The following is a 57,671-nucleotide window of genomic DNA, read 5'->3' on the forward strand; positions in this document are numbered from 1 at the left end:
TCCAACCTCTCAAAGCCTTTTGTTCGTTCAAAAAATATTTGCTGATGTCAATAAAGAAATAAAAGTAATTGCTAATACCGAGAAAAAAGCAGAAAAAGCGGGTTATGGTTATAGTAAAAGGATGTAGCGATTAAAAACATTAAGTTTTTAATTATCTGTCGGCTTTTGAGATCGTTTTTTATGGTGTTGTGGCGTTATTTGGTAAGTTACAAATGGAAGTTAAAACGCGCAATAAAACTCCAAAGAGCCGACTTTTTTAATCGTAATTTGCTTATGGTTTAATAAAGTTTCTAAATGCTTAAAAGCGTTAGGATCCAGTATTAAGGGGGCTTCTTCTGCGCTTAAAGGGCGCCTAGAAATTAAAGCGAGCAATTCGTCTATACCGCAAGAAATCAATTTTTTGGCTTGATCGGCTTGAGCAGTGGATCGTTTAGGCAAACTCACGCAAAGCCCTTCAAAAAATAAAGAGCATTTTAATAATTCATCTTCGCTTAATTTAGGGGCTTTAAAGCTTGAGGGCCTGTCTATGGTGCTTAAATCCACTCTAGCAATATTGATTTTTTTTAAAAAGTCAGCGATGCGTTTTAAGTTGTTCGCGTTATCATTCACGCCCTTAATCAACAGCACTTCAGCCACCAGTTGTCCTTGATAAATTTGAGAAAAGCTCAAAATCCCCTCTAAAATCTTGTCAATGTCTTTAGAATAGGGCTTATCCACTCTTTCAAAGGCTTTCAAATCAATAGCGTCTAAAGAAAATTTAACGATGTCAAATTCCTTTAAGGCTTGCTGGACTTTTGGCTCATAAAAGAGTGAGCCGTTGCTTAAAATCAAAGTTTTAACGCCCTTTAAAAAAGGCTTGATGCTTTGGATAAGCTCTAATAAATGAGGGTATAGAGTGGGTTCGCCATTAGCGGTAATGGTTAAAACATCAATGGGGGTGGTGAGATTGTTTAGGGCGTTTTGAATGGCGTTAATCAAGATTTCCACTTTTATCACTTCTTCCATGCGTTCAATGGGCTTGGCTTTACCCAACTCGCAATAAATGCAATTGTAATTGCATTGTTTTTTAGAGGGCGATAGATCCACGCCCAAAGACTTCCCAAAACGCCTGGATAAAACAGGCCCAAAAACGATAGGCGGATTTTCTTTAGCCATTATCTTCCTCTAAAAACACACGCTCTTTGCATTGGATGCATTCATGCGCCTTTTTTTTGCGATAGATCCTTTCGCTCATTAAATAATGGCATTTCTCGCAACGCTTGTTGATGGGCTTATGGTTGGATAAAAAATTGCATTTAGGGTAATTGTTACAGCCATAAAACGAGCCTTTCTTACTCCTTTTTAAGGCAATATCCCCTCCGCATTCTGGGCATTTCACGCCTTCTATTGTTTCTTTGGCGTTAGGGGTGTTTTTTAACGATTTGGTGTTTTTGCATTCAGGGTAGTTGTTGCAAGCCAAAAACGCCCCGTTTCTGCTGAATTTTTGCACCATTTCCCCTCCGCATTTTTCGCACAATTCTTGATTGGCTCCATCATTGGTGTTTTCAGTCTGTTTGATGTATTTGCATTTAGGGTAATTGTTGCAAGCGATAAACTCCCCATAACGGCTATTTTTTTTGACCAATTCCCCACCGCATTTAGGGCATGATTGACCGGTTTTTTCATGCACTTTTTGAGAGATGATATTCTTTTTCCCGGCTTCAATTTTATCCATAAAAGGGTAGTAAAAGTCCTTTAAGACTTGTTGGTAGTCGGCTTTATTTTGAGCGATATTGTCCAATTCCTCTTCTAAAGAAGCGCTGAATTTGGAATCCACGATTTCTTCAAAATGCTTTTCTAAAATTTCTATCACCTTAAAAGCGCTCTCTAAAGCGCTGATTTGCTTTTTTTCTACCTTGATGTAGTCTCTGTTTTGCAAAAGTGCAATCGTTGGGGCGTAGGTGCTGGGCCTGCCTATGCCTAAACTTTCTAAAACTTTAATCAAACTCGCTTCTGAATAGCGCGCTGGAGGTTCTGTAACATGGGCGTTACTCTCTAATTTTTCTAATTTAATGGGGTCATTTTCTTTCAAATTGGGGAGCAATTTGTCCTTATCGTCATTGCCTAAAATTTTATAATAGCCATCAAAAAGGAGTTTTCTGCCACTCGCTTTAAACTCGCCTTTTTCGCAAGCCACAACCACGCTTTGGCTTTCAAAAAGAGCGTCTTGCATTTGAGAAGCTAAGAAGCGTTTATAAATTAAAGTATAGAGCTTTAATTCTTCAGGCTTAAGGTAGTCTTTTAAAGCGTTTGGCTCTAAAATAATAGAAGTGGGCCTGATCGCTTCATGGGCTTCTTGGGCGTTTTTATTCTTGCTGGAATAGACTTTGGCTTTAGGGGGTAGGTAGTCTTTGCCATAGTCTTTTAAAATCTTATTTCTCGCTTCTTCTAAAGCCTCTTTAGCGATATTCAAGCTATCGGTCCTCATGTAAGTGATCACGCCCATAACGCCTTGCGGGGTGGCTACGCCTTCATATAATTTTTGAGCGATACTCATGGTTTTTGTGGGCGAAAAGCCTAAGAGACTGGAAGCGCTTTGCTGTAAAGTGGAAGTCATGAAAGGGGGCGGTGTGGGGGATTTTTTAGATTTTTTAACGATACTAGAGATAGTGTAGCTTTCTTTTTCCAATTCGTTTTTAATCTCTTGGGCTTTTTTCCCATCAATCAGCTCTTGGGCTTTGAGTTTGTTACCCTTATAGCTGATGAGTTGCGCTTCTAAATTTGGCTCAAAGTAAGCGTCTAGCGTGAAGTAGGTTAAAGGCTTAAAGGCTTTGATTTCCCTTTCTCTATCAATCACAAGCTTTAATGCAGCACTCTGCACCCGCCCAGCGCTCAAACCTTTAGTAATTTTAGATGAAATCAATGAGCTGAGCTTGAAACCCACGATCCGATCTAAAAAACGCCTGGCTTGTTGGGCATTGACCTTAGACATGTCAATTTGTCGTGGGGTTTTTAGAGCGTTTAAAATCGCATTTTGCGTGATCTCATGAAAAACAATCCTGGGATAGCTCTCTAATTTCCCTCCAATCAAACATGCCACATGATAGCCTATCGCTTCCCCTTCTCTGTCTTCATCGGTAGCGATGTAGGTGGTAGATGCCTTTTTAGAAAGCTCTATGATCTGTTTGACAAGCTCTTTATGGTCTTTATCCACGACATAATTAGGAGTGAAGCCGGTTTCATCAATCTTAATGCCCAAAGCGAATTTGGATAAATCCCTAACATGCCCTTTAGAGGCGATGACTTCGTAATTTTTATCCAAAAAATTTTTAATGGTTTTGGCTTTTGCGGGGGATTCTACGATAATAAGGTGCTTCATGGAACGCCTTTAATAAAATGTTTATACCTATTAATGAATGATTGTAGCATAGAATTTTGACTAAACGCCCTATTAAACCATAAAAACTATAGCGGCACTAAAAATCAAAGAGTTGGAACACCCTTTGCTTGACTAACAGCAAATATCTATGCAAAGGATGCAAACATGAGTTTTAGGATAAATACCAATATCGCCGCTTTAACTTCTCATGCGGTAGGGGTTCAAAACAACAGAGACCTTTCAAGCTCGCTTGAAAAGTTAAGCTCAGGGCTTAGGATCAACAAAGCCGCTGATGATTCTAGTGGGATGGCGATCGCTGATAGCTTAAGGAGTCAAAGCGCGAATTTGGGTCAAGCGATCCGCAACGCTAATGACGCTATTGGTATGGTTCAAACCGCAGATAAAGCGATGGATGAGCAAATCAAAATCTTAGACACCATTAAAACCAAAGCCGTTCAAGCCGCTCAAGATGGGCAAACTTTAGAAAGCCGAAGAGCGCTCCAAAGCGATATTCAAAGGTTGTTAGAAGAACTAGACAATATCGCTAACACCACAAGCTTTAACGGCCAACAAATGCTTTCAGGAAGTTTTTCTAACAAAGAATTTCAAATTGGCGCGTATTCTAACACCACGGTTAAGGCGTCCATTGGCTCAACGAGCTCAGATAAGATTGGGCATGTGCGCATGGAAACCTCTTCTTTTAGCGGTGCAGGCATGCTCGCTAGTGCGGCGGCGCAAAACTTGACTGAAGTGGGATTGAATTTCAAACAAGTCAATGGCGTGAACGATTATAAGATTGAAACCGTGCGTATTTCTACAAGCGCTGGCACTGGGATTGGGGCGTTAAGCGAAATCATCAACCGCTTTTCTAACACTTTAGGCGTTAGGGCGTCTTATAATGTCATGGCCACCGGCGGCACTCCCGTGCAATCAGGAACCGTGAGAGAACTCACCATTAATGGCGTAGAAATTGGGACCGTGAATGATGTGCATAAAAACGACGCTGACGGGAGATTGACTAACGCCATTAACTCCGTCAAAGATCGCACCGGCGTGGAAGCGAGCTTGGATATTCAAGGGCGCATTAATTTACACTCCATTGACGGGCGCGCGATTTCTGTGCATGCAGCGAGCGCGAGCGGTCAGGTTTTTGGGGGAGGGAATTTTGCAGGGATTTCTGGGACACAGCATGCGGTGATTGGGCGCTTAACCTTGACCAGAACCGACGCTAGAGACATCATTGTGAGCGGTGTGAATTTTAGCCATGTGGGCTTTCATTCCGCTCAAGGGGTGGCAGAATACACCGTGAATTTGAGAGCGGTTAGGGGCATTTTTGATGCGAATGTGGCTTCAGCAGCCGGAGCGAACGCTAATGGCGCACAAGCGGAAACCAATTCTCAAGGTATAGGGGCTGGGGTAACAAGCCTTAAAGGGGCGATGATTGTGATGGACATGGCAGATTCAGCGCGCACGCAATTAGACAAGATCCGCTCGGATATGGGTTCGGTGCAAATGGAATTGGTTACCACCATTAACAATATTTCTGTAACCCAAGTGAATGTTAAAGCGGCTGAATCTCAAATCAGAGATGTGGATTTTGCTGAAGAGAGCGCGAACTTTTCTAAATACAATATTTTGGCGCAAAGCGGGAGTTTTGCTATGGCGCAAGCGAATGCGGTGCAACAGAATGTCTTAAGGCTTTTACAATAACAGCCCCTTTAATTCAAAGGGGCGTTAGCCTTTTTTATAAGCTATTTTTATAAGTTAAAATAATGGATATTTATCAAAAAAACTTACAAGCTCTTTTCAAAAAAGACCCTCTTTTATTCGCAAAGCTCAAAGCTATTAAAGAAAACAAAAAATACGAAGTGTTTTTAGGGAATGATAGCGCGAATTTCAACCTCTTAGATAAAGAAACAAACATGCCCTTATTTGAAAAAAGCCCGCTAGATTCAAGCTTAGAGCTATACAAAAATAGCGAAATTTACATGCTTTATCCTTATTTGTATTATTTTGGCTTGGGTAATGGGGTGTTTTACCGCTTGCTTTTAGGTAATGAAAATTTAAAACGCTTGGTGGTTATTGAGCCTGAAATAGAGATTATTTTCATTGTGTTGAATCTTTTAGATTTTTCCACTGAGATTTTAGAAAATCGTTTGATCTTGTTGCATGCAAGTTTTTGCAATTACAACATGATCGCTTCATTGTTTGATATGGATAAAAAGTCTCGTTTATACGCAAGAATGTATGATTTAAAACTTTTTAACGCTTATTATGAACGATACTCCCATCAAATGATAGGAATCAACCAGCATTTCACCCGCGCTTTAGAGCATGGCGCTATTAGCGTAGGCAATGACGCTAAAGACGCGCTTATAGGCATCAAACAGCATGCCGCTAATTTGCCTGAAGTCATCAAAAGCCCTAGTTTAGTGGATTTTGTGAATGCTTTAAAAAACAGAGACACCGCTATCATTGTTTCAACTGGGCCCAGTTTGAACAAGCAACTCCCCCTTTTAAAAGAAATCGCCCCTTATGCGACGCTTTTTTGCATAGACGCTTCTTTCCCTATTTTGGCTAAAGCCGGTATCAAGCCTGATATTGTGCTGTCTTTAGAAAGGGTGGATTTGACGGCGAAATTCTATGAAGAAACCCCCTTAGATTTTCAAGAAGGCGTTATTTTTGCTTTGACTTCCATTGTGCATAAACGATTGATTAGGGCGATTAAAAAGGGGGTTAAGCAATTCAGTTTCCGCCCCTTTGGCTATACCAACCTTTTTGATTTGCACCAGTATGGTTATGTGGGTATAGGCATGAGTGCAGCGAACATGGCGTATGAATTAGTGGTGCATTCTCGTTTCAAAAGATGTGTGTTTATCGGGCAAGATTTGAGCTTCTCGCAAAGCGGTAACAGCCACGCTAGTGGGGCGATTTATGGCGATAGAGAGATCAAGCCTAAAAAAGATAAAGACAAGATTTTTATAGAAAAATACGGGGGTAATGGGGAAGTAGAGACCACTTTAGTGTGGAAACTTTTCTTAGAATTTTTTGAAAAAGATATTTTCAACACGCCCTATAAACTAGAAGTCATTAACGCTACTGAAGGGGGGGCTAGGATTAAAGGGACTAAAGAAATGCCTTTTAAAGAAGTGTGCGAAAAAATAGACAAATCCAAGCCAAAGACTCCTATCAATCTTATTTATCCTACCCAATCAGAGCAAGATAAAAATTTAAAGATCGCCAAGCAAAAATGCGAAGAAATCATCAAATACGCCAATGAGAAAAAAACGCAAGTTGAAGAAGCGTTTTTAAAGGTGGCAGAGTTTTTAGAAAAAGTGGAAAAGCTTCATGAAGAAAACAAATTAGAAGAGTTGGATTTTAACAAATTAGAAAATTTGAGCGCTGAAATTGACAACATTAAAGAGCTTTTTGACGACAAGCGATTCAATTCGTATTTTATGGATGCGATACAATCTTACATTTTCCACCAGGAATTGCATATCGCTGAAATCGTGTGTAAAAAAACGGATAATGAAGACGGATTAAGGGCTAAGCAATTAGAATATATTTACGCGCACAAATACTGGCTTTTTAGTTTAGCGGGTGGGATGGATTGCGTGATAGAAGCGATCAAAATGGCTTTGAAAGAATGGTGAAACCCCCCCCCTTTTAAGCGTATGTGTCTAGGCTGGAATAAATTTCAGGGGTATTTCCGCCATCAACAAGGCTTTTCTCAACTTGGGATTTATCTTTAATATCGCCGTCGTTATTGATAGCGTTTAAAGCTTGTAGTCGGTCAAAATCAGGGGCGTTTGGCGTATTATCTTGGCTGAAACCATCTTGAATATTGCTTTGTTGTAAATCCTGCTCTACTTGATTTCTGTCCTTTATGGTTGCATCATTATTGATATGGTTCAAGGTTTGGAGCTGTGTGAAATTAGGGGTGTAATGGGTGTTGATGGTCATGTTTTATCCTTTTTAGCTTTTTACACGCTCAATCGTGGATCATCATTATAGCAATAATCCATTAAATCGCCCAATCGTAAAACTTTGCATGAGTTTTCAATCAAATCAAAAACTTCCATGAGTTTAGAAAGCTCTCTGTGGTAGGCAAAAATCCCACACCCCTTAATGAAAACAAAATATTTTTTGCTCTCTTGCAGTTGGCGTAAAATTTCTGTATCCGCTCTTTCTTGCCAGCTGTCATAGTCTTTGGGGTTAAAAATGGAAATTTCTTCGCCCAAAGAACGATACCCTAAATAATCTCTAGGGAGCAATCGGTTGTGGCGCAAGGAATACGCCAAACTATAAGGAGGGCGCACGTAAGCGATGAATTTAGCGTCCAAAAACTCCCGATACACGCTCGCATGAATGGGCGAATCTAGGCTCGCTTCTTTCCAGCGGTAATCTATCTTGTCATGCAAGACCAGTAAGGTGTTTTCATTCAATTGATCAAAAACAGCGTTTCTTTTATTGATCACAAACTGATTGGTGCCAATGCGCGCTGAAATAGAGCCTTGATAAAGCCCAAAAAAACCCTTTCTAAACATGGATAATGAAATGCTTTTGAGCGAATGAATCAGATTGCTGTCAATGCCTCTTGTGTGTGTGTTCATGTTTAGCATGATAACAAGTTTTTTTAATAAAAGGTATCAGTTGCCCAATAGATCTAAATTAAATTAATTCTATAAAAAATCCTAATTTAATGCTAGTAAATAAATTTAGTGATACAGACTAAACTTTAAAGAAAAATCCTGTAATTTTTATCACTTTTTCAAAACAAGTGATAGATTATTAACTTTTTGCGCTATAATGCGAGGGTTCTTTCATCAAGAATGGTGATTGACGAGATTTTTCAAATAATGATGTTAAGAAGAATTAAAGTAGGTTCTGATTTGAATAAAAAAGAGAGTTTGTTGGATGCGTTTGTTAAAACCTATCTGCAGATTTTAGAACCCATTAGCTCTAAACGCTTGAAAGAGTTGGCAAACTTGAAAATATCTTGCGCGACGATCAGGAATTATTTTCAAATCCTTTCTAAAGAGGGCATGCTTTATCAAGCTCATTCTAGCGGCGCTAGATTGCCCACTTTTAAGGCGTTTGAAAACTATTGGCACAAGTCGTTGCGCTTTGAAGTTTTAAAGGTGAATGAAAAACGCTTAAAAAGCGCGAGTGAAAATTTCGGGCTTTTTGTGCTGTTAAAAAAACCTAGTTTGGAGCGTTTAGAAAGAGTCATTGAGTGCGAAAAACGCTTTTTGATTTTAGATTTTTTGGCGTTTTCTTGCGTGCTGAGTTACAGCGTTAAAATGGAAAAGTTTTTATTGGAGCTTGTGGGCAGGAGCGTTAAAGAAGTGCGCTTAATCGCTGCTTCTGTCAATGCGTTGAGTTTGGCCAGGCAATTAGAGCGTTTGGAGTATTCCAACACACAAATCACACGCTTTAATCTGATGGGGTTAAAAACGCTTTTAAACAGCCCTTTATTTTTTGACATTTTAGGGGGTAAGGTTTTAGAGCGTTTCAAAAAGGGGTTGCATTTTATAGAGCCTGATTGCATGCTAGTAATACGCCCCATAGAATTTCAAAACGAGCGGATGCAACTGCTTTGTGTGGGGAAACTAGAATGCGATTATGAAGGGTTTTTTCAAACGATTTCTAAGGAGGAATAATGAAAGATGAACACAACCAAGAACACGATTTAAGCCCAAAAGAGCCAGAGTCTTATCAAAAGGCTTGCGCTTGCAAAGAACAACAAGATGAAGAAAAGCAAGAAGCGAGCGAAAAAGAAGGCGAGATCAAGGAAGATTTTGAGCTTAAATATAAAGAAATGCACGAAAAATACTTAAGAGTGCATGCGGATTTTGAAAACGTGAAAAAGCGCTTAGAAAGAGACAAGAGCATGGCGTTAGAGTATGCGTATGAAAAAATCGCATTGGATCTATTGCCAGTGATTGATGCGCTTCTTGGGGCTTACAAGAGCGCTGTAGAAGTGGATAAAGAGAGCGCTTTAACCAAAGGCTTGGAGCTTACGATGGAAAAGCTGCATGAAGTTTTGGCAAGGCATGGCATTGAAGGGATTGAATGTTTAGAAGAATTTGATCCTAATTTCCACAATGCGATCATGCAAGTCAAAAGCGAGGAAAAAGAAAACGGGAAAATCGTGCAAGTTTTGCAACAGGGTTACAAGTATAAGGGTAGGGTTTTGAGGCCGGCAATGGTGAGCATTGCTAAAAACGATTAAAACATTTATTTTAATAAGAAAGGATAACACTATGGGAAAAGTTATTGGAATTGATTTAGGGACAACCAACTCCGCAATGGCGGTGTATGAAGGCAATGAAGCAAAGATTATTGCGAATAAAGAGGGTAAAAACACCACTCCTTCTATTGTAGCCTTTACGGATAAGGGCGAGATTTTAGTGGGCGAGAGCGCCAAAAGACAAGCGGTAACCAATCCAGAAAAAACCATTTATTCTATTAAAAGAATCATGGGTTTGATGTTTAATGAAGATAAGGCTAAAGAAGCCGAAAAGCGCTTGCCTTATAAGATTGTGGATAGGAATGGGGCTTGCGCGATTGAAATTTCGGGTAAAGTTTATACCCCTCAAGAGATTTCAGCCAAAATTTTAATGAAGCTCAAAGAAGACGCTGAAAGTTATTTAGGCGAGAGCGTTACGGAAGCGGTGATCACCGTTCCTGCTTATTTTAACGACAGCCAAAGAAAAGCGACTAAAGAAGCCGGCACGATTGCAGGGCTTAATGTTTTAAGGATCATCAATGAGCCTACCAGCGCGGCGTTAGCTTATGGCTTGGATAAAAAAGAGAGCGAAAAAATCATGGTTTATGATTTGGGTGGGGGGACTTTTGATGTTACCGTGTTAGAAACAGGCGATAATGTCGTGGAAGTTTTAGCCACAGGGGGCGATGCGTTTTTAGGGGGCGATGATTTTGACAATCGTGTGATTGATTTCTTAGCGAGTGAGTTTAAAAATGAAACGGGCATTGAAATTAAAAACGATGTGATGGCGTTGCAACGCCTGAAAGAAGCGGCTGAAAACGCTAAAAAAGAACTAAGCTCTGCGATGGAGACTGAAATCAATTTGCCCTTTATCACCGCAGACGCTACCGGGCCCAAACACTTGGTTAAAAAACTCACTAGGGCTAAATTTGAAAGCTTGACAGAAGATCTCATGGAAGAAACGATTTCTAAAATTGAAAGCGTGATCAAAGACGCGGGGCTAACCAAAAATGAGATTTCAGAAGTGGTGATGGTGGGCGGCTCCACTCGTATCCCTAAAGTCCAAGAAAGGGTGAAAGCGTTTATCCACAAAGAGTTGAATAAAAGCGTCAATCCTGATGAGGTCGTAGCGGTGGGCGCGAGCATTCAAGGGGGCGTGTTAAAAGGCGATGTGAAAGATGTGCTTTTATTAGACGTTACGCCTTTAAGTCTTGGGATTGAAACTTTAGGGGGCGTGATGACTAAAGTGATTGATAGAGGCACGACCATTCCGGCGAAAAAATCTCAAGTGTTCTCAACCGCTGAAGACAACCAGCCCGCTGTGTCTATCATGGTTTTACAGGGCGAAAGGGAATTGGCAAGAGATAATAAATCTTTGGGTAAATTTGATTTGCAAGGCATCGCTCCCGCTCCAAGAGGCGTGCCGCAAATTGAAGTAACCTTTGATATTGACGCTAACGGGATTTTAACCGTGTCAGCGCAAGATAAAAATACCGGCAAAAGCCAAGAGATTAAAATTTCTGGTTCTAGCGGGTTGTCTGATAGCGAGATTGAAAAAATGGTTAAAGACGCTGAATTGCACAAAGAAGAAGACGCTAGGAAAAAAGAAGTGATTGAAGCGAGAAACCATGCCGATAGTTTGGCGCACCAGACCCAAAAGAGCCTTGATGAGCATAAAACGAATTTGAATGAAAACGACGCTAACGAGATCCAAAACGCTATTAACGCTCTTAAAGATTGCATCAAAAACGATAACGCTACTAAAACGGAGCTTGAAGACAAAACGAAATTATTAGCGCAAGCGGCTCAAAAATTAAGCGAAGCGATGGCGAATAAAAACAACGCCGAGCAACCCAAGAAAAAAGACGATGATGTGATTGATGCGGAAGTGGAGTAAAAACGCTTTTAAAACTTCTTTTAAGCGGGCGGTTTTAATCAAAACCCGCTTGCTTTCCTCATTTTCATCAATGGGATACTGATTGCAAAATCTAACAAACACTCAAAGCGTTTTTTAATCCAAATATCAAAGCTTGGTTTTAATCAAGCGATAGCTTTTCAAGACTTATTTTAAAAAGCATTGGTGGGATTTTAGGGAAATCCCTTATGAGAGAGTTCCTTTTTGGTATGGGGTTATTTCATAAAGTTATTTCTTAATGGCGTGCTAGATGGCTCTAATTCAAAACACGCAGTGGGGATTTGATTAAATTCATTAACAAGGTGTAAAAAATAGTCGGTAATGCTTTCAAGATCGGATTCTAAATCGTCATAGAGCTTTCGATAGCATGCGTTTTCAATAACGATCTTATCATACGCCAGGCATTTTTGACACTCTTTTTCCCCATCTTTCTCTGTGGATCGACCTATGCAAAGATCAAACTTTTTTACATTCTCGTGCTCGCGATAGTGCTCGCACCAATAGTAAGCAAACCAAATATAAAAACCTTTTGTTGGGGTTGGTTTTTCACCATTGACAAATCCTTCCCCTAAAATATCCTGACGGCAAAAGGCGATGGATGGCTTATAGGATAAACGCCCATGGCTGCCAGGACTGATTCTACACGCATAACCCCATGGCGCTAAAAACTTGTTCAGCCCGTTTTGGCATGAACCATACTTTGGTATTTTTGGAGTTCTGCTTGTTTGTTTTTTTTCTTGCGCTTTAGCGTCTATTAGCGCTACAAATTCTCTTAACAAGTCTTGAAACGCTTTTCTTTGCTCTTCATTCCATTCTATCGTTTTCATGAAAGCTCCTTGATCGATCTTAATAAGCCAACATTTTACCCTTAATTTTACTCCATTTAATGAGTTTAGGCATAATCGCTAAAATTGAGTTATCGTTATCTTTATTATAGGAGGAATAATGATCCTTACCACAATGCAAGACGCCATAGGCCGCACTCCCGTTTTTAAATTCACTAACAAGGATTACCCCATTCCCATAAATTCCGCCATTTACGCCAAACTGGAACATCTAAACCCAGGAGGGAGCGTTAAAGATCGCTTAGGCCAATACCTTATAGAAGAAGGGTTTAGAATGGGCAAAATCACTTCTAAAACAACCATCATTGAGCCTACTGCAGGCAATACCGGCATCGCTCTAGCTTTAGTTGCGCTCAAGCACCATCTCAAAACCATCTTTGTTGTCCCAGAAAAATTCAGCACAGAAAAACAGCAAATCATGAGGGCTTTGGGGGCTTTAGTAATCAACACGCCTACTAGCGAGGGGATTTCTGGCGCCATTAAAAAAAGTAAAGAGTTAGCCGAAAGTATCCCTGATAGCTATTTGCCCTTGCAATTTGAAAACCCTGATAATCCCGCCGCTTACTACCACACCCTAGCTCCTGAGATTGTCCAAGAATTAGGCACAAATTTTACGAGCTTTGTAGCCGGGATAGGGAGTGGAGGCACTTTTGCAGGCACGGCTAGGTATTTGAAAGAACGCATTCCTGCGATTCGCTTGATTGGGGTGGAGCCGGAGGGTTCTATTTTGAATGGGGGCGAGCCTGGGCCTCATGAGATTGAGGGTATTGGCGTGGAGTTCATCCCTCCCTTTTTTGAAAACTTGGATATTGATGGCTTTGAAACGATCTCAGATGAAGAGGGTTTTAGCTACACCAGGAAGTTAGCCAAGAAAAACGGCTTATTAGTGGGGAGCTCTAGCGGGACAGCTTTTGCAGCTGCATTAAAAGAGGTGCAACGCCTCCCCGAAGGCAGCCAGGTTTTAACCATTTTCCCGGATGTTGCCGATCGTTATCTTTCTAAAGGTATTTATTTATAAATTCATCAAAAGGAAAGATCATGCACATGCAAACCAAATTAATCCATGGGGGCATTAGTGAGGACGCAACAACGGGGGCGGTGAGCGTGCCTATTTATCAAACTTCCACCTACCGCCAAGACGCCATAGGCCGCCATAAGGGCTATGAATACTCTCGCTCAGGTAACCCCACGCGCTTTGCTTTAGAAGAACTCATCGCTGATTTAGAGGGGGGGGTTAAGGGGTTTGCTTTTGCCTCTGGCCTAGCTGGAATCCACGCCGTTTTTTCCCTCTTACAATCAGGCGATCATGTGTTATTAGGCGATGATGTTTATGGGGGGACTTTCCGCTTGTTTAATAAAGTGCTTGTCAAAAACGGGCTTTCTTGCACCATTATAGACACTAGCGATCTATCCCAAATCAAAAAGGCTATCAAGCAAAACACCAAAGTCCTTTATTTAGAAACCCCTAGTAACCCCTTGCTTAAAATCACGGATTTAGCACAATGTGCTGGTGTCGCTAAAGATCATGGTTTGCTCACTATCGTGGATAACACCTTTGCCACCCCCTATTGCCAAAACCCGCTTCTTTTGGGGGCGGACATTGTGGTGCATAGCGGCACCAAATACTTAGGCGGGCATAGCGATGTCGTCGCTGGGCTTGTAACCACCAATAATGAAGCGCTAGCCCAAGAGATCGCTTTTTTCCAAAACGCTATCGGTGGGGTTTTAGGCCCTCAAGACAGCTGGCTGTTGCAAAGAGGGATTAAGACGCTAGGATTACGCATGCAAGCCCATCAAAAAAACGCTCTTTGCGTGGCTGAATTTTTAGAAAAACACCCTAAAGTAGAAAGGGTTTATTACCCGGGCTTGCCCACCCACCCTAATTACGAGCTAGCCAAAGCCCAAATGCGTGGCTTTAGCGGAATGCTCTCTTTCACCCTCAAAAACGACAGCGAGGCAACTCTTTTTGTAGAAAGCCTTAAATTATTCATTTTAGGCGAGAGTTTGGGAGGGGTGGAGAGTTTGGTGGGGATTCCGGCATTTATGACCCATGCGTGTATCCCTAAAGAACAACGAGAAGCTGCAGGGATTAGGGATGGCTTGGTGCGCTTGTCTGTGGGGATTGAGCATGAACAGGATTTGTTAGAAGATTTAGAGCAAGCGTTCGCTAAAATAAGCTAAAGTTTCATTACAATTTATGAATAAAGGAGTTAAAAACATGAAAATGAATGTAGAGAGTTTTAATTTGGATCACACCAAAGTCAAAGCCCCTTATGTGCGTGTCGCTGATCGCAAAAAGGGCGCTAATGGGGATGTGATTGTCAAATACGATGTACGCTTCAAGCAGCCCAACCAAGATCACATGGACATGCCAAGCCTACACTCTTTAGAGCATTTAGTCGCTGAAATTATCCGCAACCATGCCAATTATGTCGTGGATTGGTCGCCTATGGGTTGCCAAACGGGATTTTATCTCACGGTGTTAAACCATGACAATTACACAGAGATTTTAGAGGTTTTAGAAAAGACGATGCAAGATGTGTTAAAGGCTAAAGAAGTGCCTGCCAGCAATGAAAAGCAATGCGGTTGGGCGGCTAACCACACTTTAGAGGGTGCACAGAATTTAGCACGCACTTTTTTAGACAAACGCGCTGAGTGGTCTGAAGTGGGGGTTTAATGAATGGGGGGAATGATTTTACTCCCCCTGTCCCCTTATCCATTTTGCCCATAAGCGTTAAGTGCCAATCAAAACCATCGCATCAGCGTTAATTTTATGTAAAAATAATGTTATGAAGATTTTTTTATGGAAGGATTTCAATGAGAAAGTTAATTCTATTCATCTTTTTAACGCTAACGCTTTCAGTATCTGCAAAAGAAGTCAAAATCGTGTTTTTGGAAACTTCAGACATTCATGGGCGGCTTTTTTCGTATGATTATGCGGTGGGGGAGCAAAAACCCAATAACGGCTTGACAAGGATTGCGACTTTAATCAAAAAGCAGAGGGCTGAAAATAAAAATGTGGTTTTGATTGACAGCGGGGATTTATTGCAAGGTAATAGCGCGGAGTTGTTTAATAATGAGCCTATCCACCCGCTAGTTTTAGCCGAAAACGATTTGAAATTTGACATTCGTGTGCTTGGCAATCACGAGTTTAATTTCAGTAAAGATTTTTTAGAGAAAAATATTAAGGGGTTTAATGGCGATGTCGTGAACGCGAATATTATCAAAATTACGGACAATAAGCCGTTTGTAAAACCTTATGTGATTAAAAAAATTGATGGCGTGAGGGTGGCGGTTGTGGGGTTTTTGGTGCCGCATGTCCCAACTTGGGAGGCTTCTACGCCTGAACATTTTGCGGGCTTGGAGTTTTTGGACGCTGAAGAAGCGTTGAAAAAGACCTTGAAAGAGCTGAAAGGGAAGTATGATATTTTGATTGGCGCTTTTCACTTGGGGCGAGAAGACGAGAAAGGTGGCGATGGGATACCGGATTTGGCGAAAAAATTCCCGCAATTTGACATCATTTTTGCCGGGCATGAGCATGCGGTTTATAACACCAAAGTGGGAAAGGTGCATACCATTGAGCCTGGAGCGTATGGGGCTTATCTGGCAAAGGGCGTGGTGGTGTTTGACACCCAAACGAAGAAAAAAACCATAACGACTGAAAATTTACCCACAAAAGATGCGCCAGAAGATGAAGAATTGGCGAAAAAATACGAATATGTGGATAAAAAATCAAAAGAATACGCTAATGAAGTGGTTGGCGAAGTGACAAAAACCTTCATTGACAGGCCTGATTTTATCACAGGAGAAGAAAAAATCACCACGATGCCAACCGCCGCCTTGCAAGAAACACCGGTGATAGAATTGATCAACAAAGTGCAAAAATATTACGCAAAAGCCGATGTTTCAGCGGCAGCCTTGTTCAATTTTGGAGCGAATTTGAAAAAAGGGTCTTTCAAAAGGAAAGATGTCGCCTACATTTACAAGTTCGCTAATACGCTCATTGGAGTGCGTATCACGGGTGAAAACCTGTTGAAATACATGGAATGGTCATATAAATTTTACAACCAGTTGCAACCGGGCGATTTGACGATCAGTTTTAATGAAAATGTTCGCGGCTATAACTTTGACATGTTTTCTGGCGTGAAATACCAAGTTGATGTTACCAAACCCGCCGGGCAAAGGATTATTAATCCGACAATTAACGGAAAACCCATTAACCCTAAAGCGGTCTATAAATTAGCGATCAACAATTACCGATTCGGGACATTATCCACGACTTTAAAATTGGTTACGGACGCTGATAGGTATTATGATTCTTACGATGCATTGCAAGATAACGGGCAAATACGGGATTTGATTATTAAATACATCACTGAAGAAAAAAACGCAAAAGTAACCCCTGAATTGGAGCATAACTGGGAAATCATCAACTACGATTTCAAAAACCCGTTGTTGGAAAGATTGGCAGAAAAATTAAAAGAAGGGAGCATCAAAATCCCCACTTCAAAAGACGGGAGGACTTTGAATGTCAAATCCATTAAGGAAAGTGAAGTTGAATAAGATTTTTTATTTTTATTATTTTATTTTTAAGCCTAACTTAAAAAAGGGTGTTCTATAATTCTAGATTGTTGGTTTTTCACTTTATTAGCGGTTTTCAAACCACCGGGTTTTAATTTTATTTAGCGCCACTCATTTTTCGGGGGGGGGGGGGGTGCATTTAGAAGCTGAACTCTCAAATTGGGGTTTGACTTAAAAATGATTGATAGGAGATAAATGATGTTTGCTTCAGTATTTGCTTCGCTAGGGACTCGTATTATGTTTGTCGTGCTAGCCGCTCTTTTAGGTTTAGGGGGGCTTTTTATTGGTTTTGTAAAGGTTATGCAAAAAGATGTGTTAGCGCAACTCATGGAGCATTTAGAAACCGGGCAATACAAAAAGCGTGAAAAAACGCTCGCTTACATGACTAAGCTTCTTGAACAGGGCATTCATGAGTATTACAAAAGTTTTGACAATGCTACTGCAAGAAAAATGGCGTTGGATTATTTCAAGCGCATCAACGACGATAAGGGCATGATTTATATGGTGGTGGTGGATAAAAACGGGGTGGTATTATTTGATCCAGTCAATCCTAAAACCGTGGGCCAATCAGGGCTTGACGCTCAGAGCGTTGATGGGGTGTATTATGTTAGGGGGTATTTGGAAGCGGCTAAAAAAGGGGGAGGCTACACTTATTTATTATAAAATGCCTAAATACGATGGAGGCGTGCCGGAAAAAAAATTCGCCTACTCGCATTATGATGAGGTGTCTCAAATGGTGATCGCAACGACTTCTTATTACACTGACATTAACACAGAAAATAAAGCGATCAAAGAAGGCGTCAATAAAGTTTTTAATGAAAACACCACGAAATTATTCCTTTGGATACTGACAGCGACGATAGCGTTAGTGGTTTTGACGCTCATATACGCTAAATTAAGGATCGTGAAACGCATTGATGAACTGGTCCTTAAAATCAACGCTTTTAGCCGTGGGGATAAGGATTTGAGGATCAAAATTGATGTGGGTGATCGCAACGATGAAATCTCGCAAGTGGGCCGTGGGGTCAATTTGTTTGTGGAAAACGCCCGCTTGATTATGGAAGAGATTAAAGGGATTTCCACCCTCAATAAAACTTCAATGGGTAAATTAGTCCAAATCACGCAAGAAACCCAAAAGAGCATGAAAAATTCATCATCCACCCTAAATTCCGTAAAAAATAAAGCCACTGATATAGCGAGCATGATGAATGCTTCTATAGAGCAGTCTCAAGGGTTAAGGAAGCGTTTGATTGAAACGCAAGGGCTTGTTAAAGAGAGTAAGGATGCGATTGGGGATTTATTTTCTCAAATCACAGAGAGCGCGCACCCTGAAGAAGAACTCTCTAGCAAAGTGGAGCAGCTAAGCCGTAACGCTGATGATGTCAAATCCATTTTGGATATTATCAATGATATTGCCGATCAAACCAATCTTTTAGCCCTAAATGCGGCTATTGAAGCCGCAAGGGCCGGTGAGCATGGCAGAGGCTTTGCGGTGGTGGCTGATGAAGTTAGGAATTTAGCCGGGCGCACTCAAAAGTCTTTAGCCGAAATCAATTCCACTATCATGGTGATTGTCCAAGAAATCAATGCCGTAAGTTCGCAAATGAATCTCAACTCGCAAAAAATGGAGCGCTTGAGCGATATGAGCAAAAGCGTGCAAGAAACTTACGAAAAAATGAGTTCTAATTTAAGCTCAGTCGTTTTAGACAGCAATCAAAGCATGGACGATTACGCCAAATCCGGACACCAAATTGAAGCTATGGTAAGCGATTTTGTAGAAGTGGAAAAAGTGGCTTCTAAGACTTTAGCCGATTCTTCAGATATTTTAAACATCGCTACGCATGTGAGCGAAACGACCATAAATTTAGACAAACAAGTGAATTTGTTTAAAACTTAATCAGGGGGAGTTTATTAAAAAAGGGTTGGATTGTTAAAAGTTTCTGTGATCACGGCGTGTTTTAATGGTGAAAAAACCATTGAAGACACCATTCTTTCCGTGCTTCATCAAACTTATAAAAACATTGAATACATCATTATAGACGGATCTAGCACGGATGGCACTTTAGGAATCATTCAAAAATACAGAGATAAAATCGCTTGCGTGGTGAGTGAAAAAGATAAGGGCATTTATGACGCTATGAATAAAGGCATAAAGCGTTCTAGTGGGGATATTATCGCTTTATTGAATAGCGATGATTTTTACAAAGACGAGTTTGTGGTAGAAAAAGTGGTGCATGAGTTTGAAAAGAAAAATTGCGATAGCGTGTATGCGGATCTGGTGTTTGTCAAACCTGATTGTTTGGAAAAAGTGGTGCGCTATTATGAAAGCGGGGAGTTTAGCCCTAAAACCTTGCTTTATGGCGTGGTGCCAGCGCACCCCACGCTTTTTGTCAAAAAAGCCATTTATGAACGCTACGGCTTATACAAAACCGATTATAAGATTTCAGCGGATTTTGAGATGATCATCCGCTTGTTTGTGGTGCAAAAAATAAGCTTTTCTTATTTGAAAGAAGTGTTAGTGGTGATGCGCACCGGTGGGGTTAGCGCGAACGGGTTTAAAAGCCTTTTATTAAGGAATAAAGAAAACATAAGAGCATGCCAAGAAAACGGCATTCAAGCGAATGTTTTTTCCATGCTTTTAAAATACCCTAGGAAAATCATGGGCTTATTTAAAAGAGGATCTAAAGGGGGACTAAAACGAAACGATTAAAGAAAGATTAGCGTTAAATCGTGGTTTGAATCTTTCTTGATGGTTGTTGTAAATGTAGGAAACATTCCTCACTAAGGGCATTTCAATCCCTAATTGCAAGGACAAATAGCCGATAAAATCCACGATAAAACCAAAGCGAAAGGGGGCTTGAAAAAAGGTTTTTTTGGTTCTGGGAATGATGGTCGTGATCGCACCGGTTTTAATCGCATCCACTAATAACACCCCTTGCTCTAAAGCGATTCCTAAATAACTCCTAAAGCGATAGGTTTTTTTATCCACAAAAATCCAAGAAAAATCTAACGCGCCTCCGTAATTTTGCACCATTAGGATTTGGGGCTGAGAGAGCGAAACAGAATGGAAATAGTTATAGACGCTAAAGATTCTAAAACCGACTCTAGGGTGGTTTCTTAAAAAATGCTCTAAACCGGTAGCGGTGTTAAACCCTATGCTATTAGCTACAAAAGTCAAGGTTTGGTTAGAAGTTGAAAAAGTGGCTTGCGAATAGTTGTATCCAAAAATAAAGAAAAATTTAAGGCTTTTTTCTAAAGCCCTTTTTAAGATTTGCTGGTTTTTGTCTAGGATTTGCTGTTTTTCATTGTTTTTTTCAATAGTTAGGGGTTTGGGTTTGTCATCGTCATTCTTGTTTTTAAAGTTTTCCAAGAATTGGGACCAAGTGATCTCTTTAGCTTCTAAAAAGAGTGGGTTCAACGATAAAAAGAGATAAACACTAAATAGAGTTTTCAAATACAGCCTTAAATTTTTTACGGCTATTATGCCTAATTATCTTAAATTAACTTTAAATTACTTGCATGTTTTGACTGAATACAACCCCTACTTACACACAACGCTATATTTTAAACGACATATTGTTTTAGATTTTGTTCCCATCAAGCATGGATAACTAAAGCCAACTTTAATCATTTTTCATTACAAGAATCTATCGCTCCATTAAAATTCAGCTTAGAGCAAATAAAACACCTTTTCTTCTTGAAAAATGCTTTTAATTTCTACAAAAAGGGTTTTTTCTGTGCGTTCTTCTAGTACGATAATAGGGTTAACGCTCTCGCTCCCGCTCACTAACGCCCTTAAAGACAACTCTTCTTCATAATTTAAGGGGTTAAGGTTTAACTCTTTTAAATTATCATAGTTTTTCGCCATAAGGGTATTAAGGCCCTCTAAAGTTAAAAACAAGGTTTCATCTCTTTGGCTATAACCCACTAGAGCGCTTAAACGCTGAGAAAAAACCCACCTTAAATCGTTGATTCTCACTTTAGCCTTACTTTTAGAGCGTGCTAGAATGCAACAATTCAAGGGGTTTGAATTTTTAGAAAGCCACACGCCCCCATTCAATAAGCGGTAAGTGGCGATCGTTTTTTGGGCTAAAAAAGGCTTATTAGCGTCCTTTTTAGTTGCTTCTAATGTTCTAAAAACTTGCGTTCTTTCTTCAATACTTGCGGGTAAAATCTGGCGTTTTAAAGGCGAGTAAAGCTCAAAGGGGCTTCTGTTTTGGGATTCTTTTTGGATTTTTAAAGCGAATTGGCAACCGCAATAATTTTGCCGATAAAGCTCGTTTTCTCTTGCTAAAGCTTGCAAGTTTAAATCCAATTCGCTCTTAAAATGTTCAAAATTATCGTTTCTAAACACAACAAATTCCAAATTGTGCCTTTGCGCGATGTGTTGTCCCTTAGCGATGAGCTGGTTAGGGTCTTTTTTAGGGCTTGTGAGTAAGGTGGTGGTGAATTTTTCTTCCCCTAATTCAAAGGCTTTCAGAGCGCTCGCTTCTAAGCGTAAATCAAAGCACTCAAAACAGCGCTCGCTTTTTTCCCCTAACAATTCCTTACCCTTAGCTTTGTCTAAAAATTTTTCTAATTCATAATCGCCCTCAAGCAATTCAATTTCTAGCATCTCGCAAGTGCGTTTCACGTCTTCTAAACGCAACAAGTATTCGCTATAAGGGTGGATATTGGGGTTATAAAAAAACCCTACAATTTTTTCACCCACAAAAGCCTCTTTAGCCTTTTTTAAAAAATACAGGTTATCCACCGAGCAGCAAATATGAATGAGCATTAAAACTGCTTTTTATTCACATCTTCTAAAATATCGTTAGAGACTTTGTCAATTTCTTGACTGATTTCTAACGAATCGCTAGCGATTTTTAGATTGCCCTCAGTAACCGATCTTAAGGCTTCAATAGAAGCGTTGATTTCTTCCACTTCTTTAACCTGGTTTTTAATGCTCTCGCTCGTGTCTGAAATGCTTTGAACTAAAATATTGATATTGGCTTCAATCTCGCTGAGGGATTTTTGCGTCCTTTCAGCGAGCTTCCTCACCTCATCAGCCACCACCGCAAAGCCTCTGCCATGCTCGCCGGCTCTTGCGGCTTCAATAGCGGCGTTTAGGGCTAAAAGATTGGTTTGATCAGCGATGTCTCTAATGATTTCTACAATGCTTTTAATGTCTTGCCCTTGCTCAATCATGGCTTCACTTTGAGAGCTCACGCCTTGAATGGAAGTGGTGATATTTTCTATCGTTTTAGAAGTTTCCATCAAGCTTTTGTGTTGGGAGTTTGAAGCCTTTTCTAAATTTTGCACGCACTCTTTTAAATTCGCGCTATCGTTCGCTAAATCTTTGGCAAAATTAGACGAAGTTTCTAGCATTTTTTGGATTTCTTGCCCTAAAGCGTTAGTAACCAATTCCACCCTACCCGAAGCGTTTTGGATTCGGCCTCTAAAATCCAAACCAGAATAGCTTTCAAAGATTTTGAAAATGCTTGGCATGTGAGTCCCTACGCTTTCTTGCAAATAATCCATGATCCCGTTTAGCGCGTCCCTCAATTCTTTCAAATCAGGGCTTGCGGGATCAGCTGTGATGCGCACCGCAAAATTCCCCGCTTTCACGTCTGAAACCACTTTAATGGTGTCTTGGACGGCTTGCTTGTCTTCTTGCATGGTTTTTTGGGTTTGCAAGATATTTTTATTGATCGCTGTTTGCATGCGGCCTAATTCGTCATTGGATTTCGCTTCAACCAATTTAATATCGCTGGAATGGGCTTGATTGTTCAATAATTTAAAGAAATGAGACAAGGTGCTAGAAACGACTTCCAAACGACTGCTCACGATCGCTCGCATTAAAAGAGTGATCGCTATGATCAAGGCTAACACCATGATCGCGCTCGCTACAATTACCACAAAACGCACCGATCCCACTTGCTCATAAACCTTGTCTTTTTCAATGATTAAAGCGATCATCCAATTAAGATTGTCTTTACTTTCTGTTTTGCCTAGCATTTTAAAGGTTTCAACGGCTAAAAAATTTTCCTTATGGCTAAAGGGATCCAAATATTCTAAAGTCGCTTTAGAGCCGTTTTCTAAAATAGTTAGCACTTCGTTGGTGGCTTTAGGCACGCTCTTATAAATTTCTGCGATAGATTTGTCTTGCAAACTCTTATTTGCGCTCAAAAGCACTTTACCTTTAGTGCCAATTAAAAATAAATCGCTCCTGTTTTTAGTGATTTCATTACTGAAGCTGTCAATGGAAAGGAAAATATTCAAAGCCCCTACAACCTCTTGAGCGTTTTCACTCAATAAAGGTAAAAGAATATCAACCCCATAAACTTCCGCCCCATTAGGCATTTTCCTATAATAAGGCAAGCTTTTAGAAATTTCTTTATTTTTCATCGCTTTTTGCGCTAAAGGGTTATTCCCTAATGACGGGTTTTCCATTAGCTTAATCGTATCGTTATCCCTTAAAAGCGTTAATCTTAAATCTTCTCTGTTTTTAAAAAACACGCTCGCCCCAGCGACATGCGAATTGGCTAAAATGAAGTTTTTTAACAAGTGGATTTTGATTTCTCTTTTAGTGTCTTTAGGGAGCATTTCTTTGACAATGCCCATGCTCGTATAAGTGTTTTCAAGCACCCCTTGCACTTCCTTAACCTTAAAATGCAAACTATCTTGCATAGAATGCAGAGCGCTTTCTTTTAAAATCTCTTTCACCCTGCTGTTTAAGGACACCCCTAAAATGCTCACGCACACGATCACAATCAACGCCACGGCCAATATGATTTTATTACCGATACTCAAACCTTTAGACAAAACACAACCTTACTCTGATGAAATTTTTTGCCCATTTGCGGCAAAATTTTAAACCGCATTATAGTATTATAAGCATAAATCAAAAATTAAACGGGATTTAAAAAGGCGATCAATCATTCTCATTAAAAACCATTTTAAGGTTGCATTCGCTCTTTTAGGGTATGCTACGACTTGAAATTATCCAAATATAAAAAGGAATCATCATGCCTTTTGTCCCCACGCGTTCTGTGAAAGAAAAAAAGATTGATTTTATTGAAGCAATATTAAACCCCAACGCCCCAAAAGGCGGGCTTTACACTTTAGAGCATTTTGAAACATTAGAATGGCAAGATTGTTTGAATCTGAGCTATAACGAGCTGGTAGAATGCGTGTTTGAGCGGTTGGGTTTAGAGATTCCTAAGGGTTTATTAACAAGCGCGTTAAAACGCTATGAAAATTTTGATAACCCTAAAAATCTAGCCCCTATTTTTGCGCTCAATGAAAGGCTTTTTGTCCAAGAGCTCTACCATGGGCCTAGTTTGGCGTTTAAAGACATGGCGTTGCAGCCTTTAGCGAGCTTGTTTTCTAATCTAGCGGTAGGGAAAAATGAAAAGTATTTGATGCTCGTTTCCACGAGTGGCGATACCGGCCCTGCGACTTTAGAAAGTTTGGCGGGCATGCCTAATGTTTTTGTGGTGTGTTTATACCCCAAAGACGGCACAAGTTTAGTCCAAAAACTCCAAATGGTTACCCAAAGTGCTAGCAATTTAAAGGTCTTTGGGATCAGTGGGGATTTTGATGATGCACAAAATGCGCTCAAAAACCTTTTAAAAGACGCTGATTTTAACGAGGCTTTAAAAGCGCGCCAATTGAAATTAAGCGTGGCTAATTCCGTGAATTTTGGGCGTATCGCTTTTCAAATCGTCTATCATATTTGGGGTTTTTTAGAATTGTATAAAAAAGGCGCGATCAATTCTAAAGAAAAAATCACCCTAGCCATACCCAGCGGTAATTTTGGGAACGCTTTAGGGGCGTTTTATGCCAAAAAAATGGGCTTGAATATTGCTAAAATCAAGGTTGTAACCAACAGCAACGATGTTTTAAGGGAGTTTATAGAGACAGGGCGTTACGATTTAACCCATCGTTCTTTAAAGCAAACTTACTCGCCGGCTATGGATATTTTAAAAAGCTCTAATGTGGAAAGAGCACTTTTTGATCTCTTTGGGTTTGAACGCACGCTAGAATTGATGCAAGCTTTAGAAGAAGAGAAATTTTACGCCTTAAAACCCAAAGAATTAGCCCTTTTGCAAGAGCATTTTTCTTGCGCGAGCTGCTCAGATGAAGCTTGTTTGAAAACAATCCAAGAAGTTTATGCAGAGCACCAATACCTGATTGACCCCCACACCGCCACCGCTTTAAACGCTAGCTTGAAAACTAATGAAAAAACCCTTGTTTCTGCCACCGCCTCTTATGAAAAATTCCCTAGAACCACCCTTTTAGCCCTAAACGAGCAAAAAAAAGACGATAAAGCCGCCCTAGAAGCGCTAAAAAACAGCTACAATACCCCGGATAGCCAGCGCCTTGATGATTTGTTTGAAAGAGGGATCAAACACCAAGAAGTTTTAAAACTCAATGAGATCAAATCTTCTATTCTTTTGTGGTTAGAAAACACGCATTAGAGCTTTTTTTACGCTTTTAACCTTAATAAAAGTTACATTTTAAGTTGAAACACACTATAATAAATAAACTCTAAACGAAGATTAAACTTTGAATGAAAGGGATTTTAATGAAAAAAATCGTTTTAGTAGCGGTAGCCTTATTGATTAGTGCTTGCGCGAGCTATAAGATCACGCCTGAACATGTTACTTCCTATAATAATGGGATTCAAGTGATGACCTCCACGCAAGCCAAGTCTAAAGTCCAGCTAGAAATCGCTCAAAGCAAATTGAAAGGTTTGAATGAATCCCCCTTAGTGCTGTATGTAGCGGCGCAAGTTATAGAGGGAAATCCTGTAGTGTTTAGCCGTAAAGCCATTTCGGTGTCTATCAACCAAACGAATTTACCGGTCTTAAGCTTGAGACAGGTGATGAAATCCAGTTTTGATTTTGAAGGCATTTTACAAAGCTTTAATATCAGCGTGCCGACCGCCCCTATTGATAATATCAATATGATCACCCCGCCTATGTTTTATTACGGGCAAGGGAGTTTTTTAGCTTATAACGGCATGATGTATGGGGGAATGGGCATGTATGGGCCAGGCTTTGGCATGATGATGATGGATGATGTAGAAGAGCAAGAGGTCATGCAAGAAAGCCGCCAGGCTTTAAAAATCCTAGCGATCAATTATCTTAAAAACAACACCCTTAACGTTGAAGGTAAGGCTAGAGGAGGGTTTGTGGTGGTGGATACCAAAAACCTTAAAACCCCGGGCGTGGTGGTGGTTAAAGTCTTTTTAGAAGATGAAATCCACACCTTTAAAATTGATATTTCTAAGATGTGATCATCCCCATTTAATAAAAGCCTTTGGGCCAATCCACCTAAAGGTTTTTTCTCAATTCGGTTAAAAACGATTAAACCTTACGCCATTTTTTAGACTTTATTTTATGGCAAACAAAAAGGAAAAACCAAACGATTAAACCCCCCTTTTTTTTGCGTTTATTTTTGAGAAGCTAAAAAATCCTGGATATTTTCTTTGGTTTTTTCTATCAAGGTTTTCAAGCTGTCGCTATACGCCCATGCGATATGGGGGGTTAAAAGCAATTTGTTTTGGATCTTTGGGTTCAAAAACGCATGATCTTTTTCAAAAGGCTCTTTCACAAACACATCGCTCGCGTAATACAAATCTTTGGTTTCTAAAGTTAAAGCCAAATCCCTTTCATTCACAATGCCCCCACGCCCCACATTGATTAAAATCGCCCCTTCTTTTAGGCCTTGCAATTCTTTGAGAGCGATTAAATCGCGCGTGCTTTCATTTAAGGGGGCATGAATGCTGATAATACCGCTTGTTTTAAGCAATTCCTCCAAACTCAAGCGCTCATACTCTTCTTTTTTATCTTTAGGGGAATAATACACCACCTTTGCCCCGAAAGCTTGAGCGAGTTTGGCGACTCTTTTACCGATTGTGCCTAAACCAATAACCCCCCATTGACCCCCTTTAATAAGCCCCATTTTCATATCGCTAATGTGCGTAAAAATATCGCTTTGACTATATTCCCCGCTTTTGCAGTAACGATCATAATAGTTGATTCTCCCCAACAAAGACAACGCGCACGCTAAAGTGTGCTGGGCTACAGATTCCGTAGAATAAGCGTTCACATTTTTGACCTCTATGCCTAAAGCTTTCGCACTTTTTATATCCACATTATCCGTACCTGTAGCGGTGATGCAAATGAGTTTGAGTTTAGGCAATTGGCTTAAAACCTCTTGGGTGATAACGACTTTATTCAATACCATAATTTCAGCTTCAATTGATCGTTCAACGATTTGACTGGGCGAAGTAACCTCATAAAAATCAAAATCCGCCACTTCTTTTAAAACTTCTAGCGCTTTTAACCCCACGCTTTTAGCGTCTAAGATCACGCCTTTTTTGAATGTTTTCATCTCTTTACTCCTAGATTTAATTTTAAAGTTATATAATTAAACCACAAAATCCTTTTTTAAAAGAAACTAAGCATGCCAAAACCCAAGAAAAACACCCTCCCCTGTAGCCTTTCTGTCAAAATGTCTTATTTCATGCGTTTTCTCATTAAATGGCGCACCCGCTCTTTAAGCCATAAAATGATGACTCTCATTCAAATCTTAAGCATTCTGGCTTTAGCGAGCAAGGCCAGTGAAGATTTAGAAGAGCAACTCAAAAAAATCAAAGATTACATTTATAGAACCCTAAACGCTAAAATCGCATCGGATGTGTATAACCGAGTGCTTATTTTAGTGAATGAATATTGCGCTAATGAAGAATTGTTTGATAAAGAGAGCGTTAAAATTTCAGATTTACTCATTCAAGACATTCAGCTTTACGCTTTAGTCGATGAAATGCTTAAAGAAGATAAATACCAAGTCCAGCACACCATTTTAAAGGGCATCATCAAGCGCAAATACGACGAAGCCTACTCGCTCAATAGCGAAGACAGGATTCTTTTAGAATACCAAGAACGCTTGCTAGAACCCTCATACGCGTCTTTTTCCAATAAAAAATTCAAATGATTTGAAAGCGTTACCCCACTTTTTAGGTTTTTATTGAAAAAGGGCTTTAAAATGAGCTAAAATGAGCGTTTTATTTGAAAATATAAAGGGATTGAATGGCTTTTAAGGTGGTGCAAATTTGCGGGGGGCTTGGGAATCAAATGTTTCAATACGCTTTCGCTAAAAGTTTGCAAAAACACCTTAATACGCCTGTGCTATTAGACACTACTTCTTTTGATTGGAGCAATAGGAAAATGCAATTAGAGCTTTTCCCTATTGATTTGCCCTATGCGAGCACTAAAGAAATCGCTACAGCTAAAATGCAACACCTCCCCAAGCTAGTAAGAGACGCGCTCAAATGCATGGGGTTTGATAGGGTGAGTCAAGAAATCGTTTTTGAATACGAGCCTAAATTATTAAAGCCAAGCCGCTTGACTTATTTTTATGGTTACTTCCAAGATCCACGATATTTTGATGCTATATCCCCTTTAATCAAGCAAACCTTCACTCTACCCCCCCCCCCGAAAATAATAGAAAACAATAAAAAAGAGGAAGAATACCACCGCAAACTTGCTTTGATTTTAGCCGCTAAAAACAGCGTGTTTGTGCATATAAGAAGAGGGGATTATGTGGGGATTGGCTGTCAGCTTGGTATTGACTATCAAAAAAAGGCGCTTGAGTATATGGCTAAGCGCGTGCCAAACATGGAGCTTTTTGTGTTTTGTGAAGACTTAACATTCACGCAAAATCTTGATCTTGGCTACCCTTTTATGGACATGACCACTAGGGATAAAGACGAAGAAGCGTATTGGGATATGCTGCTCATGCAATCTTGTAAGCATGGCATTATCGCTAATAGCACTTATAGTTGGTGGGCGGCTTATTTGATAGAAAATCCAGAAAAAATCATCATTGGCCCCAAACACTGGCTTTTTGGGCATGAGAATATCCTTTGTAAGGAATGGGTGAAAATAGAATCCCATTTTGAGGTAAAATCCCAAAAGTATAACGCTTAAAGCGGCTTAAAAAAGGGGCTTTACTAGTGGTTTAAATCTTTAATTTTAGATTTGATTTCTTTATAGCGAGCGTCTAATTCTATTTTTCTGTCCATGGATATTTTGATAAATTCGCTTTCTTTTTCTATGCCGATAAATTCCCTTTTCAAAAGATTAGCCGCAATGCCTGTGGTGGAGCTCCCGCTAAAAGGATCGCCAATGAGAGAATTTTCATCGCTCGCCATTAAAAGCAAGCGCACCAACAGCGCGAGAGGTTTTTGAGTGGGGTGCTTGCCGTTTGCTTTTTCCCAAGGAGCGATCGCTGGAAAGCTCCACACATCACGCATTTGTTTATCGTTATTGATCTTTTTTAAAACCTCATAGTTAAAAACATGCTTATGCTTGCGGCTTTTCCTCGCCCAAATGATTTGCTCAGCCGAATGCGTCAAATAACGGCAGCTGAAATTGGGAGGAGGGTTGGTTTTTTGCCAAGTGATGAGGTTTAAAATCTTAAAATCCAATTTTTGTAAAATGCGCCCCAAAGAAAAGATATTGTGGTAAGTCCCGCTGATTAAAAGGCTTCCTGTGTTTTTTAAAGCCTTTTTGGCGTTGTTTATCCACTGGTAATTGAACTCATCAATATCGTCAATCCCGTCTTCTTTATCCCAATCGCCTTTATTGACGCTCACAATCTTACCGCTCTGTATGCTTAAGCCGTCATTAGAAAGGAAATAAGGCGGATCAGCAAAGATCAAATCAAAAGCATTTTCAAATTGAGGTAAAACCTCATTGCAATCCCCTTGATAAAGGGTGAAAAGCTGGTCTGTGCTTTTAAAAATGGGACAAGAAAGATAAAGCACTCCCATTTTTTATTCTGCTTTAATGCCTTTCTTTTCAATGTATTTTTGCATTGCTTCATCATCAAGCACTTCATCAAAAAACTCCCCTATATCCACTGCCGTATCAAGTCCTTTTTCAATTTGCTTGTTAATCTTTTCCATAAAAGGCTTAAAATCCTTCGGACTTTGTTCTATAAGCATGTTAAGTGTGGGTATATCAATCTCTCTTTCTTTAGCTGGCAACAAGATTTTAGAGTTTGAAATCTCAGATTCTAGTTTGATAACCCCTATACCAAAGCTTTGGTTGAGCCGTTTTGATTCATCCAAAATTTCATTTTTTTCTTTATATTCAATCTTAAAAACCACCAAATACCCCTCATTAGCCCAGCTAGAATTGCTCACCGCTTGAAAATAGCTCTCTTTTAAATTGGAAAGACTAAGCTCTTTTTTAAGCTCAAAGGAAAAAAGCTTGTGTCTTTTTTGACCGTTATGGTGTAAAAATTTCAAAGTTTCTTTTTCATATTTACTTTTAAGATCTTTATCATAGGGAAAATACACACCCACAATGTCAGGATAATTCCACTTGCATTCGCCCGCTTCGCCTTTTTTACATTCTTCATGGCGGATGGTTTTGCATAGGAGCTTGAACTTTGAATCTTCATTAAGGAATTTCACAAGCAGTGGGTGCAAATCCCTTTCATGAAAAGAGTTTTTTTGTTTTTTGGCTGTGCCTGAACACTCGCTCTGTTCATCATATTCTTCTTTAGCATCTAGGGTTTCTTGTGGTGGAAATTTTCTTTCACGAGATTTGAGCCAATAGAAAAAGGCTCCTCCCTCTTTGCGTGCAACATAAAATTGCTTCTTATCTTTACCAAGATCACTTCCAAGTGTGGACCAAGGTGTTTTTCCTATGCTTGGGCGTTCTTTATCCAATCCCATTTCACAAGCTCTCTCAAAAATTTCTTTAGTGCTCAAAGGCCTTTCTGCTTGTTCTAAAACTTTTTTACCTATTTCTTTGTTAGTCATGTTCTTTTCTTTTTTATGATTGTAGTGGAAACAATTATACTCAAAATGTTTGAAAATACCGCAGTAGATATAGGGTTTAGGCTGGGTGTCTCTCTTCACCCAACCTAAGTATTGTATTTGTAAAATCTGTAAAAGGAGTGTCGTAAAAGGAATGCTTAGAAACTATAATGTCTCATCAATACATTCTAAACAAAAAGTTTTTAAAGGCAAAAAGGCTGGCGGACAGGGAGGGATTCGAACCCTCGGTAACCTTGACGGCTACGCATCCTTAGCAGGGATGTGGTTTCAGCCAACTCACCCACCTGTCCTTGTAAAAAGTAGAATTATAGTAAAAATAAGTTAAAATAAACCTTAAACTTTAATGGTTTCTAAACAAAACTAAGGGCTTTTATATTACAATCTTAATCTACAAACTAAAATAAACTTTTTAAGGATACGCATGCAATACGCGCTATTATTTCCAGGGCAAGGCTCGCAATGTATAGGAATGGGGAAATCATTCTATGACAGCTACACTCTGGCTAAAGAATTGTTTGAAAGGGCTTCTAACGCGCTTAAAGTGGATATGAAAAAAACGCTTTTTGAAGAAAATAATCTTTTAAAAGAGAGCGCTTACACCCAGCCTGCCATTTATTTAGTGAGCTATATCGCTTACCAATTGCTTAACAAACAAGTAAATGGAGGGTTAAAACCCATTTTTGCTTTAGGGCATTCTCTCGGTGAAGTGAGTGCAGTGTCTTTGAGCGGGGCGTTAGATTTTGAAAAAGCCCTGAAACTCACGCACCAAAGAGGCAAAATGATGCAAGAAGCGTGCGCGAATAAAGATGCGTCCATGATGGTCGTTTTAGGCGTTTCTGAAGAAAGCCTTTTGAGTCTGTGTCAAAAAACTAAAAACGTGTGGTGCGCGAATTTCAATGGCGGCATGCAAGTGGTTTTAGCCGGGATTAAAGACGATTTGAAAGCCCTAGAGCCGACTTTAAAGGAAATGGGGGCTAAAAGAGTGGTCTTTTTAGAAATGAGCGTGGCGAGCCATTGCCCCTTTTTAGAGCCTATGGTTTTTAAATTCCAGGAATTGCTAGAAAAAAGCTTGAAAGATAAATTTAATTTTGAAATCATCTCCAATGCGATTAACGAAGCGTATTATAATAAAGCAAAAGCCGTTGAATTGTTGAGCTTGCAACTCACTCAGCCCGTGCGTTATCAAGATTGCGTGAAGTCTAATAGCGATAGAGTGGATGCGTTTTTTGAATTAGGCTGTGGGAGTGTGCTAAAAGGGCTTAACAAGCGCTTGAGCAACAAGCCCACTATAAGCGTAGGGGATAATAAGGGGCTTGATGAAGCCATTGAGTTTTTAGAAGAATACGTGTGATCAGGAGAGAGTGGTGCAAAAAATTGGCATTTTAGGGGCAATGAGAGAAGAAATAACCCCTATCTTGGAATTGTTTGGCGTGGGTTTTGAAGAGGTTTCTTTAGGAGGGAATGTTTTCCATAAAGGCGTTTATAATGATAAAGAAATCGTTGTCGCTTATAGCAAAATTGGCAAGGTGCATTCCACTTTAACCACGACGAGCATGATTTTAGCGTTTGGCGTTCAAAAAGTGCTTTTTAGTGGGGTGGCTGGAAGCTTAGTTAAAGATTTAAAAATCAATGATTTGTTGGTGGCTCAAAAATTAGTCCAGCATGATGTGGATTTGAGCGCGTTTGATCACCCTTTGGGGTTTATCCCAGAAAGCGCGATTTTTATTGAAACGAGCGAAAATTTAAACGCCCTAGCTAAAAAAATCGCTAGCGAGCAACATATCACGCTCAAAGAAGGCGTCATCGCATCAGGCGATCAGTTTGTCCATAGCAAGGAAAGAAAAGAGTTTTTAACTAGCGAGTTTAAGGCGAGCGCGGTGGAAATGGAAGGGGCGAGCGTGGCGTTTGTGTGCCAAAAATTTGGCGTGCCATGCTGTGTTTTAAGGAGCATTAGCGATAACGCCGATGAAAAAGCCGACATTAGCTTTGATGCATTTTTAGAAAAAAGCGCTCAAACTTCAGCGAAATTCTTAAAAAGCATGGTGGATAAGCTTTAGGGTTTGTTTTTATTAAACGCAAACAATTGAAACCCTATTTTTAAAAAATGGGGGTTTTTAAATTTTATTTTAAACTCGTTTTATAATTAGAATTTAAGCTATTTTTTAGTAAAATAACAAAGGATTAGGTGTATCTTATCTTATGGATCTAGCTTTTGATTGAAAGCATGGGTTCTTATTTTATGGAGTGTCCAATGAAAAAGAAAGCTAACGAAGAAAAAGCCCCCAAAAGAGCTAAACAGGAAGCCAAAGCAGAAGCCACACAAGAAATTAAACAAGAAAACAAAGCTAAAGAAAGCAATAAAGCCAAAGAGAGCAAAATTAAAGAAAATAAAACCAAAGAAAGCAAAGTCAAAGAAACAGCGAAAGAACCTGTTCCTATTAAAAAGCTTAGTTTTAATGAAGCGTTAGAAGAATTGTTCGCTAATTCCTTAAGCGATTGTGTTTCTTATGAGTCTATCATTCAAATCAGCGCGAAAGTCCCCACTCTAGCCCAAATCAAAAAAATCAAAGAGTTGTGCCAAAAATACCAAAAGAAATTGGTCAGCTCTTCAGAATACGCTAAAAAACTCAATGCGATTGACAAGATTAAAAACACCGAAGAAAAGCAAAAAGTTTTAGATGAAGAATTAGAAGATGGCTATGACTTTTTGAAAGAAAAGGATTTTTTAGAGTGGAGCAGGAGCGATAGCCCGGTACGCATGTATTTGCGTGAAATGGGGGATATAAAACTTTTAAGCAAAGATGAAGAGATTGAATTGAGCAAGCAAATCCGCTTGGGTGAAGACATTATTTTAGACGCGATCTGCTCGGTGCCGTATTTGATTGATTTTATTTATGCGTATAAAGACGCTTTAATCAATCGTGAACGAAGGGTTAAAGAGCTTTTCAGGAGCTTTGATGATGACGATGAAAATAGCGTGAGCGATTCTAAAAAAGATGACGACAACGAAGAAGACGAAGAAAACGAAGAAAGGAAAAAAGTCGTTTCCGAAAAAGACAAGAAGCGTGTAGAAAAGGTTCAAGAAAGCTTTAAAGCCCTAGATAAGGCTAAAAAAGAATGGCTCAAAGCCCTTGAAGCCCCTGTAGATGAAAAAGAAGACGAATTGGTGCGTTTATTGACCCTAGCTTACAAACGCCAAACGCTCAAAGACAGACTCTATGATTTAGAGCCTACTAGCAAACTGATTAATGAATTAGTCAAAACGATGGAGACCACTTTAAAAAGCGGCGATGGGTTTGAAAAAGAGTTGAAACGCTTGGAATACAAATTGCCCTTATTCAATGACACTCTCATCGCTAACCATAAAAAAATCCTCGCTAATATCACTAACATGACTAAAGAAGATATTATCGCTCAAGTGCCAGAAGCGACCATGGTGAGCGTGTATATGGATCTTAAAAAGCTTTTTTTGACTAAAGAAGCGAGCGAAGAAGGTTTTGATTTAGACCCTAACAAGCTAAAAGAAATTTTAGAGCAAATCAAAAGAGGGAAATTGATTTCCGATCGCGCTAAAAACAAAATGGCTAAATCCAATTTAAGGTTGGTGGTGAGCATCGCTAAACGATTCACAAGTAGAGGCTTACCCTTCTTGGATTTGATTCAAGAGGGCAATATCGGCTTGATGAAAGCGGTGGATAAGTTTGAGCATGAAAAGGGCTTCAAGTTTTCTACCTATGCGACCTGGTGGATCAAACAAGCCATCAGCAGAGCCATAGCCGATCAAGCCCGCACTATCCGCATCCCCATTCACATGATTGACACGATTAATCGCATCAATAAAGTCATGCGCAAACACATTCAAGAAACCGGCAAAGAGCCTGATTTGGAAGTGGTGGCTGAAGAAGTGGGGCTTTCGTTAGATAAAGTGAAGAATGTGATTAAGGTGACTAAAGAGCCTATCAGTTTGGAAACCCCAGTCGGCAATGATGATGACGGCAAATTTGGGGATTTCGTGGAAGATAAAAATATCGTTAGCTCCATTGATCACATCATGCGCGAAGATTTAAAAGCGCAAATTGAAAGCGTTTTGGATCAGTTGAATGAGCGAGAAAAAGCGGTGATCCGCATGCGTTTTGGGCTTTTAGACGATGAAAGCGATCGAACTTTAGAAGAAATTGGCAAGGAATTGAATGTTACGAGAGAAAGGGTGCGCCAGATTGAAAGCTCTGCGATCAAAAAATTGAGAAGTCCGCAATACGGGCGCATTTTGAGAAACTATTTGCGCATTTGATGTTAAGGTTCTCTAAAGCATGCGTTATTTTCTTGTAGTTTTCTTGTTTTTGTTTGTGGGTTGCACAAAAAAGGATTTCACGCTCAAAGATTTATCCTTGCCCCAAGAGGCTTCAAGCTATCTTGCAAGCTCTCAAAATGGCAGTAACAACAACCAAAGCATTGACCCCCAAGCGTTAAGAGAAAATCTGAAAGAGAGCTATCTCAAAGCGTGGTATTCCCCATGGCTAGATGCGAAAGTCAAAAGCAATAAAAAAGAAGTGTTTTGGATCCTCAAAGAAATGAATAAATCCACCGGTTATGGCGAAGATCTAAAACCCAACGCAAAAGCTTTCAATGACAAGCTTATTAAAAGCATGGATATTGAGCATTACCCGAGCGCTAAGATTAAGGCTGTTGTGGTGCGAGATAGCGATGTTAGGGCTGTGCCTACTAACAAACCTTTTTATCTTTCTCCAAAAGGCTATCCTTTTGACAGGTATCAAAATTCGCTGATTTTTCAAGGCACGCCGGTTTTAATCACGCATTTTAATCTAGATAAAACTTACGCCCACATTCAAAGCAGTTTTGTTTATGGTTGGATCAAAGTTAGCGATTTAGGCTATATGCACGATAAAGACATAGAGCTTTTAACCAAGCTTAAAAATTATGTCATGCCTATAAAAGATAAAATCCCCCTTTATACAGACTATGGGGATTTTTACACCGATGCTAGGGTGGGCGAATTGTTCACTCTCATCCCCCAAAGTCAAAACGCATCTCAAAACCCCCAAAAAAAGGAATTGAAAGCCTATGGTTTTTTGAGAGACGCTAAGGGCTATGCAACTTTACAAAGCGTGATCTTAGATGAAAAGGATTTTTTTGTTTTCCCTAAGGTTTTTAACAGCGAGAACATGGCGTATTTTATAGACACCATGCTAGGGCAAAAATACGGCTGGGGTGGACTATTAGGTAATAGGGATTGCTCGGCTTTCACTAGGGATAGTTTTGCTAATTTTGGAATTTTACTCCCCAGAAATTCCTACGCACAAAGCCGTTATGCGAACAATTATGTGGATTTAAGCTCCATGAAAGCTAAAGAAAAAGAAGATTACATCCTTAAAAACGCCACGCCTTTTGGAACGCTCATCTATTTAAAAGGGCATATCATGCTCTATTTAGGTGCACACAACCATCAAGCGATAGTCGCTCACAGCATTTGGTCGGTGCAAACCCAAAAGCATTTTAAAACCTTGAGCCATAAAATAGGGGGCGTGGTGATCACTTCATTATGGCTAGCGGAAGAACATAATGGGGCGTTTTCTAAAAAGAAATTGTTGATTGATAGGGTGCTTGGAATGAGCGATTTGAAAGATTTTGTCAATAAAACTTCAAGCCCTTTGAATGCGAATTGATTTTCTTATATTATGATTACGATTTATCAATTTAAAACATTTGGAGAAAGACAATGAGTATGGAATTTGATGCTGTTATTATTGGAGGCGGGGTTTCAGGGTGCGCGACCTTTTATACTTTGAGCGAATACAGCTCTTTAAAACGCGTGGCTATCGTGGAAAAATGCTCTAAATTAGCTCAAATCAGCTCTAGCGCTAAGGCTAATTCACAAACCATTCATGATGGCTCTATTGAAACGAATTACACTCCCGAAAAAGCTAAAAAAGTGCGTTTGAGCGCTTATAAAACCAGACAATACGCTTTGAATAAAGGCTTGCAAAATGAAGTAATTTTTGAAACCCAAAAAATGGCTATAGGCGTGGGCGATGAAGAATGCGAGTTCATGAAAAAACGCTACGAATCCTTTAAAGAAATCTTTGTGGGGCTAGAAGAATTTGACAAGCAAAAGATTAAAGAATTAGAGCCTAATGTGATTTTAGGGGCTAATGGCATAGACAGGCATGAAAACATTGTCGGGCATGGTTATCAAAAAGATTGGAGCACCATGAATTTTGCGAAGTTGAGTGAAAACTTCGTTGAAGAAGCTTTAAAATTAAAGCCTAACAACCAGGTGTTTTTGAATTTCAAAGTGAAAAAGATTGAAAAACGCAACGACACTTATGCGCTCATTTCAGAAGACGCTGAAGAAGTGTATGCTAAATTCGTGCTAGTTAATGCCGGCTCTTACGCTTTGCCTTTGGCTCAGAGCATGGGCTATGGCTTGGATTTAGGGTGCTTGCCTGTGGCGGGCAGCTTTTATTTTGTGCCGGATTTATTAAGGGGTAAGGTCTATACCGTTCAAAACCCCAAGCTCCCTTTTGCAGCCGTACATGGCGACCCTGATGCTGTCATTAAAGGAAAAACACGAATCGGGCCTACGGCTTTAACGATGCCTAAATTAGAGCGCAACAAATGTTGGCTTAAGGGTATTAGTTTGGAATTACTAAAAATGGATTTGAATAAAGATGTGTTTAAGATCGCGTTTGATTTGATGAGCGATAAAGAAATCCGTAATTATGTGTTTAAAAACATGGTTTTTGAATTGCCTATTATCGGTAAAAGGAAATTTTTAAAAGACGCTCAAAAAATCATCCCCTCTCTTAGCCTAGAAGATTTAGAATACGCTCATGGTTTTGGCGAAGTGCGCCCGCAAGTTTTAGACAGAACCAAGCGAAAATTGGAATTAGGCGAAAAAAAGATTTGCACCCATAAAGGCATCACTTTTAACATGACCCCCTCTCCAGGCGCGACGAGTTGCTTGCAAAACGCCCTTGTGGATTCCCAAGAAATCGCTGCGTATTTGGGCGAGAGCTTTGAATTAGAACGCTTTTATAAAGATTTATCCCCAGAAGAATTGGAAAATTAAAAACGCATGCAAAACGAACAAGAAGCCCGAGAAATCGCTAAAAAAGCCGTTCAAATCGTGTTTTTTTTAGGGATTGTGGTGGTGCTTTTGATGATGATAAACCTTTACATGCTCATCAATCAAATCAATGCGAGCGCTCAAATGAGCCAACAAATCAAAAAAATAGAAGAAAGACTCAATCAAGGGCAAAAATAAAGGCTTTGGCTTATTAAACATGAGTAACAAAATTAAAAAAAGCTTAAGGGCATTTTTTAAAATAAATACAATAAAAGAGCTTGCGTAAGCAAGTGATAGCCTCTTTAAAAAGCGGTCTTTTGGGGTTGGGGGGTTTTTAGTTGGGGTTGTAGGGGAGGTTTATTGTAAAATACCTCCCTATCCCCTTAAGGAAATGAATTTTACTTAAGAAATGAGTTTGACTATAAAATCAAAAGCAATCAAACAAATTTTTTAAAAAACCCTATTTTCAAACTTTAAACTTTCCTTAAATTCAGCAATATTTAAGCTTATTTCCTTATAATGGGTGCTTTAATTTTATCAAAGGATTCTCATGACAAAGACTGCTAAAGTCAATGACATCGTTCGTGATTGGGTCGTTTTAGACGCCAAAGACAAAGTTTTTGGCCGCTTGATCACTGAAATCGCTGTGCTTTTAAGAGGCAAACACCGCCCTTTTTACACCCCTAATGTGGATTGTGGGGATTTTGTGGTGGTTATCAACGCCAATAAGGTTAAATTTTCAGGCATGAAATTAGAGGATAAAGAGTATTTTACCCATTCAGGCTATTTTGGCAGCACCAAGAGCAAGACTCTCCAAGAAATGCTAGAAAAAGCCCCTGAAAAGCTCTACCACTTAGCCGTTAGGGGCATGCTCCCTAAAACGAAATTAGGGAAAGCGATGATTAAAAAACTCAAAGTTTATCGTGATGATAAGCACCCTCACACCGCACAAACTAGCAAAAAGGACGCTAAATGAGAAAAATCTATGCTACCGGTAAAAGAAAAACCGCTATCGCTAAAGTGTGGCTCACTCCGGGTAAAGGCGAATTGAGTATCAATGAGCAGAGCCTGAATCAATGGTTAGGCGGGCATGAAGCCATTAAAATGAAGGTCATGCAGCCCTTGCTTTTAACCAAACAAGAGCAATCTGTGGATATTAAAGCGGTGGTTTTTGGTGGGGGCTACTCAGCGCAAGCGGAAGCTTTAAGGCATGGCATTTCTAAGGCTTTGAACGCTTATGATATTGCTTTTAGAGCCATTTTAAAACCTAAGGGCTTGCTCACTAGGGATTCAAGGGTGGTTGAACGCAAAAAATATGGTAAAAGAAAGGCCAGAAGAAGCCCGCAATTCTCTAAAAGGTAATTTTTATTTCTTTAGCTCTTCTTTGAGGGAGCTTTGGAGGGCTTTGGCTCTCTTTTATTTTCTGCTTTTTTTCTCTCTTGTTTTATTAAAATTTCAAAATAATGTATAATAATCGTTCTCTATCAATTCGTTTTAAAAGGGCAAAGGGAATGAAATCTACAAGAATTGGTTCTAAAATTGTCATGATGGTGTGTGCGGTCGTTATTATCATTAGTGCTGTTATGGGCGTTATTATCAGCTACAAGGTTGAAAGCGTGTTGCAAAGCCAAGCCACAGAATTGCTGCAAAAAAAGGCTCAGTTAGTCAGTTTTAAGATTCAAGGCATTATGAAGCGCATTTTTATTGGCGCTAACACCCTTGAAAAATTCTTAAGCGATGAAAATAACGCTATTAATGACACCCTAAAAAGGCGCATGCTCTCTGAGTTTTTGTTGGCAAACCCCCATGTGCTATTGATTAGCGCAATTTATACGAATGATAACGAACGAGTCATCACTGCAATGAACATGGATTCAAAAATCGCCTACCCTAATACCACGCTCAATGAAAACATGATTAATCAAATCCATTCGCTCAAAAGTATAACCCGTTCAGATCCCTATTATAAGGAGGTTAATGGCGATAAAATCTATGGCATGGATATTACCCTCCCCCTAATGGGTAAGAATCAAAATGTTATGGGCGCGCTGAACCTCTTTTTAAACATTGACGCTTTTTATACCGATGTAATAGGCCAAAATAAGAGCAACACCTTTTTAATGGGGAAAGACGGCAGGCTTTTAATCAACCCTAATCGTGAGATCCAAGATAAGATTTTAAGCGCTATCAATCCGGATAGAAGAGTCGCTAAGGCTGTGGAGTATTATGACAAAAACGAAGCGGGCACTTTGAGCTACCATTCATTGAGCGGGAATACAGAAACCTTTTTAGCCATACAGCCCTTTGATTTTTTTGAAGGAAAAGAAAATAATGGCAATCATTGGCGTTGGGCGATTGGGAAATACATTAACAAATCTCTAGTCTTTCAAGAAGCGACAAACACCAAATTCATTATTATCACCACTTTGATTGTAGGCGTGCTGGTGTTAGCCTTTTTAGTCTTTATCATCATTTCTAATCTCATAACCAAACGCATCAGTAGGGTCAATAACACCCTAAATGATTTTTTCAACCTGCTTAATAACCCCAAAAATAACCATGCCATAAGCCTAACGCCCCCAAGCGCTTATGATGAAATCGGGCAAATGCAAGCTTCTATCAATGAAAACATTCTTAAAACCCAAGAAAACATTCAAGCCGATAATAAAGCCATTCAAAACAGCATTGAAGTGGCTAATTTTGTGGAAAGTGGGGATTTCACGCAAGAAATCGCATGCGTACCTAAAAATAAAGATTTGCAAGCTTTAAGAAATACGATTAATAGCATTATCCAGTATTTTCGTAACCAAATTGGCGCCAATATTGAATCCCTAAATAACGCCCTAGAGCATTATAAAAACCTGGATTTCACCCACCATATCCAAAATCCTAAAGCCAACATGGAAAAAGCACTCAACACTTTAGGGCAAGAAATTTCTAGCATGCTTAAAGCTTCTTTAGGGTTTGCGAACGCGCTCAATCATGAATCCAAAGATTTAAAAACTTGCGTGGATAACTTGACTAAAACCGCCCACAAGCAAGAAAGAAGCCTGAAAAACACCACCCAATCCTTAGAAGAAATCACTAATATTATCACAACAATTGATTCTAAAAGCCAAGAGATGATCTCTCAAGGCGAAGACATTAAAAGCGTGGTGGATATGATTAGAGACATCGCTGATCAAACGAATCTATTAGCCCTAAACGCTGCTATTGAAGCCGCAAGAGCGGGCGAGCATGGCAGAGGCTTTGCGGTGGTGGCTGATGAGGTGAGAAAACTCGCTGAAAGGACGCAAAAATCCCTCAGCGAGATTGAAGCCAATATTAATATCCTCGTTCAAAGCATCGCCGATAACGCTGAGTCTATCAAAATGCAAAACAAGGGCGTAGAAAACATCCACAACTCCATTAACGCCTTGCAACAAGATGTGCAGGATAATTTGACTATCGCTAACCATTCCTTACAAGTCAGCGCTAAAATTGATGGGATCTCCCAAGATATTTTAGAAGATGTGAGCAAGAAGAAATTTTAATTTCTAATTTTGAGCGTCTAAAATATAAAACCGCCTAAAGCAAGGAGCTTAAACGCTCTAACGAACGCTCATATAAAAGGCTTAAAGTCTGCAAAGACATTCCCTAGCCTAAAAAGAGGTGTTTTGTCATCTTTTAGCTTGAATAGAGCCTAACGGCTGTGCGCTTGCATCTTGTGTCCTTAAAGGATGGGGTTTTTTGTGCTAGTTTGATAAAAGCTTTGGTTGGATTTTAACAAGCGTTCTTAGGGGAGTTAGTTGGGGGTTAAAAGGGGTGTTCATCGCAAAATACCCCCTACCACCTTAAAAGAATCATTTTTACTATAAAAATATTCATTAAAGTTTTGGCTATCACTCTTTGATATTCTTGGGGTTAATCTCAATTCCCCATATCGCCCATATCCCCCATGTCCCCCATATCGCCACCCATATCATCGTTCATATCCCCCATATCGCCCATGTCATCGTTGCCATTACCCATGTCGTCGTTCATATCGTTCGCGTTGTTCATGTCATCGCCTATGTCGTTGCCGTTGCTCATGTCGTCATTAGCGTTACCCGCATCATCGTTGCCGTTGTTCATGTTGCTCATATCATCAGTGTTACCGTTATCAGTATTGCCGGTGTCCGTGTTGCCGGTGTCCGTGTTATTCATATCGCCGGTATTGTTCATGCCGCCAGCATCTTTATCGTCAGTGGGGGTGTCAGCGGTGCTGGTATCGTTTGTGGTGTTAGTGTCGGTGTGAGTGTCGTCAGTGTGATCATCATCGGTATTAGTGGCACTGTTAGGGTTTATGAGCGCGTTACTCCCTTGATCCTTGCTGTCATTTGCATGGGTGTTGTCCATGTTGTTAATAGGCGTTTGTTGCGCAGGTTGTTGCATAGGGTTACTCATCGCATCATTCAAATCGTCTCTATCATCGCCATCAATTTTCAAACTCCCGTCTAAATAATTCCCCACCACATCGCTGCTATGGCTTAATTGCTGCACGCTGTCTAGGGCTTTATCCACTTGAGCTTGTTGCTCGCTTGAAAGCCCTTTTTGATCTTTTAAGTCATTGTCTAGTTGGTTGAGGTTGTTGTCTAATTTGTCTCTCACTTCCATAGCTTTATTGACCACTGAATCAATCTTACTAGGGCTCGCCCCATCTTGCTTCATTTCTTTGATTTGCCCCACTAAATGGTTAAGCTCTTTGGCTTGAGAAGTTATCGCATCCACGCTTTTAGTGGGCATGGCTTTAGTGTGGAAAAGCGAATTGTCTTTGAGCATGCGGCTGTTGTCTAAATTGACTAAAGCGCTATTCAAGCGGTTGGTTTGAATACCTTTGCTGAATTTGGGATCACGATAAAAGCTCATGAGATTTGCTTGTTGTAAGGATTTATCGTCTTTATCGTCTTTGTCATCATCAGTAGGCGTATCAAGTTGGTCAGTAGAAGCGTCATGGTCTAAAATCTCTTCTTGATCGAGCGCATACATATAATTTTCTAACATCAAGTAATCTTGAACTTGCATCATGAAAAACATGTTAGGGTAGAAGCCATACATGCCATCATAAAAGTCATAAAAATCATACATGCCCATGCCATACATGCCATACATACCATAATAAGGGCTATAGTAAGAGTTGTAATAGTTGTTGCTCCTGTAATAAGGGCTTTGAGCCTTTTCATTCTCTTGTTGTTTTTTAAGATACGCCCCTACCACACTCAAATCAGCGAGCATCTTTTGAGCCGTTTTTTGATCTTTTAAAGAAATGCCTAAGGGGATATAAATACCGGTGCGGTAACTATAAAAAGAATCCCTAGCGATGATTTTAAGGCAATATTTCAAATTCTTTTGCAATTTTAGGGCTTGCCTCAAACGCGCATGCGCTCTAAAATTCCCCAAGATGCCAGAGTTAAAACGCATTTTTTCCACTAACGCGCTGAATTTTTTCGCATCGCCATTAGCCGCATTGATATAGTTTAAAGCGCTAGCCCCCCACTCTTTGGTGCTGCTTTTATAACCCCCAAAATCCACTATTTTTGGCGTTAATTCCCCTTTTAATTGCGAATCTTTTAAGTCAAACAACGCCCTATTCACGCTGATAGCGTTCAAACTGAGTGTCATTATAAAAAGTATTTTTATAGCTTTCATTGATAACCTTAAAAAATATCTCTTGCGAGCATTATAGACTATTTTTAGAAATCAAAATGACTTTTGAAAACAAGCCAAAGTAAAAAATCAAATCCCAAAACAAAAGGTTCTGTTTTAAACGCTTCTTTAGTTTTTAAAAAACTTTCTTAAACAAAAACCTAACCCCCCAACACAACAAAACAAACACCGCAAAAAAAGAAAAAAGAAACCAACAGAGAGAAAATCCTCTATTGATAAAGAAGAGAAAGGCTTAGAAGTTGATCATGTAGTTGAAATAGATAGAGAAGTTCCTTTTATAGAACACATCTACTGATCCATCTACGCCCCTTTCCTTATAGAACTGGTTGGTAAATAAAGGCAATTTAAGGCCCACTTCAATCCCGCTGTGTTTAGAGAAATTGCTCCTAAAACCAAATTCAACAGGCATTTGGAAATAGCTCGTGTTCATGCTCGCTGAACAGCCGGCGGTGTTGTTGCAAATTCGCATTTGAGATTTCAAGTAGCTCTCTCCTTGGACGATAAACGAATCCCCTCCTAACCCAAAGCCTAAAAACAACCCTGCTGTGTTATAGCCCTCTTTACTTTCATAGAAGTTATAGAGCGCATCAAAGCCCACGCCATAAGTGAAGTTATTCACTTGAGACGCGCCCTCCATGATTCCAAGCTGGCTCCCCACAAAGCTTAAATTCGCATGGTTATAGCTGTAATATCCATAAGATCTAAAGCCAAAGCGTTTGGTTTTGCCAAAGAACCACTTATACCCTGCCATCGCATCTACCCCATACATTTGCCCGTAATTATTGGTGTTGATCACGCTTGGCGTGTAGGTTGCTTGGGCTTGAGCGACAGCGGTTTGAATGTTTTTATGCACATTCATGAAAGCGTCTTTTTGAGCCGTTAAATTGCTTTTTAGCGCGTTTAAGAAATTGATGGCATCTGTCGTTGTCGTTGTGCTATCACTAGCAGCTGCAAGCACAACGGTTTGCGTTTTTTGCGTATCAGCCGCAACAAGATCGGCCAAAGCCATATCCACTTGATTGATAGCTTTATCTAACGCGCCCACAACCGCATTAGAGCCGTTTGTCAATTGCCCGATCGTCGCACTAGAAGAATTTAAATAGCCTTTTAAAGTGTTTTGAGCGCTTTCTAATGCGCTAAACGCACTGCTTAAGCCTTGAGCGTTGGGAATCACACTGCTTAAATCGGTGCTACTATTCAAAAGGTTGCCAATCGTTGCGCTCTGTTGAGACATGGTTTCTACCCCACTTAAAGTGGTGTTCATGCCACTCACGCTCACGCTCTTAAGATTATTAACCGTAGTGGTGTCTTTAACCAGCTGGCTTGCCACACCGCTACCGCTTGGACTTGGTGTGCCACTTGAAGCGGTGTGTTTGTCGCCACCGCTACCGCTTGGTTCCTCTTTTTTAGTTGGTGGGGTTGATGGGGTTGGTGTGCCGCTTGAAGCGGTGTTTTGGGCTTGAGTTTGGGCTTGTTGTTGCGTTGGTGAATCGCTTGTTGATTTACTATCTTCCTTATCCTTTTCAGCATAATTACCAAAAACATGCGATGGTTTTTGCAATGCTGCGTAGATTTCTAAATCGGTAGCGTTCATGCTCCCTAAAAGCACGCCACTAGCCGCCAAAGAGACAAAGTCTAATTTTTTGAATGACTTTTTCATAACTTCTTTCTTATTTTTTCATCCAGCTTGCGCTTGGATTGACTTTAGTGTCCGGTTTAGAAGCGCTTTGCGTTTCTTGGGCTGGAGCTACTTGATTGCTGCCAAACATTGAAGTGTCTATTGGGGTGTTATTGTTAGCGCCTGGGGTGCGGGTGGTGTTTTGGTTTTCTAAATTAGAATATTGAAACCCCCCTCCTAAAAACGCGCCGCTTTTTTCTGCCATAGACACACTAAAGGCTAATGCCATACCTAAAAAAACTTTTTTCATTTAAAACTCCTTAATGTGAGAAATCCTAAGGATTTCTTTTTTTATTGCATTCATGCTATGGCGCAAAAATATAGGGGATTACCAAAATTTGAGAGTTGTCCTCATACATTCGCTTCTACAGAATACAATCCGCTCTTACAAATATTGAGCTTTGGAGTTATATCACAAAAAAGTGAATTTTTTGTTAATAATGTGTTAAATAAATCGTTTTATTTTTTAAAAGTGCATTTATATATATAAATAATTTATTATATTTATAACTAGATTTTATGGAAGCTTTTACGCTGTTTTTGTGTGGGGCGAAAATTTAGAGCATGTTAGGGTTTTTGGTAGTAGTGGGTGGCTATCTTAAAAAACGCTGTTTTATCGCTTTTGTCGTATCGTTTGATGGTGAAAATCTTATTCAAACTGGCTTTGAGCATGAGCGATTAAGGGGTTAATCACTTCATCTAAATTCCCTGAAAGCATGATTTCTTCTAAACTATACAGAGTTAAATTGATTCTATGTTCGCTCAAGCGGTTTTGCGGGTAATTATAAGTGCGGATCCTTTCACTCCTGTCCCCACTACCCACTTGCTCCTTTCGGTCTTTGGCGTTAGCGAGTTGCTGCTCTTCAATTTGTTTTTCATAAAGGCGTGCTTTTAGGATTTTTAGGGCTTTATCCTTGTTTTTATGCTGGGATTTTTCATCTTGCATGCTCACGCTGATATTGGTGGGGAGGTGCGTGATGCGCACCGCAGAGTCTGTAGTATTGACGCATTGCCCCCCATGCCCGCCAGCGCGAAACACTTCAATCTTTAGATCGCTAGGGTTGATAGAAACTTCCACATCATCCACTTCAGGCATGATCGCTACTGTGATAGCGGAAGTGTGGATGCGCCCTTGAGATTCTGTCTCGGGGACTCTTTGGACTCGATGCGTGCCTGCTTCAAATTTGAGCCTTGAATACACGCCCTTACCCTTAATCAAAGCGATGATTTCTTTATAGCCCCCTACGCTGTTTTCGCTAGAACTCACTATCTCTACTTTCCATTTTTTCAAATCCGCATAACGGCAATACGCTTTAAACAAATCCCCTACAAAAATGCCCGCTTCATCGCCCCCTGTGCCGGCCCTTAACTCTAAATAGATGTTTTTATCATCATTAGGATCTTTGGGGATAAGGAGTTGCTTAATGGCAGTTTCTAGATCGCTTTTTTGGATTTCTAAAATTTTTAACTCTTCTTTAGCCAGTTCGCTCAATTCCTTGTCTTCTAAAAGCTCTTTATTTTCTTTGATATCCTCTAAAACGCTCAAATACTCTTTGCTCGCTATAGAGATTTCTTCAATAGAGCTTTGCTCTTTGCTCAATTCGGTGAGTTTTTTAATATCATTAATGACTTCAGCGCTAGAGAGTAAGGCTGTGAGTTCGTCGTATCGTTTGAGAATGGAAGAAAGCTTTTCGGCTAAAATAGACATGCGAGATTACCTATAAATTAAATAAATTAAAAAAAGACGCAACAATTTAAAAAACGCTAAAACTTAAAAAGAAGCTCAATAATAAATTTCATCATGAGCTAAAGAAGTTAAACCGCCCCTAAAACTAAGCGAGAGCGATTTTTTTCACTGAAGCGTTAAGCCTTGAAACTTTCCTAGAAGCGGTGTTTTTCTTTAAAATACCCTTGCTGACAAATTTATGCAACTCTTTATTAGCGATTTTCAAACGCTCTTGAGCTTTTGCTACATCATTGATGGCGACCGCTTCACGCACGGCTTTAATGATATTTTTAACTTTAGTTTTATAGAACCTGTTGCGTTCGGTTCTTTTAATGGTCTGTCTGATTCGCTTTTCTGCGGACTTATGATTTGCCATAGCCTTGTTTTAATCCCTTTGTAATGTAAAATTTGGCATAATTCTATCTAAAAATTGATTAAAAATAGTTTAAAAGGTATTTTATAACGATGAAAATTTTTGGGACTGATGGCGTGAGGGGTAAAGCAGGGGTGAAACTCACCCCCATGTTTGTGATGCGTTTAGGCATTGCTGCCGGGTTGTATTTTAAAAAACATTCTCAAACGAATAAAATTCTAATTGGTAAAGACACCAGAAAAAGCGGCTATATGGTAGAAAACGCTTTAGTGAGCGCTCTCACTTCCATAGGCTATAATGTGATTCAAATAGGGCCTATGCCTACCCCTGCGATTGCGTTTTTAACCGAAGACATGCGCTGTGATGCGGGCATTATGATAAGCGCGAGCCACAACCCTTTTGAAGACAATGGCATTAAGTTTTTCAATTCTTATGGTTATAAGCTTAAAGAAGAAGAAGAAAGAGCGATTGAAGAAATCTTTCATGATGAAAGATTACTGCATTCCAGTTATAAAGTGGGCGAGAGCATCGGTAGCGCTAAAAGGATAGATGATGTCATAGGGCGTTATATCGTGCATTTAAAACACTCTTTCCCCAAACATTTGAATTTACAGAGTTTAAGGATCGTGCTAGATACCGCTAATGGTGCGGCTTATAAGGTGGCTCCGGTCGTTTTTAGCGAGCTTGGGGCTGATGTGTTAGTGATCAATGATGAGCCTAATGGGTGTAATATTAATGAGCAATGCGGGGCTTTACACCCTAACCAATTGAGCCAGGAAGTGAAAAAATACCGCGCGGATCTGGGCTTTGCTTTTGATGGCGATGCGGATAGGCTGGTGGTGGTGGATAATTTAGGGAATATCGTGCATGGAGACAAGCTTTTAGGGGTGTTAGGGGTTTATCAAAAATCTAAAAACGCCCTTTCTTCTCAAGCAATTGTCGCTACAAACATGAGCAATTTAGCCCTTAAAGAATACTTAAAATCCCAAGATTTAGAATTGAAGCATTGCGCGATTGGGGATAAGTTTGTGAGCGAATGCATGCAATTGAACAAAGCCAATTTTGGAGGCGAGCAAAGCGGGCATATCATTTTTAGCGATTACGCTAAAACAGGCGATGGTTTGGTGTGCGCTTTGCAAGTGAGCGCGTTAGTGTTAGAAAGCAAGCAGGTAAGCTCTGTTGCGTTAAACCCCTTTGAATTATACCCCCAAAGCCTAGCGAATTTGAATGTCCAAAAAAAGCCTCCTTTAGAAAGCCTGAAAGGTTATAGCGCTCTTTTAAAAGAGTTAGACAAGCTAGAAATCCGCCATTTGATCCGTTATAGCGGCACTGAAAACAAATTACGAATCCTTTTAGAAGCTAAAGATGAAAAACTTCTAGAATCCAAAATGCAAGAATTAAAAGAGTTTTTTGAAGGGCATTTGTGCTAAAAACCACTAAAAAAAGCCTGTTGGTTTTTATAGGGGTTTTTTTCCTTATTTTTGGCGTGGATCAAGCGATTAAATACGCTATTTTAGAGGGGTTTCGCTATGAAAGTTTGGTGGTAGATATTGTTTTAGTGTTCAATAAAGGCGTGGCGTTTTCCTTGCTCAGTTTTTTAGAGGGGGGTTTGAAATACTTGCAAATCCTTTTGATTTTAGGGCTTTTTATCTTTTTAATGCGCCAAAAGGAGCTTTTTAAAAGCCATGCGATAGAGTTTGGCATGGTGTTTGGCTCTGGGGTTTCTAATGTTTTAGACCGGTTTGTGCATGGGGGCGTGGTGGATTATGTGTATTACCATTATGGCTTTGATTTTGCCATTTTTAATTTCGCTGATGTCATGATAGATGTGGGTGTGGGCGTTTTATTGTTAAGACAATTCTTTTTTAAGCAAAAACAAAACAAAATTAAGGCATAATCACTCTCTTTAAAATAAAAGGTCGCGTAGCTCAGTTGGTAGAGCACTACCTTGACATGGTAGTGGCCGCTGGTTCAAGTCCAGTCGTGGCCACCATTATCACTCCAATTTTAATTCTCATTTTTTTGCGAGTTTTTGATCTTTATCAATTCTAAAGGGCATTAAACGCACTTCTAATAACGCTTTTATAGCGCTTCAAAAATATAACACTAATTCATTTTAAATAATAATTAGTTAATGAACGCTTCTGTTAATCTTAGTAAATCAAAACATTGCTACAATTACATCCAACCTTGATTTCGTTATGTCTTCAAGGAAAAACACTTTAAGAATAGGAGAATGAGATGAAACTCACCCCAAAAGAGTTAGACAAGTTGATGCTCCACTATGCTGGAGAATTGGCTAAAAAACGCAAAGAAAAAGGCATTAAGCTTAACTATGTAGAAGCAGTAGCTTTGATTAGTGCCCATATTATGGAAGAAGCGAGAGCTGGTAAAAAGACTGCGGCTGAATTGATGCAAGAAGGGCGCACTCTTTTAAAACCGGATGATGTGATGGATGGCGTGGCAAGCATGATCCATGAAGTGGGTATTGAAGCGATGTTTCCTGATGGGACTAAACTCGTAACCGTGCATACCCCTATTGAGGCCAATGGCAAATTAGTTCCTGGTGAGTTGTTCTTAAAAAATGAAGACATCACTATCAACGAAGGCAAAAAAGCCGTTAGCGTGAAAGTTAAAAATGTTGGCGACAGACCAGTTCAAATCGGCTCACACTTCCATTTCTTTGAAGTGAACAGATGCTTAGACTTTGACAGAGAAAAAACTTTCGGTAAACGCTTAGACATTGCGAGCGGGACAGCGGTAAGGTTTGAGCCTGGCGAAGAAAAATCCGTAGAATTGATTGACATCGGCGGTAACAGAAGAATCTTTGGATTTAACGCATTGGTTGATAGGCAAGCAGACAACGAAAGCAAAAAAATTGCTTTACACAGAGCTAAAGAGCGTGGTTTTCATGGCGCTAAAAGCGATGACCACTATGTAAAAACAATTAAGGAGTAAGAAATGAAAAAGATTAGCAGAAAAGAATATGTTTCTATGTATGGCCCTACTACAGGCGATAAAGTGAGATTGGGCGATACAGATTTGATCGCTGAAGTGGAACATGACTACACCATTTATGGCGAAGAGCTTAAATTCGGTGGCGGTAAAACCCTAAGAGAAGGCATGAGCCAATCTAACAACCCCAGCAAAGAAGAACTAGACTTAATCATCACTAACGCTTTGATCGTGGATTACACTGGTATTTATAAAGCGGATATTGGTATTAAAGACGGCAAAATCGCAGGCATTGGTAAAGGCGGTAACAAGGACATGCAAGATGGTGTTAAAAACAATCTTAGCGTGGGTCCTGCTACTGAAGCCTTAGCCGGTGAAGGTTTGATCGTAACGGCTGGTGGGATTGACACACACATCCACTTCATTTCACCCCAACAAATCCCTACAGCTTTTGCAAGCGGTGTAACAACCATGATTGGTGGCGGAACCGGTCCTGCTGATGGCACTAACGCAACCACTATCACTCCAGGCAGAAGAAACTTAAAATGGATGCTCAGAGCGGCTGAAGAATATTCTATGAACTTAGGTTTCTTGGCTAAAGGTAACGCTTCTAACGATGCGAGCTTAGCCGATCAGATTGAAGCCGGTGCGATTGGCTTTAAAATCCACGAAGACTGGGGAACAACTCCTTCTGCAATCAATCATGCGTTAGATGTTGCGGACAAATACGATGTGCAAGTCGCTATCCACACAGACACTTTGAATGAAGCTGGTTGTGTAGAAGACACTATGGCAGCCATTGCCGGACGCACTATGCACACTTTCCACACTGAAGGCGCTGGCGGCGGACACGCTCCTGATATTATTAAAGTGGCCGGTGAACACAACATTCTGCCCGCTTCCACTAACCCCACTATCCCTTTCACTGTGAATACAGAAGCCGAACACATGGACATGCTTATGGTGTGCCACCACTTGGATAAAAGCATTAAAGAAGATGTCCAGTTCGCTGATTCAAGGATCCGCCCTCAAACCATTGCGGCTGAAGACACTTTGCATGACATGGGGATTTTCTCAATCACCAGTTCTGACTCTCAAGCGATGGGCCGTGTGGGTGAAGTTATCACTAGAACTTGGCAAACAGCTGACAAAAACAAAAAAGAATTTGGCCGCTTGAAAGAAGAAAAAGGCGATAACGACAACTTCAGGATCAAACGCTACTTGTCTAAATACACCATTAACCCAGCGATCGCTCATGGGATTAGCGAGTATGTGGGTTCTGTAGAAGTGGGCAAAGTGGCTGACTTGGTATTGTGGAGTCCAGCATTCTTTGGCGTGAAACCCAACATGATCATTAAAGGCGGATTCATCGCGTTAAGCCAAATGGGCGATGCGAACGCTTCTATCCCTACCCCACAACCGGTTTATTACAGAGAAATGTTCGCTCACCATGGTAAAGCTAAATACGATGCAAACATCACTTTTGTGTCTCAAGCGGCTTATGACAAAGGCATTAAAGAAGAGTTAGGGCTTGAAAGACAAGTATTACCGGTTAAAAATTGCAGAAATATCACTAAAAAAGATATGCAATTCAACGACACTACCGCTCACATTGAAGTCAATCCTGAAACTTACCATGTGTTCGTGGATGGCAAAGAAGTAACTTCTAAACCGGCTAATAAAGTGAGCTTAGCGCAACTCTTTAGCATTTTCTAGGATTTTTGGGAGTGTTTCTCCCTCAATCTTAGTTTGTAGCTCCCTAATTTTTTGATTATCAAAGGATTGGGGGCTTTTTTTTGTTTTTATTTTTGATCAATTTACTATTTTTCTTTATGATTAGCTCAAGCAACAAAAGTTATTCGTAAGGTGCGTTTGTTGTAAAAATTTTTGTTTGGAAGGAAAAGGCAATGCTAGGACTTGTATTGTTATATGTTGGGATTGTTTTAATCAGCAATGGGATTTGCGGATTAACCAAAGTCGATCCTAAAAGCACTGCGGTGATGAACTTTTTTGTGGGCGGACTTTCCATTGTTTGTAATGTGGTGGTCATCACTTATTCCGCTCTCCACCCTACAGCCCCTGTAGAAGGTGCCGAAGATATTGCTCAAGTATCGCACCATTTGACTAGTTTCTATGGGCCAGCGACTGGGTTATTGTTTGGTTTTACCTACTTGTATGCGGCCATCAACCACACTTTTGGTTTGGATTGGAGGCCCTACTCTTGGTATAGCTTATTCGTAGCGATCAACACTGTTCCTGCTGCGATTTTATCCCACTATAGCGATATGCTTGATGACCACAAAGTGTTAGGCATCACTGAAGGCGATTGGTGGGCGATCATTTGGTTGGCTTGGGGTGTTTTGTGGCTTACCGCTTTCATTGAAAACATCTTGAAAATCCCTTTAGGGAAATTCACTCCATGGCTTGCTATCATTGAGGGTATTTTAACCGCTTGGATCCCTGCTTGGTTACTCTTTATCCAACATTGGGTGTGAGATGATCATAGAGCGTTTAATAGGCAATCTAAGGGATTTAAACCCCTTGGATTTCAGCGTGGATTATGTGGATTTGGAATGGTTTGAAACGAGGAAAAAAATCGCTCGTTTTAAAACCAGGCAAGGCAAAGACATAGCCATACGCCTTAAAGACGCTCCCAAGTTGGGTCTCTCTCAAGGGGATATTTTATTTAAAGAAGAGAAGGAAATTATCGCCGTTAATATCTTGGATTCTGAAGTCATTCACATCCAAGCTAAGAGCGTGGCAGAAGTAGCGAAAATATGCTATGAAATAGGAAACCGCCATGCAGCTTTATACTATGGCGAGTCTCAATTTGAATTTAAAACACCATTTGAAAAGCCCACACTAGCGTTACTAGAAAAGCTAGGGGTTCAAAATCGTGTTTTAAGTTCAAAACTGGATTCCAAAGAACGCTTAACCGTGAGCATGCCCCATAGTGAGCCTAATTTTAAGGTCTCACTGGCGAGCGATTTTAAAGTGGTCATGAAATAGAAAAATAACAAATGGATAAAGGAAAGAGCGTGAAAAGCACTGAAAAAAGCGTGGCTATGCCCCCAAAAACTCCAAAGACAGACAACAATGCTCATGTGGATAATGAATTTCTGATCTTACAAGTCAATGATGCGGTGTTCCCTATTGGATCTTACACGCATTCTTTTGGGCTAGAAACTTACATCCAGCAAAAAAAGGTTAGCAATAAAGAAAGCGCTTTAGAGTATTTAAAAGCCAATCTCTCTAGCCAGTTCCTTTACACGGAAATGCTGAGCTTGAAACTCACCTATGAAAGCGCCCTCCAACAGGATTTAAAAAAAATCTTAGGGGTTGAAGAAGTTATTATGCTATCCACAAGCCCTATGGAATTACGATTAGCCAATCAAAAGCTAGGCAATCGTTTCATTAAAACCTTACAAGCCATGAACGAATTAGACATGGGTGCATTTTTTAACGCTTACGCTCAACAAACCAAAGATCCCACCCATGCCACTAGCTATGGCGTTTTTGCGGCGAGTTTGAATATTGAATTGAAAAAGGCTTTAAGGCATTATCTTTATGCGCAAACTTCTAACATGGTGATCAACTGCGTTAAAAGCGTCCCTTTGTCCCAAAACGATGGGCAAAAAATCTTATTGAGCTTGCAAAACCCTTTTAACCAGCTCATAGAAAAAACCCTAGAACTAGACGAAAGCCACCTGTGCGCAGCAAGCGTTCAAAACGACATTAAGGCGATGCAGCATGAGAGTTTATACTCGCGCCTTTATATGTCTTGAATTTTAATCTCAAATTGAAAGGAATTTTATGGTAAAAATTGGAGTTTGTGGTCCTGTAGGAAGCGGTAAAACCGCCTTGATTGAAGCTTTAACGCGCCACATGTCAAAGGATTACGACATGGCGGTTATCACTAATGATATTTACACTAAAGAAGACGCAGAGTTTATGTGTAAAAATTCGGTGATGCCACGAGAGAGGATCATTGGCGTAGAAACAGGAGGCTGTCCTCACACCGCCATTAGAGAAGACGCTTCTATGAATTTAGAAGCGGTAGAAGAAATGCATGGCCGTTTCCCTAATTTGGAGCTGCTTTTGATTGAAAGCGGAGGCGACAACCTTTCAGCGACTTTCAACCCAGAGCTAGCGGATTTTACGATTTTTGTGATTGATGTGGCTGAGGGCGATAAAATCCCTAGGAAAGGCGGCCCAGGAATCACGCGCTCAGACTTGCTTGTCATCAATAAGATTGATTTAGCCCCCTATGTGGGAGCGGACTTGAAAGTCATGGAAAGGGATTCTAAAAAAATGCGTGGCGAAAAGCCCTTTATTTTTACGAATATCCGCGCTAAAGAAGGCCTAGATGATGTGATCGCTTGGATTAAGCACAACGCTTTATTGGAAGATTGATGAACACTTACGCTCAAGAATCCAAGCTTAGGCTAAAAACCAAAATAGGGGCTGACGGGCGGTGCGTGATTGAAGACAATTTTTTCACGCCCCCCTTTAAGCTTATGGCACCTTTTTACCCTAAAGACGATTTAGCTGAAATCATGCTTTTAGCGGTAAGCCCTGGCTTAATGAAAGGCGATGCACAAGACATGCAATTGAACATCGGTCAAAATTGCAAGCTAAGGATCACTTCGCAATCCTTTGAAAAAATCCATAACACTGAAGACGGGTTTGCCAGCAGAGACATGCGCATTGTTGTGGGGGAAAACGCTTTTTTAGACTTCGCGCCTTTCCCGTTAATCCCCTTTGAAAACGCGCATTTTAAGGGCAATACTACGATTTCTTTACGCTCTGGCTCTCAATTGCTTTATAGTGAAATCATTGTCGCCGGGCGAGTGGCGCGCAACGAGTTGTTTAAATTCAACCGCTTACACACCAAAATCTCTATTTTACAAGATGAGAAACCCATCTATTATGATAATACGATTTTAGATCCCAAAACCACCGACATGAATAACATGTGCATGTTTGATGGCTATACGCATTATTTGAATTTGGTGCTTGTCAATTGCCCCATAGAGCTGTCTGGTGCACGAGGATTGATTGAAGAGAGCAAAGGGGTGGATGGAGCCGTGAGCGAGATTGCTAGTTCTCATCTATGCCTAAAGGCTTTAGCGAAAGGCTCAGAACCCTTACTGGCTTTAAGAGAAAAAATCGCTCGTTTAGTCACGCAAAAAATTTAAAAAGCGCTTCAAAAAGAGTGAAGCACCCAACCGCTAAAGCGATTGGGATTTCTGCTTGAGTGGTTTAAATCCCTTTAGTCTTTTTAACCCCCCCCCCTTTTTTTAACTCTCTTTTTTTAACTCTCTTTTTTTAACTCTCTTTTTTTAACTCTCTTTTTTTAACTCTCTTTTTTTAACTATCTTTTTTTAACCCCCTTTTTTTAATCTTGTAAGCTGAAGGGCCTAAACTCAGTGTGGCTGTCTTTAGAAAGCTCTACAAATAGTGCGTTGAAATTGCTTGGTGAAGATAAATTGCTTTTGAGAGCGTTTAAGTTTTCCCCATTGCATTTAAAGGCCAGGCATTGCTTGAAGTGGTTGTTTAACAAATCTTTTAACTTGTCAAGATGGTAATTATTTTTAATTTGCCTATAGTCATGCGCAAAAATGACGCAATACTGCTCGTTGTCGGTGGCTTTTTCTAAAAACGATTTTAACTTTTCCACCCCTACTTTGTCGTGCAATTCTTTCGCTTCGTTGAGATTGTCTACCATCAGCGCGCTATTAGGATTCATAGCAGTGTCTAAAACGCTTAAAATATTTTCTACAGGCGTGATGCCGTATTCTTTTTGCACATCAAAAAACCTTATCAAGCGTTTTTCTTTATTGCAAAAAACCAATTCTTTGTTCGTGCTCTTAATGTTTTGGAACAAGAGTTTGATTAAAGCGATGCGAGCGTTTAAATCTTGGCTCACCACCAACAAATGCGATTCGTTACTTTCAAACTCCACTATCAAGTCCTTTTGCTCATAATCCACTTTTTTGCCCAGATGCAAACGCATTTCATTAGCCTTAAGGGTGTTGGGCATTTTTAAAGGTGTCTCGCCATTATAGATTTTACGATCTATGGGCACGAGATTTCTTTGGTTAAATTCTTCATGGATTTTTTTGATAAACGCTGTGAAGTCATCAGGGGCTTTAGGGATACTCATCTTGGTGTTGTATTTTTGATGCCCTCCGTTGTTGTTGAAAATGCCTTCTGGCCTGACAAGCTCACAAGCTACATCATCGTCCAAAATTTTAGCGCTGTCGTCTGCATCCATAGGCAAAGCGATACGGTTAGCAATTTGAGCCATAATGCTTCTATTGATGTCAGTGCCGTGCATGGTTTGAGTGGCTAAAATTAAATGCACCCCATAGCTACGGCCCTTTTTAAGCAGAGTGTTTAAAGATCGTTCCACGCTCTCTTTCCCTTTAGTGGAGTTATCGCTAAAAAGCACCTGAAATTCATCAATCACTACAATCAATCTGGGCATTTTTTCATGCTTTCGATAATCGCTTAAATCTTTCACCTTAAACTGCTTGAACAGCTCGGATCTTTTTTTTATTTCATCGCAAAGCCAGCTTAAAAAACTAACACCAAAACCCACCGAACTCGCCACGCTCACCAATCTCGCATGTTCTAAAATCGGATCTGTGTATGCGTTAAATTCCACCCCCTCTTTATAGTCTAACAAAAAGAGTTGGACTTCATCGGGCGCGTAGTAGAAAGCCAAATTTTGGATCAACACATGCAAGAAATTGGATTTCCCGCTCCCGCTGTGGTCGCAAATGAGCGTGTGGTTTTGTTCGTTACCGATTTTAAAACACACTTCCTTATGGTTAATATCCCACCCCACCGGCACGCTCACTTCATACTGAGAGCTTTCAGTCCAAAATTTTTCGTCTTTTTGTAATTCTTTCAATTCCCTTTTAACTTCTTTTTTTTGCTTGTAATACGCTTTGATTTTATCAGCGAAGTCTTTCATGTGTTGGGATTTAATACCTTGATCGTTGATCACTTCTACGCTAAGATATTTTAAGCGTTCAAAACTTGTCGTATCTTTAAAAAACTCCGCATGTTTTTTCAAGTCTTCTGCGGATTGATTGTTTTTTTCGCTCTCCAAATTGACAAAGCTCAAAACCCCATTTTTAGAGCCAAAACGCATGATTTTTTCCAGATAATAAAGCGCGTTTTGACTTAAAGCATCTACCCCGCTTAAAAAAAGCGCTTTTAAAGGCAAGGGGTCTGTGGCGTTTTCATTATAATGTGCAAAATCTCTAAAGCCGGCCAATTTTTCTTGCAAATTAACCTTTAAATATTCATACAAATGCTTTAGGGCTTCTTCTATTTCCTTGCTTTCGGTCAAAATCCTTTTCTGGTAAATAAAGTCATT

Annotated in this window: 50 protein-coding genes, 2 tRNA genes and 1 pseudogene (1 of these 53 running past the window's edge); 35 read left to right on the forward strand and 18 right to left on the reverse strand. The window is 40.0% G+C overall.

Annotation, left to right across the window (positions count from 1 at the left end; genetic code table 11):
* The coding region (locus tag EAL49_RS02810; RefSeq protein WP_120828798.1) for a DUF874 family protein at window positions 1-127 on the forward strand (127 nt) is incomplete at its 5' end.
* Window positions 128-219: 92 nt separating this feature from the next.
* Here the strand turns inward: EAL49_RS02810 and EAL49_RS02815 are convergent.
* Both EAL49_RS02815 and topA read right to left on the reverse strand, forming a co-directional pair.
* Complete coding sequence (locus EAL49_RS02815; RefSeq protein ID WP_120828800.1) at window positions 220-1,155, reverse strand: radical SAM protein; 936 nt, start codon at window positions 1,153-1,155, stop codon at window positions 220-222.
* On the reverse strand, window positions 1,148-3,358 hold the full coding sequence (topA, locus tag EAL49_RS02820) for a type I DNA topoisomerase (protein WP_120828802.1): 2,211 nt from the start codon (window positions 3,356-3,358) through the stop codon (window positions 1,148-1,150). Before topA ends, EAL49_RS02815 begins: the two co-directional genes overlap by 8 nt.
* 165 nt (window positions 3,359-3,523) lie before the next feature.
* Between topA and EAL49_RS02825 the strand changes: the two genes are divergently transcribed.
* Both EAL49_RS02825 and EAL49_RS02830 read left to right on the forward strand, forming a co-directional pair.
* Entirely contained in the window at window positions 3,524-5,068 is a 1,545-nt protein-coding gene (locus EAL49_RS02825) for a flagellin B (protein WP_000010011.1), read from the forward strand.
* A gap of 62 nt (window positions 5,069-5,130) precedes the next feature.
* A complete protein-coding gene (locus tag EAL49_RS02830) occupies window positions 5,131-7,014 on the forward strand; it encodes a motility associated factor glycosyltransferase family protein (RefSeq protein ID WP_162973091.1) in 1,884 nt (627 codons plus the stop codon).
* A gap of 13 nt (window positions 7,015-7,027) precedes the next feature.
* Here the strand turns inward: EAL49_RS02830 and EAL49_RS02835 are convergent, their stop codons facing one another.
* Both EAL49_RS02835 and EAL49_RS02840 read right to left on the reverse strand, forming a co-directional pair.
* Entirely contained in the window at window positions 7,028-7,324 is a 297-nt protein-coding gene (locus tag EAL49_RS02835) for a hypothetical protein (RefSeq protein WP_120828806.1), read from the reverse strand.
* Window positions 7,325-7,344: 20 nt separating this feature from the next.
* The gene (locus EAL49_RS02840; protein WP_205586093.1) at window positions 7,345-7,974 is read right to left on the reverse strand and encodes a class II aldolase and adducin N-terminal domain-containing protein; all 630 of its coding nucleotides are present in this window, start codon (window positions 7,972-7,974) and stop codon (window positions 7,345-7,347) included.
* 219 nt (window positions 7,975-8,193) lie between these two features.
* On the opposite strand from EAL49_RS02840, the gene EAL49_RS02845 reads away from it, so the two are divergent.
* The 3 genes from EAL49_RS02845 to dnaK are packed head-to-tail and all read left to right on the forward strand — an operon-like array spanning window position 8,194 to window position 11,490.
* Entirely contained in the window at window positions 8,194-9,024 is an 831-nt protein-coding gene (locus EAL49_RS02845; protein ID WP_120828810.1) for an HrcA family transcriptional regulator, read from the forward strand.
* Window positions 9,024-9,596 carry a nucleotide exchange factor GrpE gene (gene grpE, locus EAL49_RS02850; protein ID WP_042633142.1) on the forward strand — a complete coding sequence of 191 codons (573 nt, stop codon included), beginning with the start codon at window positions 9,024-9,026 and terminating at the stop codon, window positions 9,594-9,596. The genes EAL49_RS02845 and grpE overlap by 1 nt, the downstream gene beginning before the upstream one ends.
* A gap of 31 nt (window positions 9,597-9,627) precedes the next feature.
* Window positions 9,628-11,490 carry a molecular chaperone DnaK gene (dnaK, locus tag EAL49_RS02855; protein ID WP_120828812.1) on the forward strand — a complete coding sequence of 621 codons (1,863 nt, stop codon included), beginning with the start codon at window positions 9,628-9,630 and terminating at the stop codon, window positions 11,488-11,490.
* A gap of 233 nt (window positions 11,491-11,723) precedes the next feature.
* Here the strand turns inward: dnaK and EAL49_RS02860 are convergent, their stop codons facing one another.
* Window positions 11,724-12,335 (reverse strand): hypothetical protein, encoded by a 612-nt coding sequence (locus EAL49_RS02860; RefSeq protein ID WP_205586091.1) that lies wholly within the window; start codon window positions 12,333-12,335, stop codon window positions 11,724-11,726.
* Window positions 12,336-12,453: 118 nt separating this feature from the next.
* Between EAL49_RS02860 and EAL49_RS02865 the strand changes: the two genes are divergently transcribed.
* From EAL49_RS02865 to EAL49_RS02890, 6 genes and pseudogenes are all read left to right on the forward strand, one after another.
* Entirely contained in the window at window positions 12,454-13,371 is a 918-nt protein-coding gene (locus tag EAL49_RS02865) for an O-acetylserine-dependent cystathionine beta-synthase (protein WP_162973092.1), read from the forward strand.
* Between the two features lie 20 nt (window positions 13,372-13,391).
* Entirely contained in the window at window positions 13,392-14,534 is a 1,143-nt protein-coding gene (locus tag EAL49_RS02870) for a cystathionine gamma-synthase (protein ID WP_120828819.1), read from the forward strand.
* Window positions 14,535-14,571: 37 nt separating this feature from the next.
* Window positions 14,572-15,030, forward strand: a complete 459-nt coding sequence (locus EAL49_RS02875; RefSeq protein WP_162973093.1) for an S-ribosylhomocysteine lyase — start codon at window positions 14,572-14,574, stop codon at window positions 15,028-15,030.
* 140 nt (window positions 15,031-15,170) lie between these two features.
* Window positions 15,171-16,916 (forward strand): bifunctional metallophosphatase/5'-nucleotidase, encoded by a 1,746-nt coding sequence (locus EAL49_RS02880; RefSeq protein WP_120828821.1) that lies wholly within the window; start codon window positions 15,171-15,173, stop codon window positions 16,914-16,916.
* Between the two features lie 213 nt (window positions 16,917-17,129).
* A pseudogene (gene tlpB, locus EAL49_RS02885) lies at window positions 17,130-18,831 on the forward strand (methyl-accepting chemotaxis protein TlpB).
* 30 nt (window positions 18,832-18,861) lie between these two features.
* Window positions 18,862-19,644, forward strand: coding sequence for a glycosyltransferase family 2 protein (locus EAL49_RS02890; protein WP_120828823.1), 783 nt, complete (start codon window positions 18,862-18,864; stop codon window positions 19,642-19,644).
* On the opposite strand, the gene EAL49_RS02895 is transcribed toward EAL49_RS02890, so the two are convergent.
* The 3 genes from EAL49_RS02895 to tlpA all read right to left on the reverse strand — a co-directional run bounded on the left by EAL49_RS02895 (window position 19,627) and on the right by tlpA (window position 23,738).
* The gene (locus tag EAL49_RS02895; protein WP_100951162.1) at window positions 19,627-20,388 is read right to left on the reverse strand and encodes an outer membrane beta-barrel protein; all 762 of its coding nucleotides are present in this window, start codon (window positions 20,386-20,388) and stop codon (window positions 19,627-19,629) included. The two genes, EAL49_RS02890 and EAL49_RS02895, sit on opposite strands and share 18 nt — an antisense overlap.
* Before the next feature lie 216 nt (window positions 20,389-20,604).
* Window positions 20,605-21,711: an epoxyqueuosine reductase QueH gene (locus EAL49_RS02900; protein ID WP_120828825.1), complete on the reverse strand. Its 1,107-nt coding sequence runs from the start codon at window positions 21,709-21,711 to the stop codon at window positions 20,605-20,607.
* Window positions 21,711-23,738, reverse strand: coding sequence for a methyl-accepting chemotaxis protein TlpA (tlpA, locus tag EAL49_RS02905; RefSeq protein WP_120828827.1), 2,028 nt, complete (start codon window positions 23,736-23,738; stop codon window positions 21,711-21,713). The genes EAL49_RS02900 and tlpA overlap by 1 nt, the downstream gene beginning before the upstream one ends.
* A gap of 203 nt (window positions 23,739-23,941) precedes the next feature.
* On the opposite strand from tlpA, the gene thrC reads away from it, so the two are divergent.
* Both thrC and EAL49_RS02915 read left to right on the forward strand, forming a co-directional pair.
* On the forward strand, window positions 23,942-25,396 hold the full coding sequence (thrC, locus tag EAL49_RS02910; protein ID WP_120828829.1) for a threonine synthase: 1,455 nt from the start codon (window positions 23,942-23,944) through the stop codon (window positions 25,394-25,396).
* Between the two features lie 107 nt (window positions 25,397-25,503).
* Window positions 25,504-26,217 carry a hypothetical protein gene (locus tag EAL49_RS02915; protein ID WP_120828831.1) on the forward strand — a complete coding sequence of 238 codons (714 nt, stop codon included), beginning with the start codon at window positions 25,504-25,506 and terminating at the stop codon, window positions 26,215-26,217.
* 155 nt (window positions 26,218-26,372) lie between these two features.
* Here EAL49_RS02915 and EAL49_RS02920 read toward each other — a convergent pair whose 3' ends face one another.
* Window positions 26,373-27,317, reverse strand: a complete 945-nt coding sequence (locus tag EAL49_RS02920; RefSeq protein ID WP_120828833.1) for a D-2-hydroxyacid dehydrogenase — start codon at window positions 27,315-27,317, stop codon at window positions 26,373-26,375.
* 72 nt (window positions 27,318-27,389) lie between these two features.
* Here EAL49_RS02920 and EAL49_RS02925 point away from each other — a divergent pair, with 72 nt between their 5' ends.
* On the forward strand, window positions 27,390-27,920 hold the full coding sequence (locus tag EAL49_RS02925; protein WP_001125802.1) for a hypothetical protein: 531 nt from the start codon (window positions 27,390-27,392) through the stop codon (window positions 27,918-27,920).
* Window positions 27,921-28,015: 95 nt separating this feature from the next.
* Window positions 28,016-28,915: an alpha-1,2-fucosyltransferase gene (locus EAL49_RS02930; protein WP_120828835.1), complete on the forward strand. Its 900-nt coding sequence runs from the start codon at window positions 28,016-28,018 to the stop codon at window positions 28,913-28,915.
* A 23-nt stretch (window positions 28,916-28,938) separates the two neighbouring features.
* Here EAL49_RS02930 and EAL49_RS02935 read toward each other — a convergent pair whose 3' ends face one another.
* From EAL49_RS02935 to EAL49_RS02945, 3 genes are all read right to left on the reverse strand, one after another.
* Window positions 28,939-29,760, reverse strand: coding sequence for a DNA-methyltransferase (locus EAL49_RS02935; RefSeq protein WP_120828837.1), 822 nt, complete (start codon window positions 29,758-29,760; stop codon window positions 28,939-28,941).
* Between the two features lie 3 nt (window positions 29,761-29,763).
* Window positions 29,764-30,759 carry an HTH domain-containing protein gene (locus EAL49_RS02940; RefSeq protein ID WP_120828839.1) on the reverse strand — a complete coding sequence of 332 codons (996 nt, stop codon included), beginning with the start codon at window positions 30,757-30,759 and terminating at the stop codon, window positions 29,764-29,766.
* A gap of 216 nt (window positions 30,760-30,975) precedes the next feature.
* Window positions 30,976-31,067: transfer RNA gene (locus EAL49_RS02945), tRNA-Ser, on the reverse strand.
* 131 nt (window positions 31,068-31,198) lie between these two features.
* Here EAL49_RS02945 and fabD point away from each other — a divergent pair.
* From fabD to tlpC, 9 genes are all read left to right on the forward strand, one after another.
* Complete coding sequence (gene fabD, locus EAL49_RS02950) at window positions 31,199-32,128, forward strand: ACP S-malonyltransferase (RefSeq protein WP_033601527.1); 930 nt, start codon at window positions 31,199-31,201, stop codon at window positions 32,126-32,128.
* A 10-nt stretch (window positions 32,129-32,138) separates the two neighbouring features.
* Window positions 32,139-32,834, forward strand: a complete 696-nt coding sequence (locus EAL49_RS02955; protein ID WP_120828841.1) for a 5'-methylthioadenosine/adenosylhomocysteine nucleosidase — start codon at window positions 32,139-32,141, stop codon at window positions 32,832-32,834.
* Window positions 32,835-33,028: 194 nt separating this feature from the next.
* Window positions 33,029-35,068 carry an RNA polymerase sigma factor RpoD gene (gene rpoD, locus EAL49_RS02960; protein ID WP_120828843.1) on the forward strand — a complete coding sequence of 680 codons (2,040 nt, stop codon included), beginning with the start codon at window positions 33,029-33,031 and terminating at the stop codon, window positions 35,066-35,068.
* Between the two features lie 19 nt (window positions 35,069-35,087).
* Window positions 35,088-36,461 carry an SH3 domain-containing C40 family peptidase gene (locus EAL49_RS02965; protein WP_120828845.1) on the forward strand — a complete coding sequence of 458 codons (1,374 nt, stop codon included), beginning with the start codon at window positions 35,088-35,090 and terminating at the stop codon, window positions 36,459-36,461.
* Window positions 36,462-36,514: 53 nt separating this feature from the next.
* Entirely contained in the window at window positions 36,515-37,867 is a 1,353-nt protein-coding gene (locus tag EAL49_RS02970; protein WP_000061447.1) for an FAD-dependent oxidoreductase, read from the forward strand.
* Between the two features lie 6 nt (window positions 37,868-37,873).
* Window positions 37,874-38,062 carry a DUF5408 family protein gene (locus EAL49_RS02975; RefSeq protein WP_001178802.1) on the forward strand — a complete coding sequence of 63 codons (189 nt, stop codon included), beginning with the start codon at window positions 37,874-37,876 and terminating at the stop codon, window positions 38,060-38,062.
* A gap of 352 nt (window positions 38,063-38,414) precedes the next feature.
* Window positions 38,415-38,840, forward strand: a complete 426-nt coding sequence (rplM, locus tag EAL49_RS02980; RefSeq protein WP_000167671.1) for a 50S ribosomal protein L13 — start codon at window positions 38,415-38,417, stop codon at window positions 38,838-38,840.
* Window positions 38,837-39,226 (forward strand): 30S ribosomal protein S9, encoded by a 390-nt coding sequence (gene rpsI / locus EAL49_RS02985; protein WP_001227269.1) that lies wholly within the window; start codon window positions 38,837-38,839, stop codon window positions 39,224-39,226. Before rplM ends, rpsI begins: the two co-directional genes overlap by 4 nt.
* Before the next feature lie 149 nt (window positions 39,227-39,375).
* Window positions 39,376-41,397, forward strand: coding sequence for a methyl-accepting chemotaxis protein TlpC (gene tlpC, locus EAL49_RS02990; protein ID WP_120828847.1), 2,022 nt, complete (start codon window positions 39,376-39,378; stop codon window positions 41,395-41,397).
* Between the two features lie 376 nt (window positions 41,398-41,773).
* On the opposite strand, the gene EAL49_RS02995 is transcribed toward tlpC, so the two are convergent.
* The 5 genes from EAL49_RS02995 to rpsT all read right to left on the reverse strand — a co-directional run bounded on the left by EAL49_RS02995 (window position 41,774) and on the right by rpsT (window position 47,329).
* Entirely contained in the window at window positions 41,774-43,531 is a 1,758-nt protein-coding gene (locus EAL49_RS02995) for a dentin sialophosphopreproprotein (RefSeq protein WP_120828849.1), read from the reverse strand.
* Window positions 43,532-43,781: 250 nt separating this feature from the next.
* Window positions 43,782-45,209, reverse strand: coding sequence for an outer membrane protein (locus tag EAL49_RS03000; protein ID WP_120828851.1), 1,428 nt, complete (start codon window positions 45,207-45,209; stop codon window positions 43,782-43,784).
* Window positions 45,210-45,219: 10 nt separating this feature from the next.
* Window positions 45,220-45,477 carry a hypothetical protein gene (locus tag EAL49_RS03005; RefSeq protein ID WP_033764644.1) on the reverse strand — a complete coding sequence of 86 codons (258 nt, stop codon included), beginning with the start codon at window positions 45,475-45,477 and terminating at the stop codon, window positions 45,220-45,222.
* A gap of 399 nt (window positions 45,478-45,876) precedes the next feature.
* On the reverse strand, window positions 45,877-46,935 hold the full coding sequence (gene prfA / locus EAL49_RS03015; protein WP_120828855.1) for a peptide chain release factor 1: 1,059 nt from the start codon (window positions 46,933-46,935) through the stop codon (window positions 45,877-45,879).
* Between the two features lie 124 nt (window positions 46,936-47,059).
* Window positions 47,060-47,329, reverse strand: a complete 270-nt coding sequence (rpsT, locus tag EAL49_RS03020; protein WP_001273627.1) for a 30S ribosomal protein S20 — start codon at window positions 47,327-47,329, stop codon at window positions 47,060-47,062.
* Window positions 47,330-47,418: 89 nt separating this feature from the next.
* Between rpsT and glmM the strand changes: the two genes are divergently transcribed.
* The 10 genes from glmM (at window position 47,419) to EAL49_RS03070 (ending at window position 55,479) form a co-directional block, all read left to right on the forward strand.
* A complete protein-coding gene (gene glmM, locus EAL49_RS03025) occupies window positions 47,419-48,756 on the forward strand; it encodes a phosphoglucosamine mutase (protein ID WP_120828857.1) in 1,338 nt (445 codons plus the stop codon).
* Entirely contained in the window at window positions 48,750-49,223 is a 474-nt protein-coding gene (lspA, locus tag EAL49_RS03030) for a signal peptidase II (RefSeq protein ID WP_120828859.1), read from the forward strand. The genes glmM and lspA overlap by 7 nt, the downstream gene beginning before the upstream one ends.
* A 20-nt stretch (window positions 49,224-49,243) precedes the next feature.
* Window positions 49,244-49,319, forward strand: a tRNA-Val gene (locus EAL49_RS03035).
* A 248-nt stretch (window positions 49,320-49,567) separates the two neighbouring features.
* Window positions 49,568-50,284, forward strand: coding sequence for an urease subunit alpha (ureA, locus tag EAL49_RS03040; RefSeq protein WP_000779222.1), 717 nt, complete (start codon window positions 49,568-49,570; stop codon window positions 50,282-50,284).
* A gap of 3 nt (window positions 50,285-50,287) precedes the next feature.
* A complete protein-coding gene (ureB, locus tag EAL49_RS03045) occupies window positions 50,288-51,997 on the forward strand; it encodes an urease subunit beta (protein ID WP_000724295.1) in 1,710 nt (569 codons plus the stop codon).
* A gap of 191 nt (window positions 51,998-52,188) precedes the next feature.
* The gene (gene ureI, locus EAL49_RS03050; RefSeq protein ID WP_000901267.1) at window positions 52,189-52,776 is read left to right on the forward strand and encodes an acid-activated urea channel protein UreI; all 588 of its coding nucleotides are present in this window, start codon (window positions 52,189-52,191) and stop codon (window positions 52,774-52,776) included.
* A gap of 1 nt (window position 52,777) precedes the next feature.
* Complete coding sequence (gene ureE, locus EAL49_RS03055; RefSeq protein WP_000583041.1) at window positions 52,778-53,290, forward strand: urease accessory protein UreE; 513 nt, start codon at window positions 52,778-52,780, stop codon at window positions 53,288-53,290.
* Between the two features lie 11 nt (window positions 53,291-53,301).
* Window positions 53,302-54,066, forward strand: coding sequence for an urease accessory protein UreF (locus EAL49_RS03060; protein WP_120828861.1), 765 nt, complete (start codon window positions 53,302-53,304; stop codon window positions 54,064-54,066).
* 28 nt (window positions 54,067-54,094) lie between these two features.
* The gene (gene ureG / locus EAL49_RS03065; RefSeq protein WP_000238761.1) at window positions 54,095-54,694 is read left to right on the forward strand and encodes an urease accessory protein UreG; all 600 of its coding nucleotides are present in this window, start codon (window positions 54,095-54,097) and stop codon (window positions 54,692-54,694) included.
* Complete coding sequence (locus EAL49_RS03070; RefSeq protein WP_120828863.1) at window positions 54,694-55,479, forward strand: urease accessory protein UreD; 786 nt, start codon at window positions 54,694-54,696, stop codon at window positions 55,477-55,479. The genes ureG and EAL49_RS03070 overlap by 1 nt, the downstream gene beginning before the upstream one ends.
* A 200-nt stretch (window positions 55,480-55,679) precedes the next feature.
* Here EAL49_RS03070 and EAL49_RS03075 read toward each other — a convergent pair whose 3' ends face one another.
* On the reverse strand, window positions 55,680-57,671 hold the 3' portion of the coding sequence (locus EAL49_RS03075; protein WP_120828865.1) for an FtsK/SpoIIIE domain-containing protein. It continues 438 nt past the right edge of the window; only the last 1,992 of its 2,430 coding nucleotides appear in the window; its start codon lies off the right edge, out of view — the gene reads right to left on this strand; it ends in the stop codon at window positions 55,680-55,682.

Source organism: Helicobacter pylori, from assembly GCF_003637665.1.
GTDB lineage: Bacteria > Campylobacterota > Campylobacteria > Campylobacterales > Helicobacteraceae > Helicobacter > Helicobacter pylori_CK.

What these genes read in the sequence shown, in the direction of transcription:
- EAL49_RS02815 (WP_120828800.1), bottom strand. Translation starts at nt 1,155, where the DNA reads ATGGCTAAAGAAAATCCGCCTATCGTTTTTGGGCCTGTTTTATCCAGG.
- topA (WP_120828802.1), bottom strand. Translation starts at nt 3,358, where the DNA reads ATGAAGCACCTTATTATCGTAGAATCCCCCGCAAAAGCCAAAACCATT.
- EAL49_RS02825 (WP_000010011.1), top strand. Translation starts at nt 3,524, where the DNA reads ATGAGTTTTAGGATAAATACCAATATCGCCGCTTTAACTTCTCATGCG.
- EAL49_RS02830 (WP_162973091.1), top strand. Translation starts at nt 5,131, where the DNA reads ATGGATATTTATCAAAAAAACTTACAAGCTCTTTTCAAAAAAGACCCT.
- EAL49_RS02835 (WP_120828806.1), bottom strand. Translation starts at nt 7,324, where the DNA reads ATGACCATCAACACCCATTACACCCCTAATTTCACACAGCTCCAAACC.
- EAL49_RS02840 (WP_205586093.1), bottom strand. Translation starts at nt 7,974, where the DNA reads ATGAACACACACACAAGAGGCATTGACAGCAATCTGATTCATTCGCTC.
- EAL49_RS02845 (WP_120828810.1), top strand. Translation starts at nt 8,194, where the DNA reads ATGGTGATTGACGAGATTTTTCAAATAATGATGTTAAGAAGAATTAAA.
- grpE (WP_042633142.1), top strand. Translation starts at nt 9,024, where the DNA reads ATGAAAGATGAACACAACCAAGAACACGATTTAAGCCCAAAAGAGCCA.
- dnaK (WP_120828812.1), top strand. Translation starts at nt 9,628, where the DNA reads ATGGGAAAAGTTATTGGAATTGATTTAGGGACAACCAACTCCGCAATG.
- EAL49_RS02860 (WP_205586091.1), bottom strand. Translation starts at nt 12,335, where the DNA reads ATGAAAACGATAGAATGGAATGAAGAGCAAAGAAAAGCGTTTCAAGAC.
- EAL49_RS02865 (WP_162973092.1), top strand. Translation starts at nt 12,454, where the DNA reads ATGATCCTTACCACAATGCAAGACGCCATAGGCCGCACTCCCGTTTTT.
- EAL49_RS02870 (WP_120828819.1), top strand. Translation starts at nt 13,392, where the DNA reads ATGCACATGCAAACCAAATTAATCCATGGGGGCATTAGTGAGGACGCA.
- EAL49_RS02875 (WP_162973093.1), top strand. Translation starts at nt 14,572, where the DNA reads ATGAAAATGAATGTAGAGAGTTTTAATTTGGATCACACCAAAGTCAAA.
- EAL49_RS02880 (WP_120828821.1), top strand. Translation starts at nt 15,171, where the DNA reads ATGAGAAAGTTAATTCTATTCATCTTTTTAACGCTAACGCTTTCAGTA.
- EAL49_RS02900 (WP_120828825.1), bottom strand. Translation starts at nt 21,711, where the DNA reads ATGCTCATTCATATTTGCTGCTCGGTGGATAACCTGTATTTTTTAAAA.
- thrC (WP_120828829.1), top strand. Translation starts at nt 23,942, where the DNA reads ATGCCTTTTGTCCCCACGCGTTCTGTGAAAGAAAAAAAGATTGATTTT.
- EAL49_RS02915 (WP_120828831.1), top strand. Translation starts at nt 25,504, where the DNA reads ATGAAAAAAATCGTTTTAGTAGCGGTAGCCTTATTGATTAGTGCTTGC.
- EAL49_RS02920 (WP_120828833.1), bottom strand. Translation starts at nt 27,317, where the DNA reads ATGAAAACATTCAAAAAAGGCGTGATCTTAGACGCTAAAAGCGTGGGG.
- EAL49_RS02925 (WP_001125802.1), top strand. Translation starts at nt 27,390, where the DNA reads ATGCCAAAACCCAAGAAAAACACCCTCCCCTGTAGCCTTTCTGTCAAA.
- EAL49_RS02930 (WP_120828835.1), top strand. Translation starts at nt 28,016, where the DNA reads ATGGCTTTTAAGGTGGTGCAAATTTGCGGGGGGCTTGGGAATCAAATG.
- EAL49_RS02935 (WP_120828837.1), bottom strand. Translation starts at nt 29,760, where the DNA reads ATGGGAGTGCTTTATCTTTCTTGTCCCATTTTTAAAAGCACAGACCAG.
- EAL49_RS02940 (WP_120828839.1), bottom strand. Translation starts at nt 30,759, where the DNA reads ATGACTAACAAAGAAATAGGTAAAAAAGTTTTAGAACAAGCAGAAAGG.
- fabD (WP_033601527.1), top strand. Translation starts at nt 31,199, where the DNA reads ATGCAATACGCGCTATTATTTCCAGGGCAAGGCTCGCAATGTATAGGA.
- rpoD (WP_120828843.1), top strand. Translation starts at nt 33,029, where the DNA reads ATGAAAAAGAAAGCTAACGAAGAAAAAGCCCCCAAAAGAGCTAAACAG.
- EAL49_RS02965 (WP_120828845.1), top strand. Translation starts at nt 35,088, where the DNA reads ATGCGTTATTTTCTTGTAGTTTTCTTGTTTTTGTTTGTGGGTTGCACA.
- EAL49_RS02970 (WP_000061447.1), top strand. Translation starts at nt 36,515, where the DNA reads ATGAGTATGGAATTTGATGCTGTTATTATTGGAGGCGGGGTTTCAGGG.
- EAL49_RS02975 (WP_001178802.1), top strand. Translation starts at nt 37,874, where the DNA reads ATGCAAAACGAACAAGAAGCCCGAGAAATCGCTAAAAAAGCCGTTCAA.
- rplM (WP_000167671.1), top strand. Translation starts at nt 38,415, where the DNA reads ATGACAAAGACTGCTAAAGTCAATGACATCGTTCGTGATTGGGTCGTT.
- rpsI (WP_001227269.1), top strand. Translation starts at nt 38,837, where the DNA reads ATGAGAAAAATCTATGCTACCGGTAAAAGAAAAACCGCTATCGCTAAA.
- tlpC (WP_120828847.1), top strand. Translation starts at nt 39,376, where the DNA reads ATGAAATCTACAAGAATTGGTTCTAAAATTGTCATGATGGTGTGTGCG.
- EAL49_RS02995 (WP_120828849.1), bottom strand. Translation starts at nt 43,531, where the DNA reads ATGAAAGCTATAAAAATACTTTTTATAATGACACTCAGTTTGAACGCT.
- EAL49_RS03000 (WP_120828851.1), bottom strand. Translation starts at nt 45,209, where the DNA reads ATGAAAAAGTCATTCAAAAAATTAGACTTTGTCTCTTTGGCGGCTAGT.
- EAL49_RS03005 (WP_033764644.1), bottom strand. Translation starts at nt 45,477, where the DNA reads ATGAAAAAAGTTTTTTTAGGTATGGCATTAGCCTTTAGTGTGTCTATG.
- prfA (WP_120828855.1), bottom strand. Translation starts at nt 46,935, where the DNA reads ATGTCTATTTTAGCCGAAAAGCTTTCTTCCATTCTCAAACGATACGAC.
- rpsT (WP_001273627.1), bottom strand. Translation starts at nt 47,329, where the DNA reads ATGGCAAATCATAAGTCCGCAGAAAAGCGAATCAGACAGACCATTAAA.
- glmM (WP_120828857.1), top strand. Translation starts at nt 47,419, where the DNA reads ATGAAAATTTTTGGGACTGATGGCGTGAGGGGTAAAGCAGGGGTGAAA.
- ureA (WP_000779222.1), top strand. Translation starts at nt 49,568, where the DNA reads ATGAAACTCACCCCAAAAGAGTTAGACAAGTTGATGCTCCACTATGCT.
- ureB (WP_000724295.1), top strand. Translation starts at nt 50,288, where the DNA reads ATGAAAAAGATTAGCAGAAAAGAATATGTTTCTATGTATGGCCCTACT.
- ureI (WP_000901267.1), top strand. Translation starts at nt 52,189, where the DNA reads ATGCTAGGACTTGTATTGTTATATGTTGGGATTGTTTTAATCAGCAAT.
- ureE (WP_000583041.1), top strand. Translation starts at nt 52,778, where the DNA reads ATGATCATAGAGCGTTTAATAGGCAATCTAAGGGATTTAAACCCCTTG.
- EAL49_RS03060 (WP_120828861.1), top strand. Translation starts at nt 53,302, where the DNA reads ATGGATAAAGGAAAGAGCGTGAAAAGCACTGAAAAAAGCGTGGCTATG.
- ureG (WP_000238761.1), top strand. Translation starts at nt 54,095, where the DNA reads ATGGTAAAAATTGGAGTTTGTGGTCCTGTAGGAAGCGGTAAAACCGCC.
- EAL49_RS03070 (WP_120828863.1), top strand. Translation starts at nt 54,694, where the DNA reads ATGAACACTTACGCTCAAGAATCCAAGCTTAGGCTAAAAACCAAAATA.